51 protein-coding genes and 5 pseudogenes (1 of these 56 running past the window's edge) are annotated in these 57,671 nt (G+C 30.6%); 2 read left to right on the top strand and 54 right to left on the bottom strand.

Features of this window, described 5'->3' with window-relative positions; translation table 11 throughout:
* From CDLVIII_RS12930 to CDLVIII_RS12895, 10 genes and pseudogenes are all read right to left on the bottom strand, one after another.
* Positions 1-140: pseudogene (locus tag CDLVIII_RS12930) on the bottom strand (substrate-binding domain-containing protein) (it extends 757 nt beyond the left edge of the window).
* A gap of 371 nt (positions 141-511) precedes the next feature.
* Positions 512-817 carry a PTS sugar transporter subunit IIB gene (locus CDLVIII_RS12925; protein WP_009169880.1) on the bottom strand — a complete coding sequence of 102 codons (306 nt, stop codon included), beginning with the start codon at positions 815-817 and terminating at the stop codon, positions 512-514.
* Between the two features lie 21 nt (positions 818-838).
* On the bottom strand, positions 839-2,797 hold the full coding sequence (locus CDLVIII_RS12920; RefSeq protein WP_009169879.1) for a BglG family transcription antiterminator: 1,959 nt from the start codon (positions 2,795-2,797) through the stop codon (positions 839-841).
* A gap of 218 nt (positions 2,798-3,015) precedes the next feature.
* Positions 3,016-3,921, bottom strand: a complete 906-nt coding sequence (locus tag CDLVIII_RS31265) for a cytidylate kinase family protein (RefSeq protein WP_186005569.1) — start codon at positions 3,919-3,921, stop codon at positions 3,016-3,018.
* On the bottom strand, positions 3,908-4,324 hold the full coding sequence (locus CDLVIII_RS29305; protein ID WP_186005568.1) for a DUF6198 family protein: 417 nt from the start codon (positions 4,322-4,324) through the stop codon (positions 3,908-3,910). Before CDLVIII_RS29305 ends, CDLVIII_RS31265 begins: the two co-directional genes overlap by 14 nt.
* Positions 4,325-5,194: 870 nt before the next feature.
* On the bottom strand, positions 5,195-6,556 hold the full coding sequence (locus CDLVIII_RS12910; protein WP_009169877.1) for a glycoside hydrolase family 1 protein: 1,362 nt from the start codon (positions 6,554-6,556) through the stop codon (positions 5,195-5,197).
* A 103-nt stretch (positions 6,557-6,659) separates the two neighbouring features.
* Complete coding sequence (locus tag CDLVIII_RS12905) at positions 6,660-8,516, bottom strand: beta-glucoside-specific PTS transporter subunit IIABC (protein ID WP_009169876.1); 1,857 nt, start codon at positions 8,514-8,516, stop codon at positions 6,660-6,662.
* Between the two features lie 234 nt (positions 8,517-8,750).
* Complete coding sequence (locus tag CDLVIII_RS31260; protein WP_186005567.1) at positions 8,751-8,915, bottom strand: hypothetical protein; 165 nt, start codon at positions 8,913-8,915, stop codon at positions 8,751-8,753.
* A gap of 875 nt (positions 8,916-9,790) precedes the next feature.
* On the bottom strand, positions 9,791-10,237 hold the full coding sequence (rpiB, locus tag CDLVIII_RS12900; RefSeq protein ID WP_009169875.1) for a ribose 5-phosphate isomerase B: 447 nt from the start codon (positions 10,235-10,237) through the stop codon (positions 9,791-9,793).
* A 29-nt stretch (positions 10,238-10,266) separates the two neighbouring features.
* Entirely contained in the window at positions 10,267-10,917 is a 651-nt protein-coding gene (locus CDLVIII_RS12895; protein ID WP_009169874.1) for a ribulose-phosphate 3-epimerase, read from the bottom strand.
* A 259-nt stretch (positions 10,918-11,176) separates the two neighbouring features.
* Here CDLVIII_RS12895 and CDLVIII_RS12890 point away from each other — a divergent pair, with 259 nt between their 5' ends.
* Positions 11,177-12,187: a LacI family DNA-binding transcriptional regulator gene (locus CDLVIII_RS12890; protein WP_009169873.1), complete on the top strand. Its 1,011-nt coding sequence runs from the start codon at positions 11,177-11,179 to the stop codon at positions 12,185-12,187.
* Positions 12,188-12,601: 414 nt separating this feature from the next.
* Entirely contained in the window at positions 12,602-13,669 is a 1,068-nt protein-coding gene (locus tag CDLVIII_RS12885) for a galactose ABC transporter substrate-binding protein (RefSeq protein ID WP_009169872.1), read from the top strand.
* 69 nt (positions 13,670-13,738) lie between these two features.
* Here the strand turns inward: CDLVIII_RS12885 and CDLVIII_RS12880 are convergent, their stop codons facing one another.
* The 44 genes and pseudogenes from CDLVIII_RS12880 to CDLVIII_RS12675 form a co-directional block, all read right to left on the bottom strand.
* Positions 13,739-15,163: a glycoside hydrolase family 1 protein gene (locus CDLVIII_RS12880; protein ID WP_009169871.1), complete on the bottom strand. Its 1,425-nt coding sequence runs from the start codon at positions 15,161-15,163 to the stop codon at positions 13,739-13,741.
* 363 nt (positions 15,164-15,526) lie between these two features.
* On the bottom strand, positions 15,527-15,937 hold the full coding sequence (locus CDLVIII_RS12875) for a VOC family protein (protein ID WP_009169870.1): 411 nt from the start codon (positions 15,935-15,937) through the stop codon (positions 15,527-15,529).
* 88 nt (positions 15,938-16,025) lie between these two features.
* Positions 16,026-17,018: a Gfo/Idh/MocA family oxidoreductase gene (locus CDLVIII_RS12870; RefSeq protein ID WP_009169869.1), complete on the bottom strand. Its 993-nt coding sequence runs from the start codon at positions 17,016-17,018 to the stop codon at positions 16,026-16,028.
* A 52-nt stretch (positions 17,019-17,070) separates the two neighbouring features.
* Positions 17,071-17,760: a ribose 5-phosphate isomerase A gene (gene rpiA, locus CDLVIII_RS12865; RefSeq protein ID WP_009169868.1), complete on the bottom strand. Its 690-nt coding sequence runs from the start codon at positions 17,758-17,760 to the stop codon at positions 17,071-17,073.
* 44 nt (positions 17,761-17,804) lie between these two features.
* Positions 17,805-18,821, bottom strand: coding sequence for a Gfo/Idh/MocA family oxidoreductase (locus tag CDLVIII_RS12860; protein ID WP_009169867.1), 1,017 nt, complete (start codon positions 18,819-18,821; stop codon positions 17,805-17,807).
* A gap of 144 nt (positions 18,822-18,965) precedes the next feature.
* Positions 18,966-19,928 carry a Gfo/Idh/MocA family oxidoreductase gene (locus tag CDLVIII_RS12855; protein ID WP_009169866.1) on the bottom strand — a complete coding sequence of 321 codons (963 nt, stop codon included), beginning with the start codon at positions 19,926-19,928 and terminating at the stop codon, positions 18,966-18,968.
* 71 nt (positions 19,929-19,999) lie between these two features.
* Positions 20,000-20,824, bottom strand: a complete 825-nt coding sequence (locus tag CDLVIII_RS12850; RefSeq protein ID WP_009169865.1) for a Cof-type HAD-IIB family hydrolase — start codon at positions 20,822-20,824, stop codon at positions 20,000-20,002.
* Between the two features lie 197 nt (positions 20,825-21,021).
* Positions 21,022-22,512, bottom strand: coding sequence for an HTH domain-containing protein (locus tag CDLVIII_RS12845; RefSeq protein ID WP_009169864.1), 1,491 nt, complete (start codon positions 22,510-22,512; stop codon positions 21,022-21,024).
* A gap of 914 nt (positions 22,513-23,426) precedes the next feature.
* A complete protein-coding gene (locus CDLVIII_RS12840) occupies positions 23,427-23,786 on the bottom strand; it encodes a hypothetical protein (protein ID WP_186005566.1) in 360 nt (119 codons plus the stop codon).
* A gap of 122 nt (positions 23,787-23,908) precedes the next feature.
* A pseudogene (locus CDLVIII_RS12835) lies at positions 23,909-24,072 on the bottom strand (flavodoxin family protein); the annotation flags it as partial.
* Between the two features lie 330 nt (positions 24,073-24,402).
* Positions 24,403-24,696, bottom strand: a complete 294-nt coding sequence (locus CDLVIII_RS32000) for a hypothetical protein (RefSeq protein ID WP_242835919.1) — start codon at positions 24,694-24,696, stop codon at positions 24,403-24,405.
* Positions 24,697-25,173: 477 nt separating this feature from the next.
* A complete protein-coding gene (locus CDLVIII_RS12820) occupies positions 25,174-26,019 on the bottom strand; it encodes an aldo/keto reductase (RefSeq protein WP_009169861.1) in 846 nt (281 codons plus the stop codon).
* A gap of 179 nt (positions 26,020-26,198) precedes the next feature.
* Complete coding sequence (locus CDLVIII_RS12815; RefSeq protein ID WP_009169860.1) at positions 26,199-27,164, bottom strand: aldo/keto reductase; 966 nt, start codon at positions 27,162-27,164, stop codon at positions 26,199-26,201.
* 35 nt (positions 27,165-27,199) lie between these two features.
* On the bottom strand, positions 27,200-27,682 hold the full coding sequence (locus CDLVIII_RS12810) for a flavodoxin (RefSeq protein WP_009169859.1): 483 nt from the start codon (positions 27,680-27,682) through the stop codon (positions 27,200-27,202).
* A 97-nt stretch (positions 27,683-27,779) separates the two neighbouring features.
* Positions 27,780-27,986 carry a hypothetical protein gene (locus tag CDLVIII_RS31995; RefSeq protein WP_242835917.1) on the bottom strand — a complete coding sequence of 69 codons (207 nt, stop codon included), beginning with the start codon at positions 27,984-27,986 and terminating at the stop codon, positions 27,780-27,782.
* A gap of 454 nt (positions 27,987-28,440) precedes the next feature.
* Positions 28,441-29,073: a flavodoxin family protein gene (locus CDLVIII_RS12800; protein WP_009169858.1), complete on the bottom strand. Its 633-nt coding sequence runs from the start codon at positions 29,071-29,073 to the stop codon at positions 28,441-28,443.
* Positions 29,074-29,105: 32 nt separating this feature from the next.
* The gene (locus CDLVIII_RS12795) at positions 29,106-30,095 is read right to left on the bottom strand and encodes an aldo/keto reductase (RefSeq protein ID WP_009169857.1); all 990 of its coding nucleotides are present in this window, start codon (positions 30,093-30,095) and stop codon (positions 29,106-29,108) included.
* A 94-nt stretch (positions 30,096-30,189) separates the two neighbouring features.
* A pseudogene (locus CDLVIII_RS30705) lies at positions 30,190-30,505 on the bottom strand (NAD(P)-dependent oxidoreductase); the annotation flags it as partial.
* A gap of 143 nt (positions 30,506-30,648) precedes the next feature.
* Entirely contained in the window at positions 30,649-31,878 is a 1,230-nt protein-coding gene (locus CDLVIII_RS12790) for an MFS transporter (RefSeq protein ID WP_009169856.1), read from the bottom strand.
* A 399-nt stretch (positions 31,879-32,277) separates the two neighbouring features.
* Complete coding sequence (locus CDLVIII_RS12785; RefSeq protein ID WP_009169855.1) at positions 32,278-32,886, bottom strand: TetR/AcrR family transcriptional regulator; 609 nt, start codon at positions 32,884-32,886, stop codon at positions 32,278-32,280.
* A 588-nt stretch (positions 32,887-33,474) separates the two neighbouring features.
* The gene (locus CDLVIII_RS31255) at positions 33,475-33,633 is read right to left on the bottom strand and encodes an MATE efflux family protein (protein WP_009169854.1); all 159 of its coding nucleotides are present in this window, start codon (positions 33,631-33,633) and stop codon (positions 33,475-33,477) included.
* Positions 33,634-34,520: 887 nt separating this feature from the next.
* Positions 34,521-35,957 carry a 6-phospho-beta-glucosidase gene (locus tag CDLVIII_RS12780; RefSeq protein WP_009169853.1) on the bottom strand — a complete coding sequence of 479 codons (1,437 nt, stop codon included), beginning with the start codon at positions 35,955-35,957 and terminating at the stop codon, positions 34,521-34,523.
* An 11-nt stretch (positions 35,958-35,968) separates the two neighbouring features.
* Positions 35,969-37,894: a beta-glucoside-specific PTS transporter subunit IIABC gene (locus tag CDLVIII_RS12775; RefSeq protein WP_009169852.1), complete on the bottom strand. Its 1,926-nt coding sequence runs from the start codon at positions 37,892-37,894 to the stop codon at positions 35,969-35,971.
* A 473-nt stretch (positions 37,895-38,367) separates the two neighbouring features.
* On the bottom strand, positions 38,368-39,210 hold the full coding sequence (locus tag CDLVIII_RS12770; RefSeq protein ID WP_009169851.1) for a PRD domain-containing protein: 843 nt from the start codon (positions 39,208-39,210) through the stop codon (positions 38,368-38,370).
* A gap of 592 nt (positions 39,211-39,802) precedes the next feature.
* Positions 39,803-41,218: a family 1 glycosylhydrolase gene (locus CDLVIII_RS12765; RefSeq protein WP_009169850.1), complete on the bottom strand. Its 1,416-nt coding sequence runs from the start codon at positions 41,216-41,218 to the stop codon at positions 39,803-39,805.
* Entirely contained in the window at positions 41,208-42,557 is a 1,350-nt protein-coding gene (locus CDLVIII_RS12760; protein ID WP_009169849.1) for a PTS transporter subunit EIIC, read from the bottom strand. The genes CDLVIII_RS12765 and CDLVIII_RS12760 overlap by 11 nt, the downstream gene beginning before the upstream one ends.
* Before the next feature lie 121 nt (positions 42,558-42,678).
* Complete coding sequence (locus tag CDLVIII_RS12755) at positions 42,679-43,515, bottom strand: PRD domain-containing protein (protein ID WP_009169848.1); 837 nt, start codon at positions 43,513-43,515, stop codon at positions 42,679-42,681.
* 32 nt (positions 43,516-43,547) lie between these two features.
* On the bottom strand, positions 43,548-44,003 hold the full coding sequence (locus tag CDLVIII_RS12750; protein WP_050816265.1) for a PTS glucose transporter subunit IIA: 456 nt from the start codon (positions 44,001-44,003) through the stop codon (positions 43,548-43,550).
* 839 nt (positions 44,004-44,842) lie between these two features.
* On the bottom strand, positions 44,843-45,352 hold the full coding sequence (locus CDLVIII_RS12745; RefSeq protein WP_083825346.1) for an iron-containing alcohol dehydrogenase: 510 nt from the start codon (positions 45,350-45,352) through the stop codon (positions 44,843-44,845).
* A gap of 172 nt (positions 45,353-45,524) precedes the next feature.
* Positions 45,525-45,842: a flavodoxin family protein gene (locus tag CDLVIII_RS12740; protein WP_009169847.1), complete on the bottom strand. Its 318-nt coding sequence runs from the start codon at positions 45,840-45,842 to the stop codon at positions 45,525-45,527.
* Between the two features lie 11 nt (positions 45,843-45,853).
* On the bottom strand, positions 45,854-46,264 hold the full coding sequence (locus tag CDLVIII_RS12735) for a carboxymuconolactone decarboxylase family protein (RefSeq protein ID WP_009169846.1): 411 nt from the start codon (positions 46,262-46,264) through the stop codon (positions 45,854-45,856).
* Between the two features lie 269 nt (positions 46,265-46,533).
* A pseudogene (locus tag CDLVIII_RS12730) lies at positions 46,534-47,420 on the bottom strand (aldo/keto reductase).
* Positions 47,421-47,460: 40 nt separating this feature from the next.
* Positions 47,461-48,019, bottom strand: a pseudogene (locus CDLVIII_RS30455) (flavin reductase).
* Positions 48,020-48,023: 4 nt separating this feature from the next.
* Positions 48,024-48,932, bottom strand: coding sequence for a prolyl oligopeptidase family serine peptidase (locus CDLVIII_RS30450; protein ID WP_009169844.1), 909 nt, complete (start codon positions 48,930-48,932; stop codon positions 48,024-48,026).
* A 3-nt stretch (positions 48,933-48,935) separates the two neighbouring features.
* Positions 48,936-49,583, bottom strand: coding sequence for a flavodoxin (locus tag CDLVIII_RS12715; RefSeq protein WP_009169843.1), 648 nt, complete (start codon positions 49,581-49,583; stop codon positions 48,936-48,938).
* A gap of 119 nt (positions 49,584-49,702) precedes the next feature.
* Positions 49,703-49,885, bottom strand: a complete 183-nt coding sequence (locus CDLVIII_RS12710) for a hypothetical protein (protein ID WP_035301772.1) — start codon at positions 49,883-49,885, stop codon at positions 49,703-49,705.
* A gap of 305 nt (positions 49,886-50,190) precedes the next feature.
* Positions 50,191-51,219 (bottom strand): alpha/beta hydrolase, encoded by a 1,029-nt coding sequence (locus CDLVIII_RS12705; RefSeq protein ID WP_009169842.1) that lies wholly within the window; start codon positions 51,217-51,219, stop codon positions 50,191-50,193.
* A gap of 17 nt (positions 51,220-51,236) precedes the next feature.
* A complete protein-coding gene (locus tag CDLVIII_RS12700; RefSeq protein ID WP_009169841.1) occupies positions 51,237-52,394 on the bottom strand; it encodes an aldo/keto reductase in 1,158 nt (385 codons plus the stop codon).
* 407 nt (positions 52,395-52,801) lie between these two features.
* The gene (locus CDLVIII_RS12695; RefSeq protein ID WP_009169840.1) at positions 52,802-53,434 is read right to left on the bottom strand and encodes a flavodoxin family protein; all 633 of its coding nucleotides are present in this window, start codon (positions 53,432-53,434) and stop codon (positions 52,802-52,804) included.
* A 489-nt stretch (positions 53,435-53,923) separates the two neighbouring features.
* Positions 53,924-54,046, bottom strand: a complete 123-nt coding sequence (locus CDLVIII_RS32540) for a hypothetical protein (protein ID WP_278245920.1) — start codon at positions 54,044-54,046, stop codon at positions 53,924-53,926.
* A 269-nt stretch (positions 54,047-54,315) separates the two neighbouring features.
* Positions 54,316-54,645 carry an SDR family NAD(P)-dependent oxidoreductase gene (locus tag CDLVIII_RS31735; protein WP_207636830.1) on the bottom strand — a complete coding sequence of 110 codons (330 nt, stop codon included), beginning with the start codon at positions 54,643-54,645 and terminating at the stop codon, positions 54,316-54,318.
* Positions 54,646-54,665: 20 nt separating this feature from the next.
* A complete protein-coding gene (locus CDLVIII_RS12685) occupies positions 54,666-55,301 on the bottom strand; it encodes a flavodoxin family protein (RefSeq protein ID WP_009169839.1) in 636 nt (211 codons plus the stop codon).
* Between the two features lie 42 nt (positions 55,302-55,343).
* Positions 55,344-56,333 (bottom strand): aldo/keto reductase, encoded by a 990-nt coding sequence (locus CDLVIII_RS12680; protein WP_009169838.1) that lies wholly within the window; start codon positions 56,331-56,333, stop codon positions 55,344-55,346.
* Between the two features lie 322 nt (positions 56,334-56,655).
* On the bottom strand, positions 56,656-57,671 hold a 1,016-nt coding region (locus tag CDLVIII_RS12675; RefSeq protein WP_009169837.1), incomplete at its 5' end, for a cyclopropane-fatty-acyl-phospholipid synthase family protein.

Here is a 57,671-nt window from a genome sequence, read left to right as displayed (position 1 = left end):
AGTAGTATAAATAAATCAACATCATTTTTAAGTAAAGAATCTAATGTTTCTCTTTGTGTTTCTATATTATTTTTGCCATCATAAAAGGTAAATTGTATTTTGTCTTTATTTTGATTTTGAATTTCCTGAAAATTTTGCATAAATTGTATCATAGATGGATCTTCAAAACTATATAACAATACTGCTGCATTAACTATCTTCCTATTATTAAATGTATAAAGATTTACATTTGTCTTAATTGTAGTGCCACTTATTAATAATAAACTCACTAATGCTACCATGCTTAATGTAGTTATTCTTGTAAATACTTTCATTCTTTTACTTCCTCGCCTATAAAATCAATATATTTTATAGTATTAGATTTATCATTAAGCAAAAATATATTCTATAATGATTACAATAATTTTTAAACAGTTAACTTCTTAGTCTACTTTCCTAAAAATAAAATAGTAGATTAAGCATTTCTTTTTATACCTAACCTACAACTTATAACTGACATTCGTAAATTTTGTCAATCTCTATGCCATTCTATTATAATATTTAAAATTTTTTTAACATTCATAATTCCATAATCACTTTCCTTAATGAGAATCGTAGGAATATTATAAACTTTACTCATTTCAGAAACATCCTTTAAAGCATATTTTACTTGAGGTGCAAGTAGCACAAAATTAGATTTATCTATATATTTTGATAACTCAAATATTCCTATAGAAGCCACTGTGTAATTTAGCTCTTGTTCTTTTATCTCTTTTCTTAATGCCTTAACAAATATACTTGATGACATTCCTTGAGAACAGCAAAGTATTATTCGCATATAAATCCTCCTTTGCATTTATTATTTAAATAAATTATCAATTGTATTTTCTTTTTCTTTAAGCGCCATTTCTTTTACAATCTTTTTTACTGTATTTAAAGTTGGTTCTTTTTCTAATTTAAGCATAGCTTTTTTATTAAACACTAAGGAAGATATGCTTTCATTAAAAAGACTAAGCGATTCTTTACTCTCCATTTTAGTACTAATTAAAAATACAAATTTAACCTGCTGCTTATCCCATTTTATTGGTTTCTCTAGTATACCTATTGCTACAAAAGTTGTATTTGTTATGGGCTTAATCGGATGGGGTAATGCAATATTATTACCAAACTCAGTAGGTGCCATATCTTCTCTTTGAATTACAGACTTATAAAAATCTTCAGGTATGTCCACTACTTTGCACATCTTCTCGCACATGTTTTTAATTATTTCTTCCTTTGTACTTCCTTTTAGATTTTTAAAAAACAACTCATCTTTAAAGTAGTCATTTACGAAAGAATATTCATTATCTGTTTCTGTAAATATATTACTTACAAGTTCAACATCTTCTTCTTCTAAAAAATATTGTACATTCATAATTGGAATTTGAGTCTTAAACAATATTGGAACAGTAGATATTATATAATCATATTTACTTTGATCTATTTCTAATAGCTCATACACCCTGGCTACCTTTATCTCATTAATATAACTTTTAAATTTCCGCTTTAATTTATATAATAAAATTTGTGAACTTCCAGCTCCACTTGCACATACAACAATTATGTTTTTACTCTTCATTTTTTCATTATGACGTTCTAATGCTAAAGCAAAGTGTAATGCAATATAACCAATTTCATTAACATTCACATCATAATTCTTTGTTTCCTTTATTACACTTCCAACATAAAGTGATATTTCAAAAGCTAGTTGATTTTCATTTTTTATTTTACTAATTAATGGATTTTCAATGTAAAGCCCATATTTTAACCGATTCATCATTGGTTGAAAGTGTAATGCTAAAAATTTAAACAATTCAAAATCTTGCGAAAAATCTAACCGAAAATTTTGTTTTATCTGTTTAAAGATATAATTTAATAATTCCTGAGTTTCTTCGCTAATTAACAAAGTTTCATTGTTATATTGAATCGATTTTTTACCTAATAAATGAATTGTAATATAATATATTTCTTTTTTAGGGAACTTTACTTTAAACTCTTTTTCTAATTTCTTTACAAGTAAGCAAGCTATCTTAAATTCTTTCTCATTTTCTAAATTTCTATAAATATCTTCTATTGTCTCATCTCCTGTTAATTTTCCTATTCTCATTAATAAAATCATTATATGTATAACAAGATTTTCAAATCCTATATCAGTTAATGTAAACTTGTTTTCAGTAATAGTATCATATAACAATTTTTTAATAATTCCTTTATTTTCTTTTTTTCCTTCACTTATTATGACATCATCATATGAATCTGTATAAAAATAATATTTGGAAATACATGCTCGTTTATTAAATTCTTCCCCAATAATCTTCATTCCATAATTAGGTCTATTTTCTATATCTAAATGATAATATTGCAGCCTTTCTCTAACTTCTTTTAAATCATTCGTTATAGTTGAACGGCTGACAAAAAGTTTTTCTTCCAATTCTTCTATTTTTATATATTTATCTATACTCAATAATAACTTTATTAAGTAATTAATCCTCTCTTCAGGATATACTGGTATCAAAGATTGACCATGTGTCTCTTTTTTTATAAGCTCTTGTATAAATCTATAGTATAAGTCTTGATCAAAAATCTCAAATTGATATCCTACACCTGGTTTTGAAACTAATGTAACTCCATTTTCCAAAAATATGGATTTATATTTCTTCAAATCATTTCGTAATGTTCTTGGTGCAATATCTAATTGTTCACATATTTCTTCACTTTTCATTAGAGTTTTGCTATTCGAAAGTAATTTAAACAATTTCAAAAAACGTTTGTCATTCATATATTTGCCCCCACTTCCTTATAGGTATATTATATATTATAATTTTTACTCTTTCATCTTATTCTAAATCAATATTTTGCCACAATGATGCGGCAAAATATTGTAATGCTATAAAATAAAAATATTCTCATCAAATAATTTTAACGTTTTTTACATACATCCATAACAGCTAATCCAAATATATTATTTGACTATAATCAAGGAAGACTTTGTTCATACTATACCCATATATTTTGCATTTTTTCCTTAATAGCTTCTTCAATTAATTTAACTGTTTTATCTATTCCAAGAACTCCACTATTAATTGTTAAATCATAATTTTTAACATCCCCTAGTTTACGTTCTGCATATATATGATAATAGATTTCTCTCGCCCTATCTTTTTTATGTAAAGTTTCCTCAACATCTTTTTTAGAAATTCCATATTCATATTGAATACGCTCCATTCTAATCGCTTTATCTGCATGAATAAATACGTGAAAACTACGAGGAAAATCTGCTAATATTGCATCTGAACAATGCCCCATAATGACACACGATTTTATATTAGCTAACTTTGTAATAACCTTCTTGTCTACTTCATAGATAGCATCTAAAGGTGCTTTTTCTTTTTTCAAAAATGCATATCCTTGAGAATAAATTTTATTTAGTAACGAATTAGATATAACTTGATCATTTTTTTGAATAAATTCTTCAGAGAATTCTGTTTCTTTAGCCTCTTCTTTTATTAATTGTGTATCATAAAAAGAAATTCTTAAATCATCAGCTATTTTTTTACCAATTTCATGTCCCCCACTTCCATATTCACGACTAATAATAATTATTAAATTATCCTCTGCTTTTTTTACAATATTAATAATTTCACTTATATTTGTAGTAGCAAGCTCTCCTTTAACTATATTATCCATAAAAGCTAAATGCTTATCTATAAAACGAACAATTGTACCTACTAACAACGCAGCTATAACAGTTCCTTCTCTTACCCCATTTAGTTTTTGGAAAAGAACAAAAGAACAAATGCAACTACAAATAACAAGTGTGGCATCAAAACAAACCTTTAGTTTTCCGAAGTCTTTTTTTGTAACAATTGCAATAGCATTAACAACACCCTCACCAGCCATCATAACAACATCTGCAGTAACTTATACTTACTCCAAGTGCAAGAACTATACAGCTGAATATAAACAATCCAAACTGTTCAATATAGCTTGTCATATTTATCCACGAGAATAAACTCATTGTCAAATCGGTAAAGTAACTAAATATAACAGCTACTACAATTTGAAGTAATTGAATAATTTTATATTGTTTTCTTAATAAAATAATTTGAAAAGCGATAAGAAATAGGTTCATTATAAAAGTAAATTGTCCAATTGTAAGTGGTAATCCTAAACTCAAAACATACGGTATTGATGAAATAGGTGATGTTCCTAAATTTGATCTAGTTGATAGCGAGACCCCAACCGCCATCATAAATAATCCTACAATGAAAAATAAATATCTTTTAACTGTTTCTCTGACTGGCATATTATAAGTTCACTTCATTCAATTTCTTAATAATTGTACATATAAAAGAGACGTACTCGTGATCCACAAAATAATCTATGAGTAATGCTTATTTTATGGCTGCTTATTTAAATTCAGCAATTGATGCACTTACTAAAATCTATAATGTTCTATATTGTCCGTCGATATCGGTATTCCTTTTAATAAATTCTGAACTCTAATTCATAACTGCTTTGTTTATCTCTCAATACTGTTTACTGTTGATTTAATATAATTTAAATTCTCTGTCGACATAGCAACTTCATCTGCGATGAGTTCAGCATTTACAGCACCAACATTTTCTTTCAATCATGTCAATTGACTTTGGATCACCTCACTTTTTAGAAAATTCTTTTTCCAAAATTAGCCTACTACTTAGAGTCTACTATCAGTCAAGATTTTTTTATTTTCCGGCGCCTAAAATGAAAAACTAATTTCGTGATTGCAAGAGTAATTTCATCTTACACAAAGTTAGTTAAGTATTACAAATTTAAGATGTAAAATAATATTAATTTTGATCCTCCCATATAAAAATCTATATATAACAATATAAGCTAGATTTACAATATCTAATATAATTAATCTAACTCTAAAATAGCGTTTAATATATTTATTTTATTTGTTTGACGTCTAGTCTGATTCCTGTTCCTTCACTATTATAATCTATTCTCCGTATATAAGATCAAAGCTATTCACTACAATTTCGTGATGAATAACTTTAACAGGAAATTTACCAAGAAAAAAATGGATACTTAAATCTCTTTCATTTAAGTATCCATTTTACTTTCATATTCTTTTACCACCGATAACAAATATTGTTTTTAGTACTTTATCTACCATCTAATAAGAAATTTATAGATTTTTTAAATCTTCTCCATTTGATGATATAACTTTTTTATACCAATAAAAACTTTTTTTCTTTCTACGTTTAAAGCTATTATTCTTATCTATATGAACAAAACCATAACGTTTTTCAAAACCTTCTCTTGTGGAATATAAGTCTGTAGCAGACCATGTTAAATAACCAATTATTTCAACACCTTCTTCTACCGCCTCTCTCATTCTTTCAATATGCTTTGCAAGATACTCAATTCTGTAATCATCATTAATTGCTCCATCTTCTTCTAATACATCTCTGTGACCTAGTCCATTTTCAAGAATCAGAATAGGCAATTGATATCTATGATATATATCCATTAAAAAATGCTTGAACCCATATGGATCAATGTTCCATCCCCATTCATTCGCTTCACAATAAGGATTTTTGCCTTTCAATCCATTCATAGGCTTATCATCTTTTAAAGTTTCTGCACTCACAACACTGCACATATAATAAGTTGTTGATAAAAAGTCTGGTTCAGAACTAGAAATAATATCCAAATCACCATCTAATACTACGTTTGATATATCATATTCTTTTACATTATTTAAGTATCTTTTTGTGTATGTTTTTCTAAAATATACATCAGCAAAATTATAGCACACTTTATATTTAAGTTTATCACAAGCTTCAACATCAACAGGGTTACATGTTGCTGGATATAAACAAGATGTTCCTACATTCCCTCCTGTTTTTGCTTCTGAATCAATTTCATGAATTAATTTTGTTGCCTGGGCATAAGCGAGATTAAAATGATGCTCTAATTGAAATATTTCCAAGTGATTTTTTGCTTTATAACCAGTCATATACTCACTATCTAAATTAAGAAAATTTTGTTCGTTAAATGGAACCCAAAATTTTACTCTTCCTTTAAATCTTGTAACCACAGTTTTAACATAATTAAGATAATCATCAATGCATTTTCTTGACATCCATCCATTATATTCTTTTAATAAGTTAAGTGGTAAATCATATGCATATAGTGTAACTACAGGAGCTATATTATATTTTTCTAATTCACTTAACATTTCTTCATAAAATTTTATACCTTCTTCATTTAGTTCCTTATCATTTCCATTAGGAAAAATACGTGACCAAGCTATTGTAAAACGGTATATTGAAAAGCCCATTTCACCATATAAGGCTATATCCTCTTTCATATGATGATAATGATCTGCTGCAATTTTAAATTCATCAAAGTTTGCATCTTCAGGCATATCTGGAATTTCACGAACGTCCGCTATGCTTAATCCCTTACCGCCTTCATTCCATCCTCCTTCAAATTGTTGTGCATTTGTAGAACTTCCCCATAAAATTTTTTTTTTAAAACTCATAATTTTCCTCCTTTTAATAAGGCTAATTGCAACTAACCCTCATTTATTATTAACTATTTATAAATTAATTTTCAATAATTAACTTTATATATCTATAAACTGATTATTTAATTAAAAATATAAGTTGCTCCCCAACTTTAGTAGATTTTTCATTAGATATTTTTAAATCACTAAAAGCATAATTATTTGTAACTACTATTGGTGTTGTTATATCAAAGCCTTCTTCTTTAATTTCATTAACATCAAATTCTATAAGTAAATCCCCTTTTTTCACTTTATCTCCAGTTTTGACTTTTACATTGAAGTATTTTCCATTTAAGCTCACAGTATCAAATCCTATATGAATAAGTATTTCTGCTCCATTTGCTGTAGTTAAACCTAAAGCATGGCCAGTTGGAAATGCTGCAGCTATAGTTCCATCTACTGGTGAATATAATCTGCCATTTTCCGGAATAATTGCTATTCCTTTTCCTAAACTTTCACTTGCAAAAGCTTTATCAGATACATCTTTTAAATTTACAATCTTGCCATTTAGAGGACTTGATATTTCTAAGTCATCCTCAACAACTTCATCTGCTTTATTATCTGCCACTACATTATTATTAAGCATTGCATCGCTATACCCAAACAAATACGTAACAACTGCAGATAAGAAATATGCAATGAGTGACGCTATTACTAATCCCATAAATCCTTTTCCTAAAAATGCAGGGAATGTTAATATTCCTAATATTACCAAACCGCCTGCCGAAGCTCCTGATGCAGCTACAATTGCGCCAGCTATTGCAGCTGAAATACTTGCAATTACAAATGGTTTTTTATATTTTAAGGTTACTCCATAAAGCGCAGGTTCTGTTATACCAAATAGACCTGTAATTGCTGCAGAACCTGCAATTGTCTTTACCTTTGGATCTTTTGTCTTTAAAAATACTCCAAGAGCTGCTCCTGCTTGTGATAAATTTGATGGTCCAAGCATAGCCAGCATTGTGTCTCTTCCATAAAGAGCCATATTATTCATAGCAACAGGCACAAGTCCCCAATGGACACCAAACACAGTTAATGATTGCCAAAATCCACCTATTAATATTCCAGCTAGAATTGGACTAAAGTTATAAATTGTGCTATATCCACTTCCAAGTATTTTACCTATATATGTTCCAAGCGGTCCAATCACTAAAAATGTTAATGGTGTAATAACTGCTAAACATAAGGTTGGAGTAATAAAATTCTTTATAGCTTCTGGTAAAACTTTGTTTGAAAATTTTTCAAATTTAGATAATATGTATACTGCTAATATTATAGGTATAACAGTCGATGTATAACTCATTAATACAACTGGAATACCTAAAAATGTAATATCAGTTTTATTAGCTATTAGTGTTGATATACTTGGATAAATCAATGCTCCAGCTATTGTAACAGCAATAAATTGATTAGCTCCAAATTTTTTAGCTGCTGTAAATGCTAAAATCATTGGCAAAAAGTTAAATACACTATCTGCTGCTGAATATAATATTATATATGTTCCGCTAGTATCGGTAAGCCATCCCATAGTTGTACATAACATCAATATTCCTTTTAAAATACCTGAGCCACACAAAGCAAACAACATAGGCGAAAATATAGATGAAACAGTATCTATAGCTGTATTTAAAATTCCTGATTTTTCTTTTAATCCACTCTCATCTTCATTTAATAAATCTAATTTTACACCTGCCACATCTCCAATTGTTTTATATACATCTGCTACAGAGTTACCAATAACCACTTGAAATTGTCCTCCGCTTTCTACTACACTTACGACCCCTTCAAGATTTTCAATAACTTCTTTATTTGCCTTCGACTTGTCTTTCAATTTAAATCTCAATCTTGTTGCACAGTGAACTAATGAAATAACATTAGTCTCTCCACCTACATTTTTAACAATTTCTTTTGCTAATTTAGTATAATCTTTAGCCATTTTAAATTCCTCCTAAAAATTCAATAGATAATTCCAAAAACATATATTAAAAATAATTTTATAAACGTTTACTTTTGTTATAACTAAAATCAAAGGGAACTTATACTATTCACTAAATTACTTTTAATCTACTTTAATTTCAATCATATTGCCTGCCAATTAATCCTTGCTGTACTGCCATTTTTATTTTTCCACTTGAGATGAATGCTATCAATCATTTGTTTTTTTAATTAATTATACACTCTCAGTATTTTCAGTTGTTAAATTAGTTCCTTTTAAAATCAAAGCTGTTGTCATAAAATCATCTTTATTAACTTTACATGAAGCATAATAATAAAAAGTTTTTCCATACAGTTTAGCCTTTTTTTTAATATAATATTTCAGCTTTACTTGAGTCATATGTATTATTTGCCATATCTTGAAGCTTCTCAATGATTAAAATACAATCTATAACTACAATAGTTACTTCAATGCCTTGATGATATTCTACATTAGTTAAGCTTTTATTTTGACCTGCACATGGCCTACTTAAATTTCCATAGCTCCATAAATACAGTCTCTTACTTTTTTATCACTTTAAAATTTTCCATTTGTTCTACACTTGCAGAATAAAAATTTCTTTCTTTAAAGTATCCCTGAATTATCTTCTGCATATTTAGTTAATTCAGAAAAATCAATCCAATTTAGCACTTTTCCATACTGAATTAATATCTTTTAATAATGCCCAAAACTAAATACATAATGTTTAGATGACATATTTTTAAATTTATGATTAATTAATTGCAACATTAACACAAATGATTTTTCAATTTATCCAAGAAAAAATTATACGTATTCTTTTAATCAAATATGTATTTCAATTTTGGGCACATATTATAATAACTTTTTTTGATAAAACAATGATGAATTAGGTTAATACTTAAAATATATTGCCAAAGTTAACTACTTTTAATGCCTCTTTGATTTGTAATAAAATTGTCTTCTCACTAAAATATTTCATTTCCATCTATAACAATAAGCTTACACATCCCCCCCCTTAAATTATATATTTCAGTAGTAAACTTTAATTTTATTATAATAACTCTAATATCCCTTCCACAAACTAAAATATTACACCTTATAGAGTGACATAATTTATATTAATTTTTATCACTTATAAATTTTTTGACACTTTCGAAATTTTAACTTATATAAAAAATTAATGAGTTAAACAAGGTATATATCTCAATATTAGGTATATATAAGTTATCACTTGCGTAAATTATAATCTATTTTTATTTTTGTCTCTCTTCTATTTCTTTTATAATTTCTAACCTTTTTGCATGTCTATTACCTTCATAAGAAGCACTTAACCATGAATTAATTATCATTTTAGCAAGTTCACTTCCAACAACACGAGCACCAAACGCCAATATATTACTGTTATTATGCTGCTTAGATAACATTGCTGAATACGGTTCACTACAAACAACTGCTCTTATTCCATTTACTTTGTTGGCCGCAATAGAGATTCCAACACCGGTTCCACAAATTAAAATTCCACAATTAACCTCTCCCTTAACAACTGCATTTGCAACTGCTTCTCCGTAAATCGGATAATCTGTTCTTTCTTCATTATGATGTCCAAAATCTATTACCTCATGACCTAATGTTCTTAAGTATTCTACAACTTCTAGTTTTAATGCATAAGCTACATGATCATTTCCTATTCCTATTTTCATATCTATTCCTCCAAATCAACTTTCTTCTACTAGTTATTTTTCAATTTTTTTATTATAGTTTCATAGTTTTCTTCTTTTCTAAATAAAGCTGAAGTTCCAAGTATAAAACCATCTACTCCTAATTCTGATAGCTCATCGATTTTTTGTGGAGAAATTGCTCCATCTACCATGATTTTAAATTCGAATTCTGATTTTAAATCAATAAGTTTTTTAATTTTGTTATTTACAAATCCTAAATATTTTTGTCCTGCAAATCCTGGATTTACAGTCATAACCATTACATAATCAACTAATGGTAATAATTCTTCAATCGTCTCCATTGAAGTACCTGGATTTATTGCTATTCCTGAAAATTTATTCTTTCCTTTTATTTTTCCAAGCGCTCTAGCTGGATGCTTGTCCGCTTCTGGATGAATGTAAATTATATCTACTCCTAAATCAGCAAATAATTCAACATAATTCCCCGGATTTTCAATCATTAAATGAGCATCTACTAACTTTTTAGTATTTTTTCTTATGCACTCAACATCCTGAGTTCCCATACCAAAGTTAGGTACGAAACTCCCATCCATTATATCTATATGAAAAATGTCAGTTCCTGCTAAATCTAACTTTACTACTTCTCCTTTTAATGAATCATAGTTCGCGCACATCATTGATGGACAAATTATTCTGTTCATAATTTAATATCCCCCTTAATTATCATTAAAGTAAATCGATTACTCAATTACATTTACTTTCAATTTGCATTATTACTACGAATATTCTTTAATTTATCTTTTATACCATTCATTTGAGTAATCGATTTACCTTATATAATAATTATTGCAGATAACTTTAAATTTGTCAAGTATGCCATCAATCATGTTTACACATTTTATTTAATTTGATATTATTTAATTATCAAGAAATGTTTTACTCACTTTTAAGGAGAGTTTTATGAAAAATAATAATATATCAATAAAAAAAATAGCTGAATTAAGCGGTGTTTCAGTTGCTACTGTTTCTAGAGTAATAAATAATAATGGTCGCTTTTCTGAGGAAACTCGAAAAAGAGTTATGGGCATAATAAAAGAATATGATTATACAATAAATATGGCTGCTAAAAGTCTTAGGATGAGCAAATCAAAAACTATTGGAGTTATAGTACCAGACATTAACAACGAGTTTTTCTCTGAGATTGTATTAGAAATAGAAAGATTCTTCTTTAATTCAGGTTACTCTGTTTTTATATGTAATACAAGTCAAGATGATATGAAGGAAAGAGAATATTTCAAAAGCCTAGATGCTAAACTTGTTGATGGAATAATTTGTATCTCTGGTCGAGAAGATATTCCGACGGATTCTATAAAAAGAAATATTCCTATAGTTTGTATAGATAGAAAACCAAAATATGAAAGTAATGCAATATACGTGGAATCAGATCACTATTTAGGTGGCTTTATGGCTACCGAAGAGTTAATAAAAAAGGGATGCAAACATATACTAATGCTAACAAAATCCAAAAGTCTTTCTGTAAATAAGCAACGTTTAGATGGATATACGGATGCACTAAAAAAATACAACTATCAAATTGATGAAAATTTAATTGTGAAGCTGGCTGGAACTCGTTCAAATTTTGAGGAATCAAGAGATACGGTAAATTATTTGTTAAAAAAAGAAATTACCTTTGATGGAATATTTGCAAGTAACGATTGGAGGGCTTACGGCGCATTAGTAGCTCTTAACCAAAATCAAATTCCTGTTCCTGAAAAAGTTAAGATTGTTGGCTTTGATGGAATATCTGTTTCTAAATATTGTTATCCAGCTATAACAACAATATACCAAGATAAAAAAACCCTTGCTATGGAAGCTTCTAATTTATTATTAAGCTTAATCGATGGCGAGGATATAAACTCTTCGCAACATATTGTTATACCTGTTTCACTTATTGAAAGAGCAACTACTTAATTTCTTTTAAGATCATATATCTACTTAGTTTTTTAATCAGAATTACTTGTAAAACTGACATTTGCTTTAGCCCCAGAAGGGGCTTTATTTTGCCTATTTTTATTTACTCATTTATTCCTAATCTTAATTTCTACTTATTTATTCATAGATTATATATTCCTATATTTAATTCCCTATATACGCTTCTATTGATTTTTTATTTCTTTCAACTGTATCAATAACATAATATCTTTTTATTAAGCCTGTATAATGTAATGTATAGAAATTTTTCTCTGTTTCTAAATATCTAAAATATATACTTTTATAATCATTATAATTTAATTTCTTATGCTTATGCCAAAGAATAAATTTTGAATCTATAAGCAAACTAAAATTAAATATTATAATTAAAAATGATATTTAATGGAGGCTATAATGAAAATATTAAGCAAAGTACTCTCATTAATCATAGTTACTTTTATGATCTTTTCTTTGACAAGTAACTCAAATTTTACTTTTGCTATCTCTAGTTTAAATGTTAGTGATAATAAAATAGCAAATGTTGCAGTATTATTATATAGCTATGATGATATCTCTGTGTTACAACTCAAGCAACTTTTAGAGAATATTCAAAAGAACAATAATAAAGTACATTTCACTTTTTTTGATGGAAAGAATAATATATCTTTACAATATGAGACATTTGATTCTGTTCTTAACGATAACTATAATCTATTTATATTAAATTTAGCTGATGTAAGAGAAGATACAGTAAAAAATTTTATTTCTAAAGCCAAACTCAAAAATACTCCATTAATTTTATTAGAAATTGACCCTCTATTAGCATCAAAATTATCTAAGGATTATAACAAAGCCGCTTTTGTAACTTTAGATTCAAAACTAACTGGTACAATAGAAGCTAGAATTCTATCCAATCTATGGAATACTAATAGAAAAGCTATAGACAAAAACGGTGACAACATATTGCAGTACATTTTACTAGATGGTAAAGCCAATAATCCAATTGCAATAGATAGAAAAAATTCTGCTATTTCTGAACTTAAAAATTCAGGAATAGCAACAGAACAGCTTGCTATAGTAAATGCTAATTGGTTAAAAGAATTAGCTAAAAATTCAATTGATTCTCTATTTCTTCAATATAATGGTAAAATTGAAGCAATAATTGTAAATAATGATGCTATGGCAATAGGAGCCATTGAAGCACTTCAAAAATACGGATATAACAAAGGTGATAAGTCAAAAAATATAGCAGTTGTTGGAATTGATGGATCACCAGAAGCCATAGAATTAATTAATAAAGGATTTATGACTGGTACTGTTATTATTGATCAAGAAATTGTATCTGAAGCACTTTATACTATTGGAATGAACATGATTAATAATATTAATCCTATTGAAAATACAAATTACAAACTTAGTGACAGTGAAATAATAATTCCAACAGGTTTCAAAGAATATACAAGTATGACTAAACCTGAATAACTGCTATCCATATATATAAATGTAAAAATAAGACTCTCGCAGTATGATACAAAAAGTCTTATTTTTATTTTAGCATTTTTTATTTTTTAAGTTTTCCCCATTTGTGGCTATTACTTCTTTGTACCAATAGAAACTCTTTTTCTTATATCTTTCTAAAGTTCCACTTCCATCATCATTTCTATCTACATAGATAAAGCCATATCTTTTCTTAAGTTCAGCAGTTGATGCACTTACTAAATCTATGCATCCCCATGTTGTATATCCCATAAGTTCAACACCATCTTCAATAGCTTCTGCCACTTGAACTAAATGATCATTTAAATAAGCACTTCTATAATCATCATTTACAGTCTTATTTCCGTTTTCATCAGTTACTAATTTGTCAACAGCACCTAAGCCGTTTTCAACTATAAATAATGGTTTTTGATATCTGTCATATAAAAGATTTAATGTATATCTCAATCCTTCAGGATCTATCTGCCATCCCCATTCTGAAGCTTTTAAATATGGATTTGGTACACCAAAAATAAGGTTACCTGATCCCGCTTTATTCTTTTCTGGATCTGCTGTTGCACATGCACTTACGTAATAACTAAAAGAGATGAAATCTACTGTATTTTTTAATATTTCTTTATCTCCTTGTTCCATTTTTATTTCTATGTTATTTTCTTTAAAGAATCTATTCATATATTTTGGATATTCTCCTCTTGCATGAATGTCAGCAAAGAAAAGATTTTCCCTATCCTTCTCCATTGCTTTAAGTACATCACTTGGCATTGGAGTTAATGGATAGTTTGGTACTCCAAGAATCATACATCCAATTTTAAATTCTGGATTTATTTCATGTCCAATTTTTACTGCAAGTGAACTTGCAACTAATTCATGGTGCATAGCCTGATATAGATCTTGTTTACTTAACCGCTCTTTAGGTGTCCATATACCTGCGCTCATATATGGAGCATGAATTGCTGAGTTTATTTCATTAAAAGTAAGCCAGTATTTTACCTTATCTTTATATCTAGTAAATATTGTTCTTACATAATTTTCAAAAAATCCTATAAGCTTTCTATTAGTCCATCCATCATAGTTCTTTGCAAGTGCTAATGGTGTTTCATAATGTGAAATTGTAACTAAAGGTTCAATACCATACTTAGCTAACTCATCAAATACATTATCGTAGAACTGTAAGCCTTTTTCGTTTGCTTCTTTATCATCACCATTTGGGAATATCCTCGACCATGCAATTGATAATCTGAAAGTTTTAAATCCCATTTCAGCAAATAGCTTAATATCTTCCTTATATCTATGATAAAAGTCAATACCTATAAGCTTCATATTATCTTCTGTTGGCTCGGAAGTTATAGGTCCCATTATGCCTTTTGGCATTATATCTTGAGTAGATAACCCTTTACCATCTTCATTATACGCCCCCTCACATTGATTGGCAGCTGTAGCTCCCCCCCATAAAAATCCTTCTGGAAACTTAATTGACATAATTTTCCCTCCTAATCTTCATATTAATAAACTTTAATATCATTATTTCAAAAGTTTATTAAAACTCTTATCAGATACTAAATTTTGAAATTTAATTTATTGATTATGCTAGCCATCAATTTTAGCTAGTATAATTACCTTATAATTTTCCTTCTTATTAATAAAACTGGTTGCAATAGAAATATTTTTATTACAACCAGACTTATTTAATATTTATTTATAAATCCAACCTTTAAATATCAATTTTATATTTATATTCCGATTATTTAATTAAAAATATAATTTAATACTTAATACTTATCTTTATAATTCAAATAAATTTATTCATTCATCACTTTTTATAAAATATAATTTTTCTCTAGATTAAACGGTTGCCTGTGGAGATTGTGGATCAATCTGCATAAGTTCTATTTTATGCCCATCAGGATCACTAATCCATGCTTGAACATTAAGATCACGCCCCTTACGTGGCTCAATAATTATAGTTACTCCAAATTGTCTTAACCTCTCCACCATCTCATATATATTATCCACTGATAAACTAACATGATGAACGAAATCTTCTGAATCTATGCGTATCTCTTTACCCGGTTCTGGATAGAATAATTCTAAAAACTGCCCATCTGTAATCTTAAGATATTCCAGCCAAGGCTCTCCTGTCTGTCTATTATTCAATGAAAATCCTCTTTTCAATCCAAGAATATCACAATAAAAATGTATTGATTCTTCCATGTTATTAACACCCATTGCAACGTGTCCTATTGATTTAATCATTTTGAATGCACCTCTTTCAAATTTTATATATAGAATTTCACACAGTTTTAGCTACTAACCTAATAAAAAAACTAAATGAACATAAACTTTATTTTATATCCTTGTCAGCTGGAAATATGATTCCACCTTTATTTCTTGCAGTTGTTAAAACTTCACTAACTATTAAGCTATGTTCTAGTATCTTGTAGCATCTTTCTAAATCATTGTTTTTAATCATATTGGCAAACTCAATGAATTCATTAACCATTCTATGTTCATAATTATTTTCATCAATTTTTGAATTTGTTCCATCATTCATTAATAATTCAAAGCCTTTACAAATATTAGCTGGAGTATCCTGAAATATACATCCTTTATCTCCTTGAATATTATTAGCAATAGGAGCTTTACAATCTTTTGCACCAACACAAACACATTTAAACTTTCCATAATCTAATATCAATACTCCTGATGTATCTATTCCTCTTTCAATGTTTGGATAATATTCAACATTTTCAGGTTTTCCAAATAAGCCAACTACATAATGGACGTTATAAAGATTTAAATCCATTAATGCACCACCAGAAAATTTAGGATTAAAGGCAGGCAATACATTTCCTTCTTTAAAACTATTATATCGACTAGAATATTGAGAATAATTGCATTGAACGATTTTAATATCTCCTAAGGTTGGGAGTAATTCCTTAATTTTTTTATAATTAGGAATATATTGATTAGTAATAGCTTCAAAAATAAATAATTGTTTTTGTTTAGCCAAAGCACTTAAGATTTGTGCTTCTTTATAGGTTGATGTGAATGGTTTTTCAACAATAACATTCTTATTTGCCTCTAATGCTTTTTTAGCAAATTCAAAATGTAAATTATTAGGCAATCCAATATAAATTGCATCTAAATCCATATTCAATAATTCATCATAATTGTAGAAAACATTCTCAATCCCATATTTATCTCCAAATTCTTCCATTGCCTCTTTATCTTTTTCAGTGCCACAGATAGCTACAAACTCGATATCTTTTAAATTTGAGCTTGTTGATAATAAATCCCTTACTATCATTCCTGCTCCAATTATACCTAATCTCATGTTAATTCCTCCTTTTTTTTATCTAAAAATAGCTAAATAATATTTAATAATTCTACTTCTTTGAAATGACTCTTACTCCATTTTCTCCTGCTACTATTAACTTTGTAACTTCTCTTGTAAATATAGACGTTCCAACTACTCCTACAATACCATTTAGGCTATCATTTAATTTCTTAAAATCATCTATAGCCTCAAACTCTACATCTAATATAAAGTTGCCATCATCAGTAATTAAATAACCATCTTTATTAGTACTAGCCCTTACCATAGGCGTACCGCCTAAATTTTCAACTCGTTTACTTACATACCCCAATGAATCCTTCACTATTTCAAGTGATACTGGGTATTTACAGCTTAATTCTTTGGTAAATTTTTGTTCATCTATTAATAATATATACTCCTTAGCCATTGCTCCTATTATTTTTTCCTTTGTAAACACACCTCCACCGCCTTTTGACGCATAGAAATTTTCATCTACCTCCCCGCAACCATCAAAAGCAGCATCTACTTCTTCAGCAAAATATGTTGGCAGTACTTCTATGCCATATTTAATGCAAAGTTTCTTTGTATTATCAGATGGAGAAACAATCTTAATTTCAATCCTATTTTTCTTCACTTCTTCACTCAATAACTCGATTAGACAAACAATATTTCTTCCTGCCCCTAAACCAATTACAGTATTATTTTTGATATATTCCATAGCTTTTTCAGCACATAATTTTCTTAAATTCTCTTGATTCACTTTTATCTTATTCCTCCATATTCACTACTCATGATGTTTTACATCTATAATAAATCTTTTACTCCTGTTTCTAATATTTCCATCTGCAATAGCACTTGTTCATCAGTTATAGTTTTATTTTTGCCATTTATAATCGCTTCGTATAAATCATCATATACTCTTCCATAGTCACCCTTTACTGACGGAACTTTTTCTTCATGAATTTGACCTTTTTCATCCATATATGTAAGCACACCATAATGATTAATCGTATCAATTCCAAAATCCTTGTTTTCTGGCATATAAAATAATTTTAAATGTTCTTCCTGGCGATCCTTTGTTTGTTTTACAAAGCACCCCTTTTTACCATATACAACAAAGCTCGGCCTTTCCTTTATTCTAAAATAACTAGATTTTACTGATACTTTTAACTTTCCATAATATAAATCTAAATCAAAGTAATCATTCATTCTACCTGATCCTAATAACTGTCTTACATCATAATGGATATTATCTGGCTTACCAAAATAACTAATTACTTGATCCAAGGTATGGCACCCATGTCCATATAAATATGAGAAGGCTGGATCAAAATGCTTAATAGACTCAGGGATTTCTGGTCTATAATAATCATAATGCATTTCCACTTCTAATAATTCCCCTAGTTTCCCTTCCCCAATAACCTTTTGAACTGTTAAAAAATCACTATCAAAACGTCTATTTTGATAAGACTGAACAATTAATCCTTTCTCTTTTGCTAAAGCAAATATTTCTTTTGCCTGCTCTGAAGATTCCATAAATGGTTTTTCAACTAAACAATGTTTATTGTGTCCTAATACCATTTTTGCACATTCATAATGACTATTATGTGGTGTACAAACTACGATTAATTGTATTTCTTTATCATTTAATAAATCATCTAAATTTGAAGTGTAATTTATTCCATCTATTTTTTCCCAAACATCATTTTGAGGATCTTTTTGATAGATTGTTTTTACTTTTATATTTTTTCTTTGTAACACAAATGGTAAGTGATACCTATTAGCACTCTTTCCATTTCCAATATAACCGATTGTAAGCATATAAAAAAACCTCCTTAAATATAATACTTTTTTTAATTATATATAATCATATACAAAATTTTATATATGATAAATAAATTAGCATCTATTAATATTTCATTTATATAAATATCTATTAAGCAAACGTTTAAAATAACGAAATAATTACTGGCTATTTCTAGCAACATCCATAATAGTCATTATTTCTATAGAATCCTTCCAACTCATACTTTCACTTTGAACCTTTCCTTCATTCATACATTTAATCACCTCTTCAATCTGATATTCGAAACCATTTATATCAAAGGGCATTTGTATTTTTCCCTCTTTCCCATCAATAAAAATATATGCAGTATCAGCATTTGAGAATTTAGGTACACAAATTCTTCCTTTAGTCCCAATAATATTCGCTTCTCTTATAGTATTAAGATTTATAGCTCCATAAAGCTGTGCCTGTTTTCCTTCTTCATAACCTAAGTTTATTGAGACACATTCATCTACTCCTGTTTTTCCTATATGAAGATTGCTTCTGATACTTTTAGGATGGTTTCCAAAAATAAATGAACTATAAGATACATTGTAAATTCCCACATCTAATAATGCTCCCCCACCTAAGTCCTTATTAAACAATCTGCTTTCTGGATCAAATGGTGCATCAAATCCATAATCAGCTTGCAATAAACGAACCTCTCCAATTCTTCCTTCCTTAATCCAAGACTTAACTTTTTGATTTATTGGTAAGAAACGAGTTTTCATTGCTTCCATGAAAAAAACCTTATTTTCTTCTGCAACATTTATTACTTCCCTGATTTCATCCCCATTCATAGTAACAGGCTTTTCACATAATACTGATTTGCCATTTTTTAGACACAATATAGAAAGTTCTTTATGGAACACATGTGGTACTGCGATATATATAGCTTCTATACTTTCATCTTCAACTAGTTCTTCATAACTTCCAAAACATTTCTTAGAAGATACATCATATACTTTTCCAAATGCTTCAGATTTTTCTTTATTTCTTGAAGCAACCGCTTCAAGTTCTACTGAATCCATAGCTTTAACAGTTTGAGCAAACTTATTCGCGATATTTCCAAGTCCTATTATTCCCCACTTTATTTTTCTCATCTTATACTTCCCCATTTAATGTTTTAGATTTTTATATAGATGTACTTAGATTTCCAAGGGTTACGTATATTCTAATGTTTTTCAACATCATTTGTAATAAATTTCTCAATTACATATGCTACTCCATCTTCTTCATTATTTTTTGTTATGAAATTCGCTAGCATTTTAATTTCATCCTCTGCATTTCCCATAGCTACTCCAAGTCCAGCATATTCTATCATTTCTTTATCATTTATAGCATCACCAATAGCAATTATTTCTTCTTTGTTGATTCCTAAATGTTGTGCTAACTTTTCTATTCCAGTAGCCTTATTACATCCTTTTTTCATAAATTCTAACATAAAATCTACACTTCTAACCACGTTATACTCTTCAAATAACTCTTTAGGTATTTTTGAAGTAATCTTATTAAGTATATCTTTTTCTTCCTCTAAAACTACCTTAAGAATTTCATCATCATCTTTTATATCTATCAGAAAGTCTACTACCCTTACTTTAAGATTTATCCTTTCCTCTTCATCTTCAGAGAACTTGCTTTCTATATTTACCAAATCTTCATTCCTGGTAAATGCATGAACATATGTTTTAAGCTCTTTCACCTTATTATAAATATACTTTAAGTCTTTGCCTTTTAATGTTTCATTACTGCTTATTATTGAGTTATCACTACAATTACATATCAAAGCTCCATTTAAAGCAATAACATAATCATCTCTACCTATAAGTTGTAATTCATTTAAATAATTTTTTATCCCTTGAATTGGCCTACCTGATGTTAAAACTATTTTTAAACCTAAACTGTTAGCCATTTTTAGTGATTTTTTAGTATTTGATGAAATTGTTTTATCTGCTCTCAAAAGTGTTCCATCCATATCTATAGCAATAAGTTTATACATATTCATACCTCCAAAGATATATACTTTGTATCAATCTTTAGTTTTATTATAATAAATCTAATGTTCTTTCCACAAACTAAAGTATTTCACCCTAAATAGTGAAATACTTTATAGTTGCATTTTTATAACTTGATAAAATAATTAAACCTATAGTCTAGAATATAAACTTTATCTATACTCTAAACTATAGGCTTAATTTACTCTAATTTACTTTTATAGCTATCAAGATATTCTGCTATCATATCAATATCATTTTGCTCAATTTCAGGATTTATTCTAATAAAAGGAATATCAGTAATATCTGCTATTGTTGAAGTCGTAATTATTAAGTCTACTATTTTAAGATTTTCCTTATTCTCATACATAAATTCTTGATAATTATACAATCTACTTATGACTATTTTTTCTCCAAAGTTCTCTTTAGTTTTATCCTTAATAAAACTAAAGATGGACTCATCATAATCACAAACAATTACTGCATTTAACCTATATTTCCATAGCCCACACATAGATACTAAGAGTATAGTTATATAGGCTAACTCAATCAGTTTTATGTCCAAACTAAGTTTCTTCTTGATTATATTTATAATTTCAGTGGCCATTTTAAATTCTGTTTTGTAGGTTTTAACAACTTTTTCGTCTATCTTATTTGATATACAATACCTATATTTTAAACGATTTATCATTGGCGCAACATATAAAATCAACTTATATCTATTATCTAAATTAGTACTTAAGTCTATCTTAAACTTCTCATGTAAAATTTTGAAAAACTCATCTACTATACTAATTACTTCTTCTGTTTCAATATTTTTAATATCTGTTCCATTAAGAAATTGTTTAGATTTAAAATACTGCTGCAAATTTAGCCACTCTGATTCAGGTAGATTTACACCTAATTCACTTTCTACTTTTTCTCGTATAGAAATCATCATTGTCATAAGCTCATCATTTATATCATTTGAATCCTCTAAATTAAAGCCTAACTTATGGCGATTAACTGCAATTAATATTTCATAGCAAAAAAGTTGGGAACTATGTCCTGATAAATAATAATTATATTTTTTAGTTTCACAATTTATAATATGAAACAGATATCTAGCTCTCGTTATAATATCTTTATCTTCAAACAAATAATTCCAATACTTTGAAATAGTACTTGCATTAGCCCTTATAGCTAAAACCCAGCTAATTATATTTCTTTTTTCCTTTTCATTTGCTTTAAGTGTAACCCCTTTATTTAAGGAATAACTTATTCTCATATTTAAATTTTTCTTTAGCCATTTATTAACCAAAACAATATCATTATTTACAGTAGCTGCAGATACATATAAAACTTCTGCAAATTCTTCTGCAAAAATATATTTTTTAATCGTTAACTTTAATAGTATGTACATTTGTCTGTCTAATGGTAAATCGGGTTTTTCAATTATATACTCATAATCTAAAACTTTTCTTATAACATTACTTTTCTTTAAAATATTTTTATTTACTTTATTAAAAAAATAACCTTTTTTTATATTAGACTCTATTTTCACATGGTATTTTTTTAATAAATCATTAATTTCTTTAATATCTCTTCTTATTGTCCTAATTGTTACATTACAAAATCTCGCTAATTCATTTCCGGTAATACATTCATCTGTATTTAAAATTAAATTTAAAATATCTCGATGTCTTCGATTCAAATTTATGCTCACCTACCTTATATACAAATCAATATCTCCATTTCTATTAGTTATAGTATATATATATATTAGAAATAAAGCCATTGTTTTTTGTTATACTCAAATTATACTTCTAATCAAAATATTTATCTAAATGTGATATTATAAAGCGTTTACAAAATAAAAAAATAAAATTCCTTATACAACAACTTCACCTCTTACTTTTTATTTTAATTATTATTTATAGGATTTTTTAAAAATATTAACACCTCAATACTGAACATGATTAAACCTATTCCATGAGGTGACATATTAGCGAATTTTCCATTTACTTGCTCATATCTAATAAAAGTATTTTTCTCTATTGCTACTCTCCATCCGATACAGCAGCTATCCTCTCACTTTCTAGCCATAATTCAAAATCATTATAATAGAGTAGTTGTAAAATTTTCACAAAAACTCCTCCTACATAAATAAATTACTCTCAGAAAAGAATTCACAATAAAAATTACTTTATTACAAAAATCAAGCATAAATTCCGCCACAAAAAATTTCACTATTTATTCATTGGTCTTTAAGATTACTAGATGCTTAATTTTGTTAAGTTATTAATACTTTTCCCAATCCTTTATAACATCATATATACATAAATATTCTCTATACTTTAAGCCTATTGAAAATGATGTTTATAACTGCGATATATCTTAAAGTCAACTCCCAAATCAATATCATTTTTTAGTAATTGGTTTACAGTCACTATTAGAATAAAAGCTTCTAACTAATCAAACAAAAATTCTTAGATAATCATAAAAACAGTACAGGGAATCAAAGTGAAAATTCTTAGTGATGCAATCAAATGAGTATAACTCTTTACATCTCTAGTTAAAATAATTTATCCAATATATTTATTTCTTCTTTAATAATTAATAATCAAATTAGAGACTACAACAAAGTATATATGCAGGTGGTACATTCCTTACTTCTCTTTTTACACTTACCTCACTAAAGTATTCTTTAATAAAATCTTTCTTCAATAAAGTGTATTTAAAAGTGATAAATTTGCCGTCTTCCTTTAAATACTTTTGTGTTTTTTTCAAAATATTTGAAGATAAATCATTAGGTAAACTTGCAAACGGAAGTCCTGAGACAATATAATCTATCCACGGAATATCGTATTTTTTCATGTATTTCCCAATGTATTCAGCTGAATCATTAACAATATAAATATTAGATTCATCTTTATATTTTTCTTCAAGTAGATCGCTACTAAACTCTTTGTTACTTTCAAAAAACAAAATTTTGGTCTCCTTTTTTCTTCTTTTTACTATTTTTTCAGTAAGCACGCATTTTCTCTCTCTGGTATTTCCACACCATTCTTAAGATCAGCTTCCTTACATTTTAAGAAAAATGCCATTGTACATTTTTTCTTAGTAGCACCTTGCCTACAAGCAATGTATCCATTCAATGCCTTATTATCTCTGTCTCAATTCTATCCTTATTTAATGTTTCTGTAACTTCTGTTAATGCAGTATAAGTGCATTCTTTTTGATGTGGGCTTCCATTTACTAATAATACTTTCATTTTTTTAGCTCTTCATTTCCTTTTTAATACTTTTTTATTCTGTCACCTCTGTTTCTCACAACAATTATATATGGTGGTTTTTATCTAAGTAGTAGCTAGTACTAATAAAACCTTTTTTCTTCATAATTATTACTTTAATAAAACCAAATGTCATTAATCATTCAAACTGAATATCGACTATTGATCCGTACTCGCAGCAGTTCTGCTACTTAAAACTTCATCCAAAACCTCTTTCGCATTATCAGTTTGTTTCTTGCCAACTTTTACTTCTAGTACAGAGATATTATGCTCCTCATCTGTGCCTAAGTCAGTCCTACATTAAACTCAACGTTAAAATGACCCTGTAACTGTGAAATTAACGCCCTCAATATTTGATAACGCTGAAATAGTTGCTATCTCTCTGCTTTGGAAATCTTGGATATCGCGTCCGAATATGTCCCCGAAAAGCTGTCCTTTCAAAAAATCATCAATAACGGGAACAAAGGTATTTCCGCCACTAGCAGGCATTCCTGTCAGTCTAGTCTGAATTTCAGTTCCAAGTTCTATACTGCTTTTATTGGCAGGTAATTGGCTTGCTTTCTTGCCAACCTCGTCCTTTATTCCTTTTTGCTCCCGCTCTTCCATGACTCTACTAAAAGTACTAGTACCACTCAGACTACGCAGGAATCCCGCGTATGCATATATTTGCACCAAGATCTCCTTGATTTCATTAACAGTCAAACCATCATTCAACCTTTCGTTCAAAGCTATTTTCAACTTCTCTAAATCATCATTAGCAGTGAACTCTGCGATAAGAACTATACTCTGTTACTTAATATTCAAACTTTGGTTATTTGTGGCTTGTTTTTATGAATTTTTGTTTACTTCGGTTGCTGTTGCTTCGCTTGAAAATCCACTCACTGAAACAAGCAATGAAATCGACAAAATCATTACTATTAATTTTTTCATTTTCTCCTTCCTTGACATTATTTTTTCCTTTTCTTATCATAGAAGAAATACTATGCATTTCTACTTTACCTTTGAGTTCCACTATATATATCATAGTAAGAACTACCTAATTCTTTAAAATAGTTCTTACTATATACGCATTAATAATTAATTCTATCTTACTAAACCTGTTAAATATTCAACTGTTTGTGGATCATAATGTGAGAAGAATAAACTTTCAGCTTTATCTAAAACAGCAATCAAATCCATATCCTCTTTTGTTAATTCAAAATCAAATACGTCAATATTTTGTATCATTCTTTCCTTGCTAACCGATTTAGGAAGCACTGATACTCCTCTTTGAATAAGATATCTTAAAGCAACTTGTGCAATTGATTTATTATATTTATCTCCAACTGCTTTTAATGTTTCATTACTAAATAAGTTATTTTTCCCTTCGGCAAAAGGTGCCCAAGCTTGAATCTGAACGCCATACTTTTTCATTACTTCCTGAGCCTTTACTTGTTGATTAAATACATGTGTTTCAACCTGATTTACTGCTGGAACAACTTCATTGAACTTAATAAGGTCAATTAATCTATCTGGATAAAAGTTACTTACACCTATTGCTTTAAGTTTTCCTTCTTTATATAGTTCTTCCATTGCACGATAAGTTCCATAATAATCATTAAATGGCTGATGGATTAATACTAAATCTAAATAATCAAGTTGAAGTTTTTTCAAAGATTCTTCTATAGATTTTTTTGCATTTTCATATCCAGCATTGGCAATCCAAACTTTTGTAGTAATAAATAATCCTTCTCTTGGGACACCACATTTTTTTATAGCTTTTCCTACCGCTTCTTCATTACCATAAGCCTGCGCTGTATCTATTAATCGATAACCTACTTCTATCGCATCTAGTACACATCTTTCACACTCTTCTTGATCTGGAATCTGAAATACCCCATATCCCAAAATTGGCATTTTGACATCATTGTTTAATTTTACATATTTCATACTAATTTCTCCTTTATTTTAATTTTTATACTAAACAGGGATATTTTCTTAATTGAATTTGTTGTGATATTATCACTATATTACATTTGAGTAACTCGAAATCAAGTACTTTTCTAATTTTTTTCGATCTATCTTACAAATATTAATTAAAATCGCAATGCAACAATTCCCTTGATCTGTTAGAAATGGGTTTCATCTATATCAATTTTAGACAAAGCTTCATTTATACTAGCTAATTCTTCCCTTGTTAATTCTATATTAGAAGCTCCCAAATCTTCTTCTAATCGATGTAATTTTGTTGTACCAGGAATTGGAACAATGTAAGGCTTTTGTTCTAATTCCCAAGCTAACACAATTTGTGCTAATGTTGCATTTTTACTTTCAGCTACTTTTGTGATTAAATCTAATAATGCTTGATTATGATCCATAACTTCGGATTTGAATCTTCCCATAAAATTTCTAAAGTCACCTTCTTGATATTTTGTATTTTTTGTATACTTACCACTTAAAAATCCATTACCTAAAGGACTATAGGCAACAAATGAAATACCTAATTCTTCACATATGTCAAATAATTCTTTTTCTGGTTCTCTCCACACCATTGAATATTGATTTTCAATAGCCGCTAATGTACATACTGCATGAGCACGTCTCATATAATCGATTGGTGCATTTGATAATCCCCATGTTTTGATTTTTCCTTCAGACATTAATTCTTTCATTACACCAGCGACAACTTCAGGTGCAACTCTTGGATCAACTCTATGCTGATAATATAAATCAATACAGTCAATCTTTAATCTTTTTAAAGACCCTTTTACTTGTTCTCTAATAGATTCAGGTCTACTATCTAAGATATTTTGAGGTTTTCCATCAACAATCTCTTGACCAGTAATACCAAATTTTGTGGCAATTATAACTTTCTCTCTCACTGGAGCTAATGCTTCACCTAATAACTCTTCATTAGCTTCACCATAAACAACAGCTGTATCAAAAAAATTGCATCCTAATTCAACTGCCTTACGAACCAATTGAATCATCTCTTCACGGTCTGCTGGTTGTCCATAAGCATGATCCATTCCCATGCATCCTAATCCAATTGCCGAAACCTCAAGATTACTATTTCCTAATTTACGTTTTTTCATTTTAATTCCTACCTTTAACTATTTTTTTGTTTAATTTATGGAATCATTCCTAATTTCTGAAGCCAAATTGATACTTCTTTTTCCGACGCACGCACGCTACTTCCACTAATTGAAAATCCTCTTAAAACATTTGATTTTGGGCAAAGTTTCTTTATATCTACTTGACTGTTACCCATTTTACCTCCTCCGTGTGTACAAAATGGAATAACAGTCTTATCAGTGAAATCATATGATTCTAAGAATGTAAATACGCTCATCGGCATTGTGCTCCACCAATTTGGAAAGCCAATATATATTACATTATAATAACTCATATTCTCTACTTTAGTTGTTACTTTCGGTCTACTATTACTTTCCTTTTCTTTTTTAGCCACCTCAACTACTTCACTATAACTAGTTGGATACACTTCTACTGTATCAATTTTAAACAAATCACCTTTTACCTTATCATTTATTATATTTGCTATTACTTCTGTATTTCCAGAGTGTGAAAAGTATACAATTAAACTTTTTGCCATTTCTATCCTCTCCTATCTTTTTTCTTTGCTTTTAATGTAGATGTATTTTATACATTTAGTATTGTTGAAATTTCAACATACAATAATAGCTGTGTATTTATTCTGTAACCCACTCTCCAATCATACGAGCGTGTTGCAAATATTCTTTATTGTGTAAGTAAGAATCCACAAAACCATAATTTGTAAATATTTCTATTTTAAATTCTTCAATGGATCTTTGAATGCTTGGAAGCGTTAATATATTATTAACATGGCGTTTCATTTCTTCAGCTGAAAACCCTGTGTAGTTCAACAAAATTCCCATCTTTTTCTTCGGGCATAGTTACGTCAAAGACGATCAATTAACATAATAGCCTGTGAAGCCATGCAGTTATAATAGATTGGTGCTTCAGCAATAATTCCATCGCTTTCGTGTATTTAAAGTTAGTAATTGAGCAAAATATCTTCTTGTACACATTCACCACCATCTCTACATTTATAGCAAGCTTTACAATAATAGATGCTCTTATTCCTTACATCTATTCCTTGAACTTCTGCTTCTTTTTTTCGCTACTTCCATAACAATTTCAATCAATGACCTCCAATTGTAGGTGTAGTCGTAATAAATAATATTTCTTTTATAATTGCCACTCCTTTCTATCTCTATATTTATCATCTGTATCAGTTATCTATTTTGCATACTTGTTTGATGATTTACGCCATTCAAGTGAAATTGCTTCTATTACTTAAATTCTTATGATATATCATAACATCAATATCTATCTTATAAAATTAGTGAATATTCCAGTTTCACGCTCTGGCATTTTCACACCCCCCTTAAGTCCTGCTTCCTTACACTTTAGTAAAAATGCCATATTACGTCCTAGTGTTCTCATAGTTTGCATTCCTTCAAAATCCTGTTTAACCTGCTCAGGTGTTGCACCATGAACTATATTCCAGTACTGTGAAGAAACAATTGGCATCTGCATTAATCCGAAATATTTATTCAACTGGTCATACGTTGCTGTAGTTCCAGCTCTCCTCGCAGATATTACACATGCTGCTGGCTTCATATAAAATGACTGTCTGCCTCCATTAAGATCTGAATAAAATACTCTGTCCATAAATGAGGTTATTGCTCCACTTGCAGCTGCAAAATGTACTGGTGAACCAAATATAAAACCATCATAATCTGCGGCTATATCAAGAAATTCATTTACTTTATCATCAAATACACACTTTTTCTTCGTAATACACGTCTTACATGCAATACATCCATTCAATGCCTTATTACCAATCCAGAATATATCCGTATGAATGCCTTCCTTTTGTAATGTATCTGCGAGTTCTAATATTGCAGTATAAGTGCATCCTTTCTCATGTGGACTTCCATTTACTAATAATACTTTCATTATTATCTCTCCATTTCTTATAATAGTATTTTTTATTTCCCTGCTCTTTTAGCCATGTCTGACCCTACTGGGTAACGCTCTCCAACTACAGTAATCTTTGATAGTGCATCATTCAATTTACTAAGATCCCCATTCGTCAAAGTGATTTCTGCTGCTCCTGCGTTCTCTGCTAGACGATGGGCTTTTGTTGTACCTGGTATTGGAACAATCCAAAGTTTTTGTGCTAATACCCATGCTAAAGCTATCTGTGCAGGTGTAGCACCTTTTTCTTCAGCCACCTTATAAATCAAATCAATCAAATCTTGATTTGATTTCATATTTTCCGATGAAAATCTTGGAAGTTGACTACGAAGATCACCTTTTGCAAACTCAGTGTCTTTATTGAAAGCACCTGTTAAAAATCCTTTTCCAAGTGGTGCAAATGGCATAAATCCAATTCCTAATTCCTCTAAAACTGCTAGCAATTCTCCTTCCGGCTGTCTCCACATCATAGAGTATTCACTTTCTACTGCTGTAAGTGGACATATTGCATGTGCCTTTCTAATGGTATCTACTCCCGCTTCTGAAAGTCCCCAATGCTTTATCTTTCCTTCTTTTATCAAAGCCTTCATTGTATCTGCCACCACTTCAATTGGCACATTGGGATCCACTCGATGTAAATAGTACAAGTCAATCACATCAGTTTTTAATCTCTTTAACGAACCTTCTAAAGATTCTCTAATTACTTCTGGTTTTCCATCCAAAACCTGTTTTCCATTAACTACTTTTATTCCACATTTAGTACTAATCACCACTTTATCTCTGTAAGGGCGCAATGCCTCACCAACTAGTTCTTCATTAGTATATGGTCCATATACCTCAGCGGTATCAAAAAGAGTAAATCCCATTTCAATAGCCTTATGCATAAGTGAAATCATTTCCTTTGTATCTGAAACAGTTCCATAACCATAACTCATTCCCATGCACCCAAGTCCAATTGCTGAAATCTCAAGACCACTATTTCCCAATTTACGTTTTTTCATTATTAAAACCTCCTTGTTGTTTTTACAATGTAAAATTTATATTATCTAAAGTTTCTTAATACTTACGACTATTATTACTCATTTTTCTTCTTTATAACCTAAAATCAACTTTATCTTCCTTAGTTTCTCTTATCTCCTGCTTTGTGCTGGCATTTCATCAAAGCCCTTTCTATAAAGTTTAATTGCTTCTTTAGCTCTATTTCTTTTAGCAGTTCTTGCAGCATCCATAGCTATATTACCTGCTCCTATTATAGCCACTTTTTCTCCTAATCTATAGGTGATTTTAAGTAATCAATAGCGAAATATACATTTCCCAAATCCTCTCTTTTTATATTTAAAGTCTTTGGATTCTATACCTCAGTTCCAATAAATACTGCTTTATATCCATCTTCAAATAATCTATTTAACGAAAAAGCATGTTTTTAAACTTAATTTTCTCTAAGTATTTTTCCCTTTCATCTTTCTATATATTTAAGCATACAATAACTAGCAGTTGGATTGTATGCGTTCATCAATTCTTCCAAGTCTTAAGGAACTTATGCAATATTAATATTTATAAATAATTTTCTTCAATATAAATATCATTATCATTAATTTCTTTTTTACTTAAATGAAAAATTGTAAGTGCTGTACCACAAACAGCAAGAATTACTAATATTATTCCTTCTGTATAAAAGATTCCGCTAAGCGATTTAACCCATGAAATTCTTTCTAGGATTATAGCACCATATGGTGATGTGCATGCACCTAAGTTATAACCTACTAATAATAAAGATGTAGCGAGCCCACTATTTTCAATAGCACCATTATTAACTTTATTAACCAAATATGGCATAATCATTCTAAATGCAAATCCTATAATAAGACCTCCAATAGCTGTTAAAAATACACTATTTGAAAAGCCTATTAAAAACATTGCAAACGCCAATAGTACAAATGCGATTGGTAAAGTAAATCCTTGAGTTACTTTTACAAGTTTACCAAATAGTAATCCTGATATCATAGCTCCTAATCCAACCATAAGATTAACTGTACTTCCATCAGTAGCAGTACCATAACCAATATTGGTCATCAATGTTGTTACTTTTATTCCCATGGTCATATAAAGAACAGCTACTATAAATATTAATACAACATATCCCAAGACTGATAAGAAACTTCTCTTGTTTAAATTTTTATCTTCTTGTTCCTTTTTATTATTAATCATTTCAGTTTTGAAAATAATTTTATTTGTAGGAACATTTGGTACAAAAATAGCAAACAAAATAAATACTGGTATTGCAATAACATAAGCTAGAAATGATATTTGCCAGTTTATCCTTAATAATTGTCCGGCAATAAAAACAATTGCGAGTCCACCTAATCCTTCACAAGCACTCTGAAATCCAAATAATGTTGAGCATTCATCATCATCATAAAAATATTTAACCATAGCTACTAATAGAGAGTTGAACAATCCCACTCCAAAGCCAAATAAAGCTCTTGAAATAAAAATCAAATAGAAATTACTTGATATAACTGGCACCATTCCACAGATAGCAACCATTCCGATACCAATAAGAATTGTTCTTTTATATCCAATACGTCTTGCAATAAAACCACTTATTAATACTGAAATCATAAGAAATAAAGATGGAATTGTAATCAAATTCTCTACTAATGATAAAGGTATATCAGAAAATGCCTTTGCCATAGCAGGAATATTGGCATTCATGGCAGCTGCAGATGCAACCATAAGCGAAACTGATAAAATAGAAATTTTTCTCATTAAGTTATTTTTCATTTTTTTGTCCTTCCTGAATTTTCATTTGTTATCTTTTACAAAGGATTATCTTACCCTTAAGACAACTCCATTTGAAATATCCACTCCAAGCTTAAAATAAAAGCTGAGTAATTCACAATCTGAATGACAGAATCAGTAGCTTTTACATGAGCATATCTTTCATATACATTTCTATTTCTATTCGTAGTTTTATTTCCACCTCCTTTAAGATTTCTTCTATGTTATAACCATAAAAATTTATATATCAAAAGTAACTAGTTCTAAGTGAAGCGACCGTATGTTATCAAACAAATTGTAATAATAATATATCATTTGATTGACCTAAAGTCAACGACTCAAAGTCAATTTTTCTATAAAAAAAGAAGCAAAACTTTAAATTTTCACTTCTTTTGACCATAATCAAACAATATATTCATTTAGCAAATAACCTATTATTGATTCATATAATCTATCTTTTCTGTTAGTCATCTTTATTTGTCCATTAGAAAAGCTCCAGCTGAGCATGATCCCATACATTTCCGCATTGATAACTAATGCTAGTTTATTAACAGGCGTATCATTTACCAGTTCACCCTTCTCGATTGCTTCATTTAAAATTTGCTCTAGACACGTAATGTCTTTCTGCAATTTCGCTTCACCTGTTTTTCTTCCTTCACTTTCGTCATTAGAATCCAGACAATATTTTATCCACTGTCGGTTAAGATCAATAGTTCCTTCTTCAATTATCGATTGAAATCCTGTAATATACCATAATAATCTTTCAGTTACCGGCTTGTTTTTAGTTTTTTCAAAATCTTTTAAAAAGCTTATCCAATGAGAACTTGACATTACTTCGAGTAATTCTTCTTTACTTTTAAAATAATGATAAAATGTACCTTTGCCACGGTTACATGCATTAGTAATATCTTCCACCTTAACTTCGTCATAACCATACTTAGTAATTAATTTTTGAGCAGTTTTAATCAGTACACGTTTTGTTTCTTCCGCCTGCTTTTGCCTATTATTCATTCATTATGCCTCCATGTCTAGTATACTCACGTCATATGTTAATATAATATCTCATCATCGACTTCAAGTCAATAAAGTAAACATTATAATTTTTCAAACATTCATCTCAATTTAACTAATTTTGAAAAGTGCCGTAATCGCAACTAAGATTATCTATATAAAAACACTCGACTTTTAAAAATCGACCTAATAATCAAAAAGGATGGACTAATGACCATTACTTTATTGATTTAAGGTGATTAAATTGAAAACTTCATTAAATCCAAAATTTGAGGATCTATCTATCATACAGCACCGGAGACTGGTTGCCAACTATAAAATACATATGGAAAAAGTTCGGTTTTTCTTAATTGTCTTCAAATATAGATAAGTATTCAGGTCTTGCACATTAGAAACTTGTTTTTCTTTATATTTCTGGTTTAATAGCAAATAGTAGTTTTATTAATAAAATAGCTAAACATTGCACCACTATGCCGATTCTAAAAGAAATTATAGATAAAAAAGGAAATGACAAAAAATTAAAATGGAGCTTGAAATATAAAAAAAGCTATAGCCACATTCTCACAATACCAAGAGATATAATTAAATTTATTGATTATCATACAAATCATTTTCCCCAATATATTTTCCTACAATTATTGCATATGTTGTATTATAAATTTGTTGAAAAATATTTTCTAAAATCATAGGAATAGTAAATCCAATCAAAATCTTAATTGGATTTACTTCACTCATATTTCTTGTCATAATTTTATCTTCCTTACACAAACTTTCATTTCGAAACATAAAGATTAATTAATCTGAAGCTACCCTATATTCTTATTTGTTTTTATATAATTTTGTAATTTTTTAAATACTTCTTCCTTTATTATAGTAAGAATAATATCGTTATTTACTGTAGCTTACGGTACATATAAAGATTCTACAAATTCCTTCAAAGTAATATATTTTTTAGTTTTATACTTCCCCATGACTACCTCACCTTGCAGACGAATGTGTTAAATTTCAGTATACAATGATTATAGAATGAATACTGCTACCCCAAAAAATTTTACTCCTTGGAATACTCTTTATAAAATTAGAACTATATATTGAAAGAACTAATTTTATAATTAAATATCCAATGGCTCTAAATTATACAAAGCTTAATAGCACAACATCACTAAAATCCGAATTAGTTATAACAGTAATAACTTAACAAATTGTTTTATTAAATTCTAATTCATTGAAGCAAACAAAATATTTACTTTCAATAAAAAAATAATTGAGACATTTATCCAATCTTATTTTTCATTGATTTCACAATTCACTAATAAGCTTTTAGTAGTATACTTATATAATAAGACCTGGCTATGTTTTTTTCTATACTTTTTTCCGGTAATTTAATCTTTGCTTAACTTCTCCTTTTTACTGTCCATAAGTCAGTACCAGCACTCCTCCTCTTCCCCCTGAAACTAGCAGGTAAGCCAGGCCATTTACAAGCCAACTGGTCTCTGTAGTTCGTGCATAAATACATTTCATTGAATCCTAACACAACCCAATACAGATGTTGTTTTGCTTTCATTAGCATTAAAAAGCCCCCACGAGTTTCATAGCTCCGTGAGGGTTGGATTCATAAGGAATTCTAATTTAAATTATAATTCCTTTCCATTTGTATTAATAACCTTTTTATACCAATAAAAAGATTTTTTCTTAGTTCGTTTCAATGTACCTGAACCATCATCATGCTTATCTACATAAATAAATCCGTATCTCTTTGCCATCTCTCCAGTTCCTGCTGAAACCAGATCAATACATCCCCACGGAGTATATCCCATCAGTTCCACGCCATCACCCACAGCTTCTTTCATTTGCTCAATATGCTGATGCATGTAATTGATGCGATAATCATCGTTTATACTACCATCTGCTTCAACCACATCTCTGGCGCCTAATCCATTTTCTACTAACATAATTGGAATTTCATAGCGACCATAAATTTCGTTTAAGGTGTATCGAAGCCCCTTAGGATCAATCTGCCATCCCCATTCACTTGCCTCTAAATAAGGATTCTTCAGCCCTCCAACTAAATTTCCGCTGCTAACCGCAGCGTCTGGATTACTGGATGCGCAATTGCTCACATAGTAACTAATAGTATAGAAATCTACTGTACCTGCTTTTAATATTTTCTCGTCATCTGTCCCAAACTTTATCTGTATGTTATTTTCTTCAAAGAATCTTTGTGCAAAATGGGGATATTTTCCTCTCACCTGAACATCTGAAACGAACCAATTTTTCATCTGCATGCTCTGCTGCGTAAGTAAAACATCATCCGGATTACATGTAAGCGGATATAGAGCAATAAAACTAATCATATTTCCAAGTTTAAATTGCGGATACTCATCATGTGCAAGCTTCACAGCCATGGCTCCAGCGACCATCTGATTATGAAGTGCCTGGTAACGAAGCTGGATATCATCAACCTGCTCCCGTAGTAGCACTGTACCTTCATTTAAAATCCCTAAAGACAGATAATTACCGACCGGCGAAGTTCCCACATTGATTTCATTAAATGTTAACCAGTATTTTACTTTCTTTTGATACCTGTTAAAGATTACCCTACAGTAATTCATAAAATAGTCAATACATCTTCTGTCCGCCCAACCATTGAATTCCTTTGTTAGAGCATACGGCATCTCATAATGCGATATCGTTACTAATGGTTCGATTCCGTACTTTTCACATTCATCAAAAACCTTATCGTAAAACTCAAGTCCTGCCTCATTAGGTTCTTTCTCCATTCCAGTTGGAAAAATTCTAGTCCATGCAATCGACATACGATAGCACTTAAATCCCATTTCAGCAAACAATGCAATATCCTCTTTGTAGTGATGATAAAAATCAACTGCCTCTCTGCTAGGGTAAAGAACGTCTTCTTCAAATTCTTTTGTTATTCTCTTTGGAGAAGTATATGTGCCATTCGTACACATATCAGATATGGAAACACCTTTTCCATCTTCCTTCCATCCTCCTTCATACTGATTTGCCGCGGTTGCACCGCCCCATAAAAAATCATTTCTAAATCCTTCCATATAATTCCTCCTTATAATAGTGCAATCAGCAATTCGCCGTTACAAATTTCCTTCTTATCGGTTATAATAACATCCTGATAATCATCTGTATTCGTTACTACTATCGGCGTCAATACAGAATATCCTTCACTTTCAATAGCATTCATATCAAACTCTAATAAAAGCTGCCCTTTTTCAACCGTTTCTTCAACTTTCACTTTTGGTTCAAAATATTTACCTTCTAATTTAACTGTATCCATTCCTACATGAATTAGTATTTCCGCGCCATCATCTGTTTGCAATGCAATCGCATGACCAGTTGGAAAAAATGTAACAATTTTACCGGTAGCAGGCGCATAAACTTTTCCCTCAGTAGGAAAAATTGCAATACCTTTTCCCATTACTCCCTGAGAAAAAACCTCATCCTCAACTTCTTCCAAGGGTTTAATTTCTCCATTCATAGGACTGCTGATCAGAACCCTTTTCATCCCGTTATCTGTGTCAGCTTGTTTGATTTCTCCCGATTCCTCCACTCCTTTTGATTCTTTAAACAAGTTGTCATCTTTATAAATTATCATTGTAAGAATAAATGCTACCGCCATTGCTGCTACAATACTTATTGTTATCCATATCACATCATAAAAACTGTTTACTTCGGGATTAAGGTAAGTTGGTATAGCAAACCATCCTAAACCTCCCATTGCATAACGTTTGACTCCCATACCACCTACAATAGCTCCACCAACCGCTCCAGCAATACAGGAAATAACAAACGGTTTCTTTTTCGGCAACGTTACACCGTATATAGATGGTTCCGAAACGCCAAGCATACAAGATATAAATGCTGGTAAAGCAATTTTCTTTAGATTTTTATCTCTTGTCTTAAAGTAAATTGCCAGAGAAACAGCACCCTGTGCAAATGTCGTTGACAATGCTGTTGGAATTACATTATCATATCCATATGTTCCTAAGCTTGTTAATGCCAAAGGAATAAGTCCCCAATGAAGTCCAAATATTACAAAAATTTGGAAAACTCCGCCTAATATCGCACCTGCCAGTAAACCACTTACATTAAAAACAGTAATAAAGAACATGCCTATTATAGAACACAAAGCAGCGGTAATCGGTCCAATCACAAGATAGGTAACCGGTACAATTATAATTGCTGTTAATAATGGTATAAAGAACATTTTAATAGCTGCAGGTACTATTTCCAGTAGTTTCTTTTCCAGTTTCACGGCAAAGTATACTGCAACTACGACTGGAACAATGCTAGACGGATATCCGCTTGCTGGTAATAACACCGGTATTCCCAAAAATGTGCTATAATAATTTGTCGCAAATGCCGTTCCTTTAAAAGCTATTCCCAGTACATCTGAAGAACTTAAATTCACCATAGCCGGATAGCACAGCGCGGTACCGATGCACATACCTATAAATTTGTTTCCTCCAAACTTTTCTGCTGCTGTCATACCTAGTATTATCGGAAGGAAATAGAAAAATCCATTTCCAACAGCATACAGTATCCCATATGTACCGTCTGATGCAGCAATGACATGAAAGAAAACCAAAATTGCTAATAGACCTTTAATAATACCTACACCTGATAGCGTACCTAATATGGGTAAAAATACACCTGAAAGCACATCGATCAGCGAAGCGCCCACTCCCAGCTTTTTTTCTTCTTCTGCAGATTTTCCAGTATCAATGTGTGCAACACCACATACGGTCTCAAAAACCGCTCCCACATGATTACCTATAACAATTTGATACTGTCCTCCGCTTTTCAGAACCGTAACTATCCCTTCTGTTGCTTTTAAAATATCCGTATTGGCCTTTGTTTCATCTTTAAGTTTAAACCTAAGCCTTGTAACACAATGTGTTAAGCTGATTATGTTTCCTTTGCCCCCTACATTATTCACAATAATTCTGGCTAATCCGTCATACTTATTTAACATACTATTTCCTCCTTACTTTATAATTTTTATATTCACTTTATTGACGAATCAATGATTCGCTTGATATGAACGGTCAGGTAAATCTTTTCTTCTTCCATTACCTGATAATGTAATTTAGTTTCTTTATTATATCCTTAGCCATTTTTTCATACTTCCTTGCTTTTCATCCCCTTCTATTATTTTATCTTTTTTAATTATTTTTATAAAAAAGGCGAGACTAAACACATATAGAAAAGTGCATAAAATACAGCCTTTCTACATATGTTTTGGTCTCGCCTGCTTTACCAGTAACAATCCAAAGGATATTTTCCCAACTCTATAATAAAGACCTTAATTAATCAAAAGAAATAACTTTATTTCTTCTCATTAATTAAGGTCTCGCCTGATCGAATCAGTAACAATCCCAATTTTTATTAGTAATCGTTTAAAATATATAATAACTTGATTTTTATTCATTGTCAATACTTTTTATTTTATCTTTGAGTTACCCTCTGAATATGAATAGTTAGATATAGCTTTTCCTCATCAGACAAATCTCTTTCTAAGTATTTTTCTATCTTAAGCATACAATCATAAGCCTTTCCATACTTTTCCTTAACATGCCTTAATAAAAAATCATCTTCTGCTTCTGTTTTTTCTCTTTTAGTTAATAAACGCTGAAAAAAGAATCTCAAATGTGTTACAAATCTTTCATAGTTAATAGATTTTTCATTAAGCGTAGTATTATATGTGTATTTAACTATATTTAAAATATCCTGTATCTTTTTCGTCTGCTGGGCAATATCTTCTACGCTATTATAGGAACTATTTACTTGAGCATTTATTAGATGAAGAGCTATATTGCCTATTTCATCCTCAGGCAACTTTTTACCTGTTTCATTTTCAATAAACTCCAAAATTTTTGACCCAACTCTAAATTCCTTGTTATAAAACTTTTTAATTTCCCAAATTAATGGATTAGTAATCTTTATGCCTTTATCAAACATTTTTAGTGCATTGTTGACATGATCGGTAAGAGTAACATATATATAGTCACTTAATTCAGTATCTAGTATGTTTTTTGCATATTCAATAACGTCATAGCATAATGAAACATATTCAGAAGGAACATCTTCTAATAATAATTTGAATTTTTCTGAAGCATCTTTTTGCTTAAGAATAAATGTTTTTTCTATTAAATTTTCATCTACTCTTTCACCTACACTCTTTTTAAATCCAATTCCACGCCCCATAACAACAAATTCATGCTTATCTTCATGCTTATCTAAATCCTTAGCTACTATGGCATTATTATTGAATATTTTTTTGATTATCATAACTCTAATTCCTCACCTACCTACTTTTACTACCTTAAAACGTAAAAAACCTTAATTAATCAAAAGAGGTAAAATAAATCTCCTATCATTAATTAAGGTATCGCCTGATCGAATCAGTAACAATCCGCAAATATTAAATGTAATCGTTCTATGATATATAGCTTAACCTTTTTTTATCGAACTGTCAATAGTTTTTTACTACTATTTATCCTCCATTTAGCAAGTAATTTAGTTTTTTTAATCACTTAATATTTGTTGGTTCACATTTGATTTTTATGAGATACGTGTATAGCTTCTCAATAAACTCCATTTTGATATGTACCTGGTCCATCAAAAATCTATCGAGGTTCACGTTCCACCACTTGAATAACTTTATCACAATATTTGGGATATCAGTTGTAATTAGCCAAATTATTACTCTGCCTATTACTAACAATATTTAATATTTTTACTTGTAAAAACCATCTTATTCAATGCAATTACATAGATTGTAACCATCTAACTGACCATCAACACCGTTCACAATTAATTTTCCCATTGTGTAGTACCTCCTTGTTTATTTCAATATTTGCAAATATAATTATCTAATAAATTAGTCTAGATTTTCTCCATTTGTTTCTATTACTTTTTTATACCAATAAAAGGATTTTTTCTTACAACGTTTTCCGCTTCCTATACCTTGATTATCTTTATCTACGTATATTAATCCATAACGTTTTCCCATTTCTCCTGTTGTACCGGATACTATATCAATGAATCCCCAAACTAAATATCCCAACAATTCAATTCCATCAATATTAACTGCATCTCTGATAGCTTCAATATGTTTTTTTAAATAATCAATTCGATAGTCATCTTGAATATTTTCATTATCACTTGTATCATCATGTGCACCTAATCCATTTTCAACAATAAATAATGGAATCTGATATCGGTCATAGAATTCATTTAATGAAATTCTTAAACCTAATGGATCAATTTGCCAACCCCAATCACTACTTTTTAAATAAGGGTTAGTTTTTCCAATAATATTTTGTAGTAAATTACCTTGTAAGATTTCATTTTTTACAATGCTTGACACGTGTGAAGCATAATAACTGAAACTCAAAAAATCGATTTTACCATTTTTTAAAGTCTCTATATCTTCTTCTCGTGTATCTAACATAATATTTTTTCTTTCAAGTTCTTTTAACTTATATCTTGGATAATATCCTCGACACATCACATCTGCAAAATAGATATTATAGCGTTTATCTTCAAATGACAGCATTACATCTTTAGGATTGCATGTATATGGATAACTGTAACAATCCGTTACCATTCCACCAATCATAAAATCCGGATTTATTTTTTTACCAATTTCAACTGCTTTGGCACTTGCTAATAATAAATGATATGCTGCTTGCTCTTTCTCTTTATCACTTAAATCTTCACTAGCTGCTCCAAACCAGCTAACAAAATTTATTGCATTTATTTCATTTATTGTAATCCAATATTTTATCTTATCTTTATATCTTTTAAAAACTGTCTCTGCGTATTTTTCAAACATATCAACTAAAACTCGGTTTTTCCATCCACCATATTCTAATGCTAAATGAAGTGGTGTATCAGAGTGCTGAATTGTAACTAATGGAGTAATTCCATTAGTTAATAATTCATCAAATAAATCATCATAAAATTTTAAACCCTCTTCGCTAGGTTCTTTCTCTATTCCATTAGGATAGATTCTTGTCCAATTTATTGAAGTTCTAAAACATTTAATACCTAATTCCTTAAACAGCTTTATATCATCTTTATAGTTATGATAAAAATCAATGCCATCATGACTCGGGTACCTGACACCAGCTTCGATTGTTTCAGTTCTTCTTCTAGGTGTTAATTTAGATCCTACCTCCATTACATCTAAAATTGATAGACCTTTTCCATTGGCATCATATGCTCCCTCTGATTGATTGGCGCTAATTGCGCCACCCCATAAAAAATCTTTTTTAAAAATATTATTCTTCATTTTTCTCCTCCTTTGCATCTTTAAATCCAAATAGGTAAGTTAAAATAAAAGTTACAGAAAATGAAATTATGATAGATGCAATACAAACCTCCAAGTTTCCCCATCCATTTGGTGAAATAAATAATGGCAGTGACGGCAATCCTCCTACAAATCCATAAGCTTTTAATGACATTAATCCAGCAAATAATGCACCACATACTCCGCCAATAGATACAACAAATAATGTCTTCTTAAATCTTAAAGTAATACCGAATAAAGCGGGTTCAGAAATTCCCATAATTGCTGAAAACCCTGTTGAAAATGCAACAGTCTTTAAATCTTTATTTTTTGTTTTTATTGCAATAGCTAATGAAACAGCACCTTCACACATATTAGAAAGGAATCCTGCCACCATTAATACCGAATCAAAACCAAATGTTGAGAAAGAAGTCATGACTAATGGTAGCAAACTATAATGCATACCTGTTAAAATCATAAATGGATATAAAGCTGCAATTAGAACCGGTGATAACCATCCTATTTTCCCATTTAGAATTGTAATTAAAGAAGCTAGCAAGTCTCCTAACATAGCTCCAATTGGTCCAAAAACTATTAAAGTTAATGGAACTATTATAATAATTGTCATCATTGGAACAAAAAAACCTCTAAGCATCTTTGGAGTGAACTTTGTTAAATATTTTTCAATATATGACATAGCCCAAACCCCTAAAATTACTGGAAATACTGAAGATGTATACGTAATAGCACGAATGCTAATTCCTAAAAAATTCAAACCTTCTACACTGCTAATTTTTGAATAACATAATACAGCTCCTAGAGCCATCCCCATAAATGGATTGCATTTAAATTTCACACCAGCTGCATAACCAACAAATAGTGGTAAGAAATTAAAGATAGCACCTTGAATACTTGAAATAATTAGATAGGTACTGCTTTCAGTAGATACCAAATTAAAAGTAGTTAACAATGCTAAAATTGCAGAAGTCATACCTGCCGCAATTAATACTGGAATAATACTAACGAAAATTCCAGAAATTGAATCTAATGTGCTATTAATAACGTTCTTTTTCTTCTCTTGCTTTTCTTCTTCAGTTATTACACATATTTTAGCAACTTCCTCATAAAGTTCATTAACTTCTGGCCCAATAATAATTTGGAATTGTCCACCTTTATTAGCAGTATTAATAACTCCTTGGATTTTTTTTATATCTTTAACTTTTACTAAGTTCTCATCTTTCAGATTAAACCTTAATCTAGTCGCACAGTGTGTAACATTTAATACATTTTCTTTACCACCAATATTAGCAATAATTTCAATTGCAGTTATTTCATAATTCATAAATTTTTTCCTCCATCTCAATAGTTATATTTTTTGCTATGAAGGTTTAGCCAGCCATACTGTAACTATCCTATTTAAATTTAACACGTCACCTCCTTATGTAACAAGTTATTACTTGCTATTAACTATTAGTAGTTATTCTTGTGATATGGATTGTTAAATACAACATTTCATCACATCCAACGGTATATTTATATTGAGTTTTAATATATTCTTTAATTTTTTCTGCACATTTATATTGCTTCGGATACTTTGCTTCCATAATATTAAGTAAATCTAAGTTTTTATTTTCAGCCATATTGACTCCATTTATAACTCTTTGAATAAAAAATTTAAGATGCAGCATAAATCTATCGTGTGCAATATCATCTGAATCAAAATCAAGCTTAAATGTATCTTCTACGATATCTGCAATAGCTTGAATCAATTTTGTCATAGAATAAATTTGTGGAAGTTCTGTATCAAATTCAGCATTTACTATATGTAAAGCAATAAAATTTGCTTCGCTATTATCTATATTTATATCAAAGTTCTTTCGTATAATTTCAACAGCTTTTAAACCTAATTCATATTCTTCTTTGTACATTCTCTTTACATCCCAAAGAATAGAATTATCAAATGAGACTCCCATCCTATGTCTTTCAATGGTGTTCGAAATATGATCTGTCAATGTTACATAAATACTATCGTTAATTTTTTTGCCAATATTTGATTTAATCATTGAAATTATTTCTTCACTGGTATCAATACAATCTAATGGGATATCAAGAATTAATTGCTGAAATCGTCTATTCGTATCATTAGCATTAAGTTTAAATGTTTTTTCAATTCTTTCTTCCTTTATAGTATCTCCATTTTTACATTGATATGATATACCTTTTCCAGTAATTATTATTTCTTTTCCATTTTTATCATGACTCAAAACTGCATTGTTATTAAGTATTTTATGAATAATCACATTTCCACCTTCTTTTAAAAATAATAATAAATTTATTCAATTATTAATAATTCATCACTGAACAATATGCTTTTACTTTGCTTTTTAGTAATTGATAAGTAGTTTACAGTGTTTGTAATAATTACAGGAGTAGTTATATCGTATCCCTCTTGGGTAATTTCATCTATATTAAATGAAATTAATATATCTCCAACAGAAACTTTTTGTCCAACATTTATATGAGATTTAAATGGTTTCCCATTTAAATCCACAGTGTCAAGACCAATATGTACAAGCAATTCTACTCCATCATCTGATAAAATCCCAATTGCGTGAAGAGTTTTAAATATCATTTTAACAGTTCCATTAACAGGTGAACGTAATTCACCAATACTTGGTACAACAGCAATACCATCACCCATCATCTTCCCAGCAAATACTGGGTCATTCACATCTTCAATTTTAACAACATCACCACATAGGGGACTATAAATTACTTTTTTACTCACAAAAAATCCTCCTTATAAAAAAATAAAAGACCTGCTCACAGAATTTAAAAAATTCATGCAAACAGGTCTTGCTTGTAGCTACAATAACAATCCTTATCTTACAAAATCATTATATACTTGCAAAAATATTTTGTCAACAAAAAATAATAAACGTTATATAACTTTTTAAATACAAAAAATAACTACAACAATGCTTTATTTAAGTTCAATTTTAGATTTTCGTGAGTTTTATGGTAGAGGTAAGTCATAACCAGCCACAATACTCTTATTAATGATTTAATTCTTTAATCTCAATCATCAACTTATACAAATTATTCATAGCTTTCATATGATTTAAACTTAATCCCAACGACTTCTCTAATTTCCCAAAGAAAAAGTAAATATATTTTCTTCAGAGCCCCCCCTAATTCCAAATTAGTTTGTCTATGTATACTAAAATAATTCTAAGTAAATTATTTATTGGATTCTCTATGGTATTTTTTCACTATTAACAACTGACATATATAAATTAGAACCTTGTCTTCCATTATCTCTAAATATATTTTCATTTTTTATAAAATTTTCTTTAATCTTTAATAAGAATTTTAATGGATTTATGTGGACAAAAGATTATTGTTCTATCAATAAATTAAGAAATGACAAAAGGATTAGTAAGCAATGCATTAAATGCCGCGTATAATCACACTGAAAGACAAAGCGGTGTTATTTTACATTTTGACAGAGGTCCCCATATTCTTCAATTGATTACCAAAGTTTAACAAGAAGTACAGCTTTATCTGTACTGCTGGGATAATGCCCCTATAGAATGGTCTTGAGGTAAAATGAAATTGTAAAACAGCCTAATCACCATATAAATTGATTGTGATATTGAAATGTACATATTTAATAGTATAAATATATATAGCAAAACTTGCACAACTTCCCACGATTGGGCCTTTCCACATCTTATCTTCATAGGTAATGACTGCTCCCATCAATATTCCAGTTATTAGAAATTCACCAGGCTTATATTCCATATCCCAGATATCTTCCTCTAAAGTTGCCTGCGCAGATACCACTTTACAGCAGTCAATGACAAACCTACCTCCAACTGCCAGAATAAAGTCCACATTTTTTTCCTTTACAAGTTTTACACCTTCTTGTACCTTTACATAGGTAGGATTTAGCATGATACCAGAAAAATCAACTACCTCTTTTCCAGCCTCCGTAAGAAGTTGTACCAATTCATCATACACTCCATTTTTCTTAACAGAGCCTTCACCATATACAAGCATAACTGTTTTGCCTACTTTTCCAAGTTCTACTCCTAACGCTTTCTTATCAGCATCTTCTCCAAAATATACCTTTATTAGGTATAAAAATAAATTCGTTCACTATTAATTTCTCCTATTCTGGTTTTTCCATATAATTAAGTTCTGATGCTCCGACAGCAAATCCTTTTAATTCCATTTCAGTTACTCTACACACATTTTTAATCAGATATTCAATGGTATCCACTGCTTCCTGACTCGGAGCTCCTCCCTATGCAAAGAAATAAAGTTTTTTGCCGCGAAGTGTTTTAGCTTCTGGCAGCATATAAATTCTGTCAAAAAAAGTTTTTAGGAGTCCACCGACTGAGTACCAATATACCGGACTTCCAATCACCAAAGTGTCTGCTGTTTTAATTGAAATGAACACATCCTTTATCTGATCATCCTCAAATACCTGCCCATACTGATAGATTTTGTAATCAGCCATTTGCAAAGTATCATACTTTATTCCTTTTAAATAATCTGTTCCCATTTGAAACGTATTTCCATTTTTATCTGGACTTGTGTTCATAAATAATATTTTACTCATTGTGTCCTTTCTTATTCTGCCTTTGCAGAAACTTCATCAATAACATTCATCGCATTCAATGTACGTGGATAGCCGATGTATGGCATACATTGTTCTACGACCTGATACAGCTTTTCCTTACCATTACCAACACCAAAGTTTCCCATTGTATGACCACGCAGCTGATTTTCACAGCCGCCCTGTGCTAGAATATAGCAGAAGGTAATCATCTCCCGCTCCTGATTATCTAGTACAGTTCGGGTGTAATAATCGCCAAAACAATTATCCGCCAGCCAGCAATTTACATTTTTTCTTAAAACCAGGCCGTTGATCTGTCTGTCAGCCATTCCTGCATCAAAGCGACTTTCTGCTTTTGTTGTAGTTTGTTCTTCCAATGGAAGTTTGATACCGTGCTGTTGCATGATTTCACTTGTACCAACCACAACGGATACGCGAAATGGTCATGCTGTTTTTCTACCCTTAATAGAAGTATAAAGCATCATCAACTACATAAATATGTGTACTAAATTAACCTATTGCAAATAATATTAACTCAAAGTAGCTACATCTTCTCAGTATTCAGTTATAGCTAAAAAATAAAAATTACTATAGGTAATTTTGCCCATAGTAATTTCCAAATATTAAATGACTTGTCTATTTTAATTTACACAAACCTATAGATGCTCTTCTGAAATGAAAGGTGCCTTGTTTATTACCAGCTCTTCTTTTCCTTATTGCTGTCATGCTTTTCTTTACGTTCTTCCACCATCTTTGCGAACCATTCAACCATTGCCGGATCATAATGTGAGAAGAATGAACTCTCTTTCTTATCAAGAGCTGCGATTGTATACATATCTTCACTTGTAAGTTCAAAATCAAATACATTAAGGTTTTCAACCATTCTCTCATAGTGAGTTGATTTAGGAATAACAACAACCTCTCTCTGAATGTGCCATCTTAAAACCACCTGTGCAACACTCTTATTATATTTCTCTCCAATTGCTTTAAGTGTAGCATCATCGAACAAGCCACCACGTCCTTCACCGAATGGAGCCCACGCTTCAATCTGAACGCTATACTTATCCATGTATTCCTTAGCCACTACTTGCTGGTTATATGGATGAGTCTCCACCTGATTAACCATTGGTCTGATACGTGCAAAACTTGCAATATCTACCATTCTGTCTGGATAGAAATTAGAGATACCAATTGCACGAATCTTGCCTTCTTCATAGAGATCTTCTAATGCTCTCCATGCACCATAATAATCTGAAAATGGTTGATGGAGCAGGCACAAATCAAGATAAGTTGTCTGAAGCTTCTTTAATGATTCCTCAACTGACTTTCTGCATTCTTCATATCCGTAATGCTCAACCCATACCTTAGTTGTAAGGAAGATTTCTTCTCTTGTACTCCTGATTTTGCAATAGCAGCACCCACTTCCTCTTCGTTAAAATAACTCTGTGCTGTATCAATAGCTCGATATCCTGCCTTCAATGCATCTAAGACACATCTTTCACACTCGTCCTTAGTTACCTGATAAACTCCATAGCCTAATATAGGCATTTCTACTCCATTACTTAATTTTATATATTCCATAATTTATTTCTCCTTTCGCCATTCGGGCATTGACTATTAATTAATTTAGTTTCTTTCCATCAGAAAAAACATCACCCACCTTTTCACCAATCTTAAGATAAGCTGCATTCATTGCATCAAAAGAAATCGCACCTAATTTATCAGTATCTACAGTTTCTTTATCATTAAGAACTCTTTCATCGATACTAACATTCATAATTTATCCAATAATTTCATTTTATGTAGTTATTAACAGTTTACACTCCAATGTAATCGGAAACTCTTCAATAATAGGAACATTAACAAAACTGCTCTTTATTGTATGGAGTCATACTTTTTCTAACTTATCTGGTACATTATTAGCAGAAATAACCCCTACATAATCCTCTTCCACTACATGTGCTGCATCTGCAACACTGACTGTAAACTCCTTGTTTCTCATAATATTATCGGTTGTCTTATGAGATGACAGATCAATCATAATCTTGTTTGCTCCACAGATACCTCCCCATACAGCATTCATCGCATTTGCGGTTCCATCCTTACTATATACTATATGTACCGATAATCAGTACTGGTTGAGGATATAAATATGGTTTTGCTCCAAAATTTTTTCCCATTATCTTAATCCTCCTTTTTTTTATTTTCATTATTAAATAGCCATCCCATTATATCTGCATCTTTTGCAAACAATGCTGCACCACCGCCATGTTGATTGGTTATTCCATGACTTGTAAAATAATCAGCACTTTTTACGTCCAGAACAAGTAACTGTCCAATCTCTTTATCGGAAAAGCCTTGCTCCCGATACAGATTATAAAGTATATTATAGGCTTCCTTTGATGGCTGTGAGCCATAATATTCATCATTTTCACCAATGACAAAATATACTGGTGTTCTGCTTTTCGCTACTGCGTCGTATGCGCCGTCCCACTTGGAACTGCATTGCAGATAAGCAGTGAAAAGTTCTGGTCTTTTCCCCATTACCAGGGACATGGTTTCTCCACCGCCTGAATATCCACTAGCATAGACTTTCTGTGTATCAATATTATAATTCTGTAAAAAATATTCTACCAATTCAATTGTCTGATTTGCTGATGTTTCGCCCCAATCCTCTAACTGTGGGGCTACGACGATCATTTTATCATTATACTTTTGTGCCTCAAATCCAAACGCTTCTGTTCTGATATTTTCTGCCACACCCTGAAAGTAAAGTCCCTGGTAGCCTGGAAGTGTAAAATACAAAGCATATGCTTCATTTCCATCATAGCTTTTGGGAATATAAACATTATAATGAATCTCTTCACCCAATTCAGTATGTAAAACATTGTCTACAGAAAATTCTCTATATTCCTCTGTTCTTGATGTAACATATTCATCCGTTTCACTTATTTCTTTCTGCTCTGACCTTTGATTACGATTCGTAATTGTATCTAATGATGCATTTCTCTTGTCAGCCGAATTCTGACAAGCGGTTATGGTAAAAAGTGAATAGAACACAATTGCTATCATATAATACTTTTTTTTCTTCATAAATTATTTTCTCAAACTTTCTATCCATGTCTGTACATCTTTTTTAGAAGCACTAGAACGGAACCTCTCACCTTCAAGCCAGTTACCTGTTCCCGCCATCTTGGCAAGTAAATTGCCACTATCTCCGATATCTGAGGATACGGAAGTACAAAACGGAATGACTGTCTTTCCTGTAAAATCATTTGCTTTTACAAATCCATCTACAGGCCAGGCTGCAATTCCCCACCAGATTGGATAGCCGATAAGCACTGTATCGTATGACTTCCAATTATCAACTGTTGTAGCGGTAAGCTGAACATTTCTGCTGTCGGGATTATCATGTTCCTTTGTTACACGACTGTTATTATTTGACCAATTAAGATCATCATCACTATATGGTTTTACAGGTTTCAATTCAAAAGTATCTGCTTTCATAGTCTCAGCAATTGTTTTAGCAACTGCTTCTGTATTACCTGTTGCCGAGTAATACACAACAAGTACCTTTCCACTTTTACCCTCTATTTCAGTTGATTCTTTATTGGAATCATCATTTATCTCTTCTTTCTGTGATTTTTCTGCCTGGTTTGCATTTATATTGGATCCACATCCGGCAAGCACTCCCATAAGAAATGCACAGATTAAACCCATAATGATTATTTTTTTGTTTTTCATGATTATTCTCCTTATAAAACAAATTTTCAAATTAATTCTATTTATAAAACTAAAAAACTAGATTCTTAAAAGGTAACATATCTGAGCCTCACCTTACAAAATTCGTACAACCTTCTGTTCTACTGCTTTACAATTTTACTTCCGTCAAATACCTTAGATATCTGCGTTCTTGTCAGAGCATCATCAAGATTTTTGATTTCTTCGTGGGTCAACTGTATATCAGCTGCCTTTGAATTTTCTTCGAGTCTTTCTAGCTTTCTGGTTTCTGCTATTGGTGCAATATAACCTTTTTTACAGATCATCCACACCAGAGAAATCTAAATCTGTACTAGTGTTGCACTCTTCATGACTGCCATATCCTGCAGTATCTGTAACAATTTTTGGTTCTGCTCATATGCTTACTCATACTTCAATAAAAACGTCTATTTTCTTTCGAGAGTTCTCATAATCTGAAGTCCTTCTATATCATGAGATATTTTAAATAATTGAAGAAAGGATGAACAATATGCCCCACTAAAGTTAGATTTTTGATCTAATTTTCGTGGGGTGGCTAAGATTTTTCCAGACTTTTTATTGCATACTTGACATCCTACTATTGTTGTATTGATTAGAGACGTTTGTCGAAGAAATCTACTGCTTTCTCTACTGCTTGAACAACGTATTCTGGTTTCCAATATGTTTGGATATGAGTAGCTCCTTTGATGAAGAATAAATCCTTATCGTTCGTACCTGTTGCTGCAGCAAATGCTTTTTCAGTTAAATAGAAAGTATCGGCAATGCTTCCCGCCATCATCAGTAATGGTTGGTTGATAAGATCCATACTCTCTGAAGCATCGAACGTAAACAAATCAAGAAGACTACTTAAAGTGTATTTGAATGTAGAGTTTGGATGTCTATGAGTTTTACCATAATATTCGTAACCCTCACGATAAAGATCATATGGTAACGCTTTTGCTTGTTCATCAGTGAGATTTAATAGGTCAGCTGAGTATAAAACCTCTCCACCAGCAGCTTCTTGTACACGAGCAGCTGTAGCTTGTTGCAAACGCTCTTGGATAGTATCTACTTGAGAATCTAAGAAACCATTGCGGCGAACAAGTCCACTATTGAACGCACTTAAAGTAACAACTACTTTGAATCGCTTGTCGGTTTGAGTAGCTCTTAAAGTGTATCCACCTCCACCACAAATACCAAATATTCCAATGCGTTCTGAGTCAACACCAGGATAGATTGAAATGATATCTGCCATACCATGGATGTCTTCCACACGGAAATGAGGTTTATCAACATTACGTGGCTGCCCTTCACTTGCACCTTGATAAGAAGCATCGGAAACAATAGTGACATAGCCATTTTCAGCTAAACGCTGACCATATAATCCAGCAACTTGTTCCTTAACTCCACCATTTGGGTGTGCAACCACAATTGCAGGGTACTTCTTCGATGGATCATAATCAGCTGGTGTATAAACATTAGAAGCGATTTTCAAACCGTTTAATACATAACTTATTGGGTGAATGTTGACTTTACCAAATTCATTCTTGGTGATAGCACCTTGATATACTAATCCCCATGGATTGTCATTAATTATTGGTAAATCTTCAACATATATATCTTTATATAACATCTTTGACATAATTAATTCCTCCATTTTTAATTCACAATATTTGTGTTAGTATACTTTAGTTTCTCTGTATTTTCAAATGCTTCTGCTATATCCTCTAATAGATTTCTAATCTTTAAGTGCTGTGGACAATTTTTTTCACATATTCCACATTTAATACAATTCGATGCTTTACCATAAGTTTGAATAAGATTCATATAGTAGTTCTTCTGATTAACCACATATCCAACATTATCCAGACGCTTCATATTATTGTATATTGCAAAGTAATCTGGAATTGCAATACTCTTTGGACATTCTGTTGTGCAATATCTACAATTTGTACAACCTATTACAGTATTTGAACGTATGATATCTGCAGCCTTTTTAAGTAATTCAAATTCTTCATTTGTTAGTAGTTTAAAGTCTTGCATGCAACGTGTATTATCTTCAAGTTGCTCTAAACTTGACATCCCACTTAAAACTGTGAAAATACCCTCATGACTTGCAGCAAAGCGAATTGCCCAAGATGCAAGACTAGCCTCTGGATCATATGCATTTAATAAAGTTTTTACTTCATCAGGAACTTGGATCAAATTTCCTCCTTTGATTGGTTCCATAACAACAATACTTTTTCCATGTTTGCGTGCAATTTCATAACATTTTTTAGATTGGATGCCTCCATCTTCCCAATCCAAGTAATTAATCTGTAACTGTACAATATCTATTTCAGGATGATCATTTAAAATTTCATCTAGCACTTCTGGTGTATCATGAAAAGAAAAACCGGTTTGTTTTACTAACCCCTTTTCTTTCATACGTTGAAGAAATTCAAAAGTACCAAGTTTTTTTGCATATTTATACCAGTTATTCCCCATATTATGAACCAGATAATTATCAAAATAATCTACTCCACATATTTTAAGTTGTTTTTGAAAAAATAATCCTTGATCCTCTGATTTTTTTATATAATTTAATGTAATTTTATTAGTTAGTACATAACTTTCTCTAGGATAACGCTTTACAAGCGCTTCCCTAAGAGTCGGTTCACTCATTTCATCATGATAACGATGGGCTGTATCAAAATAACTGAAATCTCTTTCCATATAGATATCCACCATCTTTTTGACTTGCTCCAAATCCACTTTTGAACGGTCTTGTTCATCTAAAAGTGGGAGACGCATAAAACCAAAGCCAAGTCTTTTCATTTTTATTTCCCCCCTTCTCATCATCATATTTAAATCTCTTACATATCTGCCTTATGTCTTTTAGTTAACTCAAAGTCAATAATCAATTTACATTACATTAAAAACAATTTTTTCTCTGCTACAACACTTATTACAATTTAATCAATATAAATCTTGAAGAGAGACTTCTATTTTCATGAATTCAACATTTCATAAAATCATCATCAGATATTATCTCTTCTAACTGATCAGACTTTTAATTATAATATATCATTAAACCTTTTTTCATATACTTCTATTTTTTATCAAGACAATCTAATTTATCAAGTATCCCTTTGTACTCTGTGCAAGCATTTCACTTTGCTTAATCAGCATCGCTTTTCTTGCCAAAATAGTTATCTTATACTTTCTAATATATAATTATATATTCATCTTACAAAATTTGTAAATACACCAGTTTCTCTCTCTGGCATTTCCACACCACTCTTAAGACCTGCTTCCTTACATTTCAATAAAAACGCCATATTTCTTCCTAGAGTTCTCATAGTCTGAAGTCCTTCTAAATCCTGTTTTACTTGCTCTGGAGTTGCACCATGAACCATATTCCAATACTGTGATGAAACAATTGGCATCTGCATTAATCCAAAATACTTATTCAATTGATCATAGGTTGCAGTTGTTCCTGCTCTTCTTGCCGATATTACACATGCTGCAGGTTTTAAATAGAATGACTGTCTGCCTCCGTTTAAATCTGCATAAAATGCTCTATCTAAAAATGATGTTATTGCACCACCAGCTGCTGCAAAGTGTACTGGTGATCCAAAAATAAATCCATCATAGTCTGCAGCTATATCAAGGAATTCATTTACTCTATCATCAAATGTACATTTTTTCTTAGTAACACATACTTTACAAGCAATACATCCATTTAAAGCTTTATTCCCAATCCAGAAAATCTCTGTTTCAATTCCTTCCTTATTTAATGTTTCTGCAACTTCTGTTAATGCGGTATAAGTACATCCTTTTTGATGTGGGCTTCCATTTACTAATAATACTTTCATTTCTTATCTCTCCATTTCTTTTATTGAATAATTTACTATAACTTTATAATTTTTAATTATTTTTTTATTTTATTAATGAATTTTGAATCAACTCACTTTCAAAAAATCTTATTTTAGAATCAGCTTACTAATGAGAGTACACTCTCAGTCAAGCACTTTTATATTTTTTCATCCTATTTTTATTCTATTTTTTATTTTCCAGCTCTTTTAGCCATATCCAATCCCGCTGGGTAACGCTCTCCTACTACAGTAATTTTTGATAATGCATCATTTAATTTACTAAGATCCTCATAAGTTAAAGTGATTTTTGCTGCTGTTAACTCTACTCCTGCTTATGATCTCCCGTGTCCACTTAAAATATGCTCGATACATAATATTTTCGCTCCTTATCGTAGAATAAAGAATTGCCTGTCCAATTGAACCTTTTAACGATAGTCAAACAAGCTCATTTTGAACACTGCTTTTCAGCATCGTCCGTTAATAATCAGACTATCTGCTGATATTGCTCCATTCCTGCAGTTCAACTAGTCTCTCTTCATATTCATCCTTAATAATTTTTACAGCATCACTGCCTAAAGCAAGTCTCTTTGGCAGTTTTCCCTTTTCTACCATATTAATGATTATTGTCAGGATCCCCAGTCTGGCTATGATTATTGACCATATTTTCTATATGCCACTTACATGCTGTTTCAGAATAATCTTTTATATTCTTACTTGTTCCTTTTATAAAGAACTATAAAATTCTGTACGGAAACTCCCCGGTTCAACTGTTAATACACGTATTTCCAATGGTTTGCATTCCTTATAAAGTGTATCAGATGCTAGCTCCTTTTGCTGCTGAATACATACCATTACCAAAGGCAACACTTTTTGAATAAGTGCTATTGGTCCAAAGCAATTAACTTGAAACAGCATTTGAATTTCACTTCGCTTTCCTCAATGGCACTACGATATCCATAACCCGCATTATTCACAAGAACATCTATTATTCCAAACTTATCATAGGCTGCTTTCACTAAGTGTTTTATATCCTCCAATTTAGAGACATCCAGTGAAACTGCGTAAGCCTTATCCGGATAAGCATCCGTCAGTTCCTTCAATTTTTCTATATCCCTTGCCGTGACCACTACCTGATTTCCAGCGTTCAGTGCAGTTTTTGCAATTCCTCTTCCGATCCCGGATGAACATCCGGTAATAAACCATGTCCTCATCGTTTCACCTCTCATACCACTTATCGGATAAAGTTTGTGCTGATGCGCTTGCCTTCCTGCTTTGGTCGTTTCACACTCAGTTTTTCTCCTGCTTCAACCAATTTTAGAAACCATGCCATGTTTCTTCCAAGGACACGCATTATCTGCATTCCCTCATCATCCTGTCGTACTTCCTCAGGCGAATTTCCATGCACCATATTCCAATATCTTGAAGAAATAATAGGCATCTGACCATGTGTAAAATATTTATTCATCTGATCTAGTGCCGCAGTAGTTCCCGCTCTTCTTGCAGATACGACAGCTGCCACAGGTTTTAGCATAAAAGTGTTCTTTTCTCTTCCCATGTTTGAAAAGAAGGCTCTATCCATGAAGCTTTTCATTGCCCCATCCATAGCCGCAAAATGTACTGGTGAACCAAATATGAATCCATCGTAATCCGTAGCAACCTTCATAAATTCATTTACTGTATCATTGAAAACGCATTTTCCAATCTTCTTGCAACCGCCACATGCAACGCAACCGGACAAAGGCTTTTTTCCAATCCAGAATATATCCGTATCAATGCCTTCCTTTTGTAATGTATCTGCGACTTCCGATATTGCAGTATAAGTACAGCCTTTCTCATGTGGACTTCCATTTACTAATAACACTTTCATTATTATCGCTCCATTTCTTATAATAGTATTTTTTATTATATTTTATTTTCCAGCTCTTTTAGACATATCCGATCCCGCTGGGTAACGCTCTCCCACTACAGTAATTTTTGATAATGCATCATTTAATTTACTAAGATCCTCATAAGTTAAAGTGATTTCTGCTGCTCCTGCATTCTCCTCTAAACGATGAATTTTTGTTGTCCCTGGTATTGGAGCAATCCAAGATTTTTGTGCTAATACCCATGCTAAAGCGATTTGAGCAGGTGTAGCATTTTTTTCTTCAGCGACCTTATAAATCAAATCAATTAAAACCTGATTTGATTCCATATTTTCTGATGAGAATCTTGGAAGTTGGCTACGAAGATCGTCCTTAGTAAACTCGGTGTTTTTATTGAAAGCACCAGTTAAAAATCCTTTTCCTAGTGGTGCAAATGGCATAAATCCAATTCCTAGTTCTTCTAAGAGTGGAAATAATTCTTCTTCCGGCTTTCTCCACATCATAGAATATTCACTTTCCACTGCTGTTAGCGGGCAGATTTCATGTGCCTTTTTAATTGTGTTAATTCCAGCTTCTGAAAGCCCCCAATGTTTTATCTTACCTTCCTTTATTAATTCCTTCATAGTATCTGCTACTGCTTCTATAGGGACATTGTTGTCAACACGATGTAAATAATATAAGTCAATCACATCTGTTTTTAATCTCTTCAAAGACCCCTCCACTGATTCTCTTATTACTTCAGGTCTTCCATCTAGTACCTGATTTCCATTCACAACTTTTATTCCACATTTAGTACTTATAATAACTTTCTCCCTATAAGGCTTTAATGCCTCACCAAGTAATTCTTCATTTATATATGGTCCATAGACCTCTTCTGTATCAAATAGGGTAATTCCCATTTCAATTGCCTTATGAATTAGTGATATCATTTCTTTTTTATCTAAAACTGTTCCATATCCATAACTCATTCCCATACAGCCAAGACCAATACTAGATACCTCTAATCCACTTCTGCCTAATTTTCTTTTTTCCATATTTCAAATTCTCCTTTCATTTTCAATCTTTTTACTAATTTCAAAATATAACTTGTCACACATATGCATGTTCCCATTATTGCAGCCAAATCAATAAAAAGCCCTCCAGGCCACTCACTAAATTCCAAAAAGAATAAGAATTATAAAACACCAGATATGAACCTATATCCCTTTTCGCCCAGATTCCTGCTCAATAGATAGCTCCTTTTTCTTCAAAAATATAGTAAAAATCACCAAACTTTCAGAATACATTAACTGTATCTTTTAATGGATTCTTATTTGTTTCATTTTCTTAAATTTTATTTACCGCTTCTCTGCTATATTATTTATATAAATGCTCTCTAGTCATTTCTAATGTATTATTATTTCCTTTTACAAATAATATTTGATGCAAATCAATCATTCCATTATGGAATGATGCAGCACAAGCTGCTAAATATAGCTTCCACATTCTAATAAATCTTTCGTCAAACATCTTTGAAATTTCATCTATATGATTATTGTAATTTTCATACCAACAAAGTAATGTTTTTTGATAATGCCGTCTTAAGCTTTCAACATCCAATGTGTAGTAGTTTAATTCGCTTCCTATATTTATTATTTCTCGCAGACTAGGAATAACTCCGCCTGGAAATATGTATTTTTTGATCCACGGATCTCCTGAAGATTCTTTTCTTCCGCTAATGTAATGTAATAAAAATAGTCCTTGATCTTTTAATACTGAATTTACATTTTTAAAGAAAAGCTCATAATTAGAACGACCTACATGTTCAAGCATTCCGACACTTACAACTCTATCAAATTTCAAATCACTCTTTTTTAAATCACGATAATCCATTAGTTCGACAGTTAAATACTCTTCTAAGTTTTCTTCTTTAATTCTTTCTTTAAATTTTAGATATTGTTGCTCACTTAATGTAATTCCAACTCCGTGAATTTTATATTTTTTTGCAGCCTCAATTAGTAAATAACCCCAGCCACATCCAATGTCAAGTAAACCCATTCCTTCACGTAATTGTAGCTTTTTTAAAATATAATCAACTTTATTTTTTTGTGCTTCATACAATGTATCATCTTTATTTTTAAAATATGCACAGGAATAACTCATAGTCTCATCTAACCAAAGTTTATAAAAATCATTTCCTATATCATAATGGGAACTTACTTCTTTCTTTTGATTCTTTTTAGATGTAGACGAAAATATCAATTTACTTAATGCATTCTCATTTACATCAAAATCATCTAGTTTTGCTAATACAATATCTAAAGCATCATATAAATCTCCTTCTTCAATATCAAGTATATTATCCATATAAGCTTCCCCTAAAGCTAGTGATG

It is taken from the genome of Clostridium sp. DL-VIII (genome assembly GCF_000230835.1).
Lineage (GTDB): Bacteria > Bacillota > Clostridia > Clostridiales > Clostridiaceae > Clostridium.
The sequence above is the reverse complement of the archived record's forward strand: the minus strand, read 5'-3'. Positions and strand labels throughout refer to the sequence as shown.

What these genes read in the sequence shown, in the direction of transcription:
- CDLVIII_RS12860 (WP_009169867.1), bottom strand. Translation starts at nt 18,821, where the DNA reads ATGCTTACAATCGGTTATATTGGAAATGGAAAGAGTGCTAATAGGTAT.
- CDLVIII_RS12770 (WP_009169851.1), bottom strand. Translation starts at nt 39,210, where the DNA reads ATGATAATCAAAAAAATATTCAATAATAATGCCATAGTAGCTAAGGAT.
- CDLVIII_RS12715 (WP_009169843.1), bottom strand. Translation starts at nt 49,583, where the DNA reads ATGAAAAACAAAAAAATAATCATTATGGGTTTAATCTGTGCATTTCTT.
- CDLVIII_RS12760 (WP_009169849.1), bottom strand. Translation starts at nt 42,557, where the DNA reads ATGAATTATGAAATAACTGCAATTGAAATTATTGCTAATATTGGTGGT.
- CDLVIII_RS12870 (WP_009169869.1), bottom strand. Translation starts at nt 17,018, where the DNA reads ATGAGATTAGGTATAATTGGAGCAGGAATGATAGTAAGGGATTTATTA.
- CDLVIII_RS12925 (WP_009169880.1), bottom strand. Translation starts at nt 817, where the DNA reads ATGCGAATAATACTTTGCTGTTCTCAAGGAATGTCATCAAGTATATTT.
- CDLVIII_RS12800 (WP_009169858.1), bottom strand. Translation starts at nt 29,073, where the DNA reads ATGAAAGTATTATTAGTAAATGGAAGTCCACATGAGAAAGGATGCACT.
- CDLVIII_RS12895 (WP_009169874.1), bottom strand. Translation starts at nt 10,917, where the DNA reads ATGAACAGAATAATTTGTCCATCAATGATGTGCGCGAACTATGATTCA.
- CDLVIII_RS12905 (WP_009169876.1), bottom strand. Translation starts at nt 8,516, where the DNA reads ATGGCTAAAGATTATACTAAATTAGCAAAAGAAATTGTTAAAAATGTA.
- CDLVIII_RS30450 (WP_009169844.1), bottom strand. Translation starts at nt 48,932, where the DNA reads ATGAAGAAAAAAAAGTATTATATGATAGCAATTGTGTTCTATTCACTT.
- CDLVIII_RS31260 (WP_186005567.1), bottom strand. Translation starts at nt 8,915, where the DNA reads ATGACTCAAGTAAAGCTGAAATATTATATTAAAAAAAAGGCTAAACTG.
- CDLVIII_RS32000 (WP_242835919.1), bottom strand. Translation starts at nt 24,696, where the DNA reads ATGGAAGAGCGGGAGCAAAAAGGAATAAAGGACGAGGTTGGCAAGAAA.
- CDLVIII_RS12740 (WP_009169847.1), bottom strand. Translation starts at nt 45,842, where the DNA reads ATGAGTAAAATATTATTTATGAACACAAGTCCAGATAAAAATGGAAAT.
- CDLVIII_RS12920 (WP_009169879.1), bottom strand. Translation starts at nt 2,797, where the DNA reads ATGAATGACAAACGTTTTTTGAAATTGTTTAAATTACTTTCGAATAGC.
- CDLVIII_RS31995 (WP_242835917.1), bottom strand. Translation starts at nt 27,986, where the DNA reads ATGGGAATTTTGTTGAACTACACAGGGTTTTCAGCTGAAGAAATGAAA.
- CDLVIII_RS12795 (WP_009169857.1), bottom strand. Translation starts at nt 30,095, where the DNA reads ATGAAAAAACGTAAATTGGGAAATAGTGGTCTTGAGATTTCAGCAATT.
- rpiB (WP_009169875.1), bottom strand. Translation starts at nt 10,237, where the DNA reads ATGAAAATAGGAATAGGAAATGATCATGTAGCTTATGCATTAAAACTA.
- CDLVIII_RS12685 (WP_009169839.1), bottom strand. Translation starts at nt 55,301, where the DNA reads ATGAAAGTGTTATTAGTAAATGGAAGTCCACATGAGAAAGGCTGTACT.
- CDLVIII_RS12890 (WP_009169873.1), top strand. Translation starts at nt 11,177, where the DNA reads ATGAAAAATAATAATATATCAATAAAAAAAATAGCTGAATTAAGCGGT.
- CDLVIII_RS31735 (WP_207636830.1), bottom strand. Translation starts at nt 54,645, where the DNA reads ATGAGGACATGGTTTATTACCGGATGTTCATCCGGGATCGGAAGAGGA.
- CDLVIII_RS12785 (WP_009169855.1), bottom strand. Translation starts at nt 32,886, where the DNA reads ATGAATAATAGGCAAAAGCAGGCGGAAGAAACAAAACGTGTACTGATT.
- CDLVIII_RS12710 (WP_035301772.1), bottom strand. Translation starts at nt 49,885, where the DNA reads ATGATCTGTAAAAAAGGTTATATTGCACCAATAGCAGAAACCAGAAAG.
- CDLVIII_RS12765 (WP_009169850.1), bottom strand. Translation starts at nt 41,218, where the DNA reads ATGAAGAATAATATTTTTAAAAAAGATTTTTTATGGGGTGGCGCAATT.
- CDLVIII_RS12880 (WP_009169871.1), bottom strand. Translation starts at nt 15,163, where the DNA reads ATGTCAATTAAGTTTCCAGAAGGATTTTTATGGGGGGGAGCTACAGCT.
- CDLVIII_RS29305 (WP_186005568.1), bottom strand. Translation starts at nt 4,324, where the DNA reads ATGCCAGTCAGAGAAACAGTTAAAAGATATTTATTTTTCATTGTAGGA.
- CDLVIII_RS12820 (WP_009169861.1), bottom strand. Translation starts at nt 26,019, where the DNA reads ATGAAATATGTAAAATTAAACAATGATGTCAAAATGCCAATTTTGGGA.
- CDLVIII_RS12790 (WP_009169856.1), bottom strand. Translation starts at nt 31,878, where the DNA reads ATGAAAAATAACTTAATGAGAAAAATTTCTATTTTATCAGTTTCGCTT.
- CDLVIII_RS12850 (WP_009169865.1), bottom strand. Translation starts at nt 20,824, where the DNA reads ATGTATAAACTTATTGCTATAGATATGGATGGAACACTTTTGAGAGCA.
- CDLVIII_RS12910 (WP_009169877.1), bottom strand. Translation starts at nt 6,556, where the DNA reads ATGAGTTTTAAAAAAAAAATTTTATGGGGAAGTTCTACAAATGCACAA.
- CDLVIII_RS32540 (WP_278245920.1), bottom strand. Translation starts at nt 54,046, where the DNA reads ATGGTAGAAAAGGGAAAACTGCCAAAGAGACTTGCTTTAGGCAGTGAT.
- CDLVIII_RS12705 (WP_009169842.1), bottom strand. Translation starts at nt 51,219, where the DNA reads ATGTCAAAGATGTTATATAAAGATATATATGTTGAAGATTTACCAATA.
- CDLVIII_RS12695 (WP_009169840.1), bottom strand. Translation starts at nt 53,434, where the DNA reads ATGAAAGTATTATTAGTAAATGGAAGCCCACATCAAAAAGGATGTACT.
- CDLVIII_RS12700 (WP_009169841.1), bottom strand. Translation starts at nt 52,394, where the DNA reads ATGAAAAGACTTGGCTTTGGTTTTATGCGTCTCCCACTTTTAGATGAA.
- CDLVIII_RS12780 (WP_009169853.1), bottom strand. Translation starts at nt 35,957, where the DNA reads ATGGAAGGATTTAGAAATGATTTTTTATGGGGCGGTGCAACCGCGGCA.
- CDLVIII_RS12815 (WP_009169860.1), bottom strand. Translation starts at nt 27,164, where the DNA reads ATGAAAAAACGTAAATTAGGAAATAGTAATCTTGAGGTTTCGGCAATT.
- CDLVIII_RS31255 (WP_009169854.1), bottom strand. Translation starts at nt 33,633, where the DNA reads ATGACAAGAAATATGAGTGAAGTAAATCCAATTAAGATTTTGATTGGA.
- CDLVIII_RS31265 (WP_186005569.1), bottom strand. Translation starts at nt 3,921, where the DNA reads ATGATGGCTGGTGAGGGTGTTGTTAATGCTATTGCAATTGTTACAAAA.
- CDLVIII_RS12875 (WP_009169870.1), bottom strand. Translation starts at nt 15,937, where the DNA reads ATGATTAAATCAATAGGACACGTTGCAATGGGTGTTAATAACATGGAA.
- CDLVIII_RS12855 (WP_009169866.1), bottom strand. Translation starts at nt 19,928, where the DNA reads ATGAGAAAAATAAAGTGGGGAATAATAGGACTTGGAAATATCGCGAAT.
- CDLVIII_RS12810 (WP_009169859.1), bottom strand. Translation starts at nt 27,682, where the DNA reads ATGGCAAAAAGTTTAATTGTATACTTTTCACACTCTGGAAATACAGAA.
- CDLVIII_RS12885 (WP_009169872.1), top strand. Translation starts at nt 12,602, where the DNA reads ATGAAAATATTAAGCAAAGTACTCTCATTAATCATAGTTACTTTTATG.
- CDLVIII_RS12775 (WP_009169852.1), bottom strand. Translation starts at nt 37,894, where the DNA reads ATGTTAAATAAGTATGACGGATTAGCCAGAATTATTGTGAATAATGTA.
- CDLVIII_RS12680 (WP_009169838.1), bottom strand. Translation starts at nt 56,333, where the DNA reads ATGGAAAAAAGAAAATTAGGCAGAAGTGGATTAGAGGTATCTAGTATT.